The sequence below is a fragment of the Candidatus Neoehrlichia procyonis str. RAC413 genome (assembly GCF_000964795.1).
Lineage (GTDB): Bacteria > Pseudomonadota > Alphaproteobacteria > Rickettsiales > Anaplasmataceae > Neoehrlichia > Neoehrlichia procyonis.
Genome location: NZ_LANX01000001.1, coordinates 865,074 through 922,744, shown reverse-complemented (window position 1 = coordinate 922,744; position 57,671 = coordinate 865,074). Strand labels below are relative to the sequence as shown.

At 27.6% G+C, this 57,671-nt stretch carries 49 protein-coding genes and 3 tRNA genes (2 of these 52 cut by a window edge); 22 read left to right on the top strand and 30 right to left on the bottom strand.

What is annotated here, in order from left to right:
• Window positions 1-422 carry the 5' portion of a hypothetical protein gene (locus NLO413_RS03440; RefSeq protein ID WP_052690384.1) on the bottom strand. 184 nt of this gene lie to the left of the window's left edge, so 422 of the gene's 606 nt are visible here — the first part of the coding sequence; it begins with the start codon at window positions 420-422; the stop codon falls past the left edge of the window.
• Between the two features lie 46 nt (window positions 423-468).
• Window positions 469-540: transfer RNA gene (locus NLO413_RS03435), tRNA-Gln, on the bottom strand.
• 208 nt (window positions 541-748) lie between these two features.
• On the opposite strand from NLO413_RS03435, the gene NLO413_RS03430 reads away from it, so the two are divergent.
• From NLO413_RS03430 to dnaJ, 3 genes are read left to right on the top strand one after another with little or no spacing between them, the layout of a single operon-like run.
• Complete coding sequence (locus NLO413_RS03430; protein WP_045809104.1) at window positions 749-1,603, top strand: glycine--tRNA ligase subunit alpha; 855 nt, start codon at window positions 749-751, stop codon at window positions 1,601-1,603.
• Between the two features lies 1 nt (window position 1,604).
• Window positions 1,605-3,722 carry a glycine--tRNA ligase subunit beta gene (glyS, locus tag NLO413_RS03425; RefSeq protein ID WP_045809397.1) on the top strand — a complete coding sequence of 706 codons (2,118 nt, stop codon included), beginning with the start codon at window positions 1,605-1,607 and terminating at the stop codon, window positions 3,720-3,722.
• 59 nt (window positions 3,723-3,781) lie between these two features.
• The gene (dnaJ, locus tag NLO413_RS03420) at window positions 3,782-4,930 is read left to right on the top strand and encodes a molecular chaperone DnaJ (protein WP_045809103.1); all 1,149 of its coding nucleotides are present in this window, start codon (window positions 3,782-3,784) and stop codon (window positions 4,928-4,930) included.
• A 136-nt stretch (window positions 4,931-5,066) separates the two neighbouring features.
• On the opposite strand, the gene nadC is transcribed toward dnaJ, so the two are convergent.
• On the bottom strand, window positions 5,067-5,900 hold the full coding sequence (gene nadC, locus NLO413_RS03415; protein WP_045809102.1) for a carboxylating nicotinate-nucleotide diphosphorylase: 834 nt from the start codon (window positions 5,898-5,900) through the stop codon (window positions 5,067-5,069).
• A gap of 80 nt (window positions 5,901-5,980) precedes the next feature.
• Here nadC and plsY point away from each other — a divergent pair, with 80 nt between their 5' ends.
• Window positions 5,981-6,559 carry a glycerol-3-phosphate 1-O-acyltransferase PlsY gene (plsY, locus tag NLO413_RS03410; RefSeq protein WP_045809101.1) on the top strand — a complete coding sequence of 193 codons (579 nt, stop codon included), beginning with the start codon at window positions 5,981-5,983 and terminating at the stop codon, window positions 6,557-6,559.
• A gap of 121 nt (window positions 6,560-6,680) precedes the next feature.
• On the opposite strand, the gene ruvC is transcribed toward plsY, so the two are convergent.
• The 3 genes from ruvC to hemE form a co-directional block, all read right to left on the bottom strand.
• Window positions 6,681-7,166: a crossover junction endodeoxyribonuclease RuvC gene (ruvC, locus tag NLO413_RS03405; protein WP_232295913.1), complete on the bottom strand. Its 486-nt coding sequence runs from the start codon at window positions 7,164-7,166 to the stop codon at window positions 6,681-6,683.
• Entirely contained in the window at window positions 7,166-7,990 is an 825-nt protein-coding gene (locus NLO413_RS03400; RefSeq protein WP_045809099.1) for a cytochrome c oxidase subunit 3, read from the bottom strand. The genes ruvC and NLO413_RS03400 overlap by 1 nt, the downstream gene beginning before the upstream one ends.
• Window positions 7,991-8,067: 77 nt before the next feature.
• Window positions 8,068-9,102 (bottom strand): uroporphyrinogen decarboxylase, encoded by a 1,035-nt coding sequence (gene hemE, locus NLO413_RS03395; RefSeq protein ID WP_410517978.1) that lies wholly within the window; start codon window positions 9,100-9,102, stop codon window positions 8,068-8,070.
• Window positions 9,103-9,507: 405 nt separating this feature from the next.
• On the opposite strand from hemE, the gene NLO413_RS03390 reads away from it, so the two are divergent.
• A complete protein-coding gene (locus tag NLO413_RS03390; RefSeq protein ID WP_045809098.1) occupies window positions 9,508-10,368 on the top strand; it encodes a hemolysin family protein in 861 nt (286 codons plus the stop codon).
• On the opposite strand, the gene NLO413_RS03385 is transcribed toward NLO413_RS03390, so the two are convergent.
• Both NLO413_RS03385 and NLO413_RS03380 read right to left on the bottom strand, forming a co-directional pair.
• The gene (locus NLO413_RS03385; protein ID WP_045809097.1) at window positions 10,365-10,907 is read right to left on the bottom strand and encodes an HK97 family phage prohead protease; all 543 of its coding nucleotides are present in this window, start codon (window positions 10,905-10,907) and stop codon (window positions 10,365-10,367) included. The genes NLO413_RS03390 and NLO413_RS03385 overlap by 4 nt on opposite strands.
• A 171-nt stretch (window positions 10,908-11,078) precedes the next feature.
• The gene (locus NLO413_RS03380; protein WP_045809096.1) at window positions 11,079-12,266 is read right to left on the bottom strand and encodes a phage portal protein; all 1,188 of its coding nucleotides are present in this window, start codon (window positions 12,264-12,266) and stop codon (window positions 11,079-11,081) included.
• A 1,162-nt stretch (window positions 12,267-13,428) separates the two neighbouring features.
• Between NLO413_RS03380 and nadA the strand changes: the two genes are divergently transcribed.
• Window positions 13,429-14,370 (top strand): quinolinate synthase NadA, encoded by a 942-nt coding sequence (gene nadA / locus NLO413_RS03375; protein WP_045809095.1) that lies wholly within the window; start codon window positions 13,429-13,431, stop codon window positions 14,368-14,370.
• Between the two features lie 3 nt (window positions 14,371-14,373).
• Here nadA and NLO413_RS03370 read toward each other — a convergent pair whose 3' ends face one another.
• Window positions 14,374-14,748 carry a ferredoxin family protein gene (locus NLO413_RS03370; RefSeq protein ID WP_045809094.1) on the bottom strand — a complete coding sequence of 125 codons (375 nt, stop codon included), beginning with the start codon at window positions 14,746-14,748 and terminating at the stop codon, window positions 14,374-14,376.
• A gap of 128 nt (window positions 14,749-14,876) precedes the next feature.
• On the opposite strand from NLO413_RS03370, the gene NLO413_RS03365 reads away from it, so the two are divergent.
• Entirely contained in the window at window positions 14,877-17,060 is a 2,184-nt protein-coding gene (locus NLO413_RS03365; RefSeq protein ID WP_045809093.1) for a hypothetical protein, read from the top strand.
• A gap of 48 nt (window positions 17,061-17,108) precedes the next feature.
• Window positions 17,109-18,095 (top strand): ketol-acid reductoisomerase, encoded by a 987-nt coding sequence (gene ilvC / locus NLO413_RS03360; RefSeq protein WP_045809092.1) that lies wholly within the window; start codon window positions 17,109-17,111, stop codon window positions 18,093-18,095.
• Window positions 18,096-18,104: 9 nt separating this feature from the next.
• On the opposite strand, the gene NLO413_RS03355 is transcribed toward ilvC, so the two are convergent.
• From NLO413_RS03355 to NLO413_RS03300, 12 genes are all read right to left on the bottom strand, one after another.
• Window positions 18,105-20,159: a type IV secretory system conjugative DNA transfer family protein gene (locus tag NLO413_RS03355; protein ID WP_045809395.1), complete on the bottom strand. Its 2,055-nt coding sequence runs from the start codon at window positions 20,157-20,159 to the stop codon at window positions 18,105-18,107.
• 39 nt (window positions 20,160-20,198) lie between these two features.
• Window positions 20,199-21,191 carry a P-type DNA transfer ATPase VirB11 gene (virB11, locus tag NLO413_RS03350; RefSeq protein WP_045809091.1) on the bottom strand — a complete coding sequence of 331 codons (993 nt, stop codon included), beginning with the start codon at window positions 21,189-21,191 and terminating at the stop codon, window positions 20,199-20,201.
• 24 nt (window positions 21,192-21,215) lie between these two features.
• Window positions 21,216-22,484, bottom strand: a complete 1,269-nt coding sequence (locus NLO413_RS03345; protein WP_045809394.1) for a TrbI/VirB10 family protein — start codon at window positions 22,482-22,484, stop codon at window positions 21,216-21,218.
• 27 nt (window positions 22,485-22,511) lie between these two features.
• The gene (gene virB9, locus NLO413_RS03340; RefSeq protein ID WP_045809090.1) at window positions 22,512-23,321 is read right to left on the bottom strand and encodes a P-type conjugative transfer protein VirB9; all 810 of its coding nucleotides are present in this window, start codon (window positions 23,319-23,321) and stop codon (window positions 22,512-22,514) included.
• A gap of 58 nt (window positions 23,322-23,379) precedes the next feature.
• Complete coding sequence (locus tag NLO413_RS03335; RefSeq protein ID WP_045809089.1) at window positions 23,380-24,069, bottom strand: VirB8 family type IV secretion system protein; 690 nt, start codon at window positions 24,067-24,069, stop codon at window positions 23,380-23,382.
• 152 nt (window positions 24,070-24,221) lie between these two features.
• Complete coding sequence (locus NLO413_RS03330) at window positions 24,222-25,331, bottom strand: GTP cyclohydrolase II (RefSeq protein WP_045809088.1); 1,110 nt, start codon at window positions 25,329-25,331, stop codon at window positions 24,222-24,224.
• 25 nt (window positions 25,332-25,356) lie between these two features.
• A tRNA-Leu gene (locus NLO413_RS03325) sits at window positions 25,357-25,443 on the bottom strand.
• A 521-nt stretch (window positions 25,444-25,964) separates the two neighbouring features.
• Window positions 25,965-27,020: a methyltransferase domain-containing protein gene (locus NLO413_RS03320; protein ID WP_045809087.1), complete on the bottom strand. Its 1,056-nt coding sequence runs from the start codon at window positions 27,018-27,020 to the stop codon at window positions 25,965-25,967.
• An 88-nt stretch (window positions 27,021-27,108) separates the two neighbouring features.
• Window positions 27,109-27,357, bottom strand: coding sequence for a hypothetical protein (locus tag NLO413_RS04910; RefSeq protein WP_198138899.1), 249 nt, complete (start codon window positions 27,355-27,357; stop codon window positions 27,109-27,111).
• A gap of 295 nt (window positions 27,358-27,652) precedes the next feature.
• On the bottom strand, window positions 27,653-28,498 hold the full coding sequence (gene dapF / locus NLO413_RS03310) for a diaminopimelate epimerase (protein ID WP_045809085.1): 846 nt from the start codon (window positions 28,496-28,498) through the stop codon (window positions 27,653-27,655).
• Window positions 28,499-28,744: 246 nt separating this feature from the next.
• Window positions 28,745-29,335, bottom strand: a complete 591-nt coding sequence (locus tag NLO413_RS03305) for a hypothetical protein (RefSeq protein WP_156965565.1) — start codon at window positions 29,333-29,335, stop codon at window positions 28,745-28,747.
• Window positions 29,336-29,946: 611 nt separating this feature from the next.
• Entirely contained in the window at window positions 29,947-30,372 is a 426-nt protein-coding gene (locus NLO413_RS03300; RefSeq protein ID WP_045809083.1) for a hypothetical protein, read from the bottom strand.
• 798 nt (window positions 30,373-31,170) lie between these two features.
• Here NLO413_RS03300 and NLO413_RS03295 point away from each other — a divergent pair.
• Window positions 31,171-32,343: a phosphoglycerate kinase gene (locus NLO413_RS03295; RefSeq protein ID WP_045809082.1), complete on the top strand. Its 1,173-nt coding sequence runs from the start codon at window positions 31,171-31,173 to the stop codon at window positions 32,341-32,343.
• A gap of 472 nt (window positions 32,344-32,815) precedes the next feature.
• Here the strand turns inward: NLO413_RS03295 and xseA are convergent, their stop codons facing one another.
• Entirely contained in the window at window positions 32,816-34,012 is a 1,197-nt protein-coding gene (gene xseA, locus NLO413_RS03290) for an exodeoxyribonuclease VII large subunit (protein ID WP_410517984.1), read from the bottom strand.
• Entirely contained in the window at window positions 33,987-34,625 is a 639-nt protein-coding gene (locus NLO413_RS03285) for a zinc-ribbon domain-containing protein (protein ID WP_045809080.1), read from the bottom strand. The genes xseA and NLO413_RS03285 overlap by 26 nt, the downstream gene beginning before the upstream one ends.
• Window positions 34,626-35,645: 1,020 nt before the next feature.
• Here NLO413_RS03285 and dapD point away from each other — a divergent pair.
• Window positions 35,646-36,497: a 2,3,4,5-tetrahydropyridine-2,6-dicarboxylate N-succinyltransferase gene (gene dapD, locus NLO413_RS03280; protein WP_084229818.1), complete on the top strand. Its 852-nt coding sequence runs from the start codon at window positions 35,646-35,648 to the stop codon at window positions 36,495-36,497.
• 22 nt (window positions 36,498-36,519) lie between these two features.
• A complete protein-coding gene (mnmE, locus tag NLO413_RS03275; RefSeq protein ID WP_045809079.1) occupies window positions 36,520-37,836 on the top strand; it encodes a tRNA uridine-5-carboxymethylaminomethyl(34) synthesis GTPase MnmE in 1,317 nt (438 codons plus the stop codon).
• A gap of 1,234 nt (window positions 37,837-39,070) precedes the next feature.
• On the opposite strand, the gene NLO413_RS03265 is transcribed toward mnmE, so the two are convergent.
• The gene (locus NLO413_RS03265; RefSeq protein ID WP_045809077.1) at window positions 39,071-39,598 is read right to left on the bottom strand and encodes a flavoprotein; all 528 of its coding nucleotides are present in this window, start codon (window positions 39,596-39,598) and stop codon (window positions 39,071-39,073) included.
• Window positions 39,599-39,890: 292 nt separating this feature from the next.
• Here NLO413_RS03265 and NLO413_RS03260 point away from each other — a divergent pair, with 292 nt between their 5' ends.
• Both NLO413_RS03260 and NLO413_RS03255 read left to right on the top strand, forming a co-directional pair.
• Window positions 39,891-41,924: an ATP-dependent DNA helicase RecG gene (locus NLO413_RS03260; protein ID WP_045809076.1), complete on the top strand. Its 2,034-nt coding sequence runs from the start codon at window positions 39,891-39,893 to the stop codon at window positions 41,922-41,924.
• 714 nt (window positions 41,925-42,638) lie between these two features.
• Entirely contained in the window at window positions 42,639-43,592 is a 954-nt protein-coding gene (locus NLO413_RS03255; RefSeq protein WP_045809075.1) for a complex I NDUFA9 subunit family protein, read from the top strand.
• A 255-nt stretch (window positions 43,593-43,847) separates the two neighbouring features.
• Here the strand turns inward: NLO413_RS03255 and NLO413_RS03250 are convergent, their stop codons facing one another.
• Window positions 43,848-44,288, bottom strand: coding sequence for a TraR/DksA family transcriptional regulator (locus NLO413_RS03250; RefSeq protein WP_045809074.1), 441 nt, complete (start codon window positions 44,286-44,288; stop codon window positions 43,848-43,850).
• A 112-nt stretch (window positions 44,289-44,400) separates the two neighbouring features.
• Between NLO413_RS03250 and NLO413_RS03245 the strand changes: the two genes are divergently transcribed.
• The 4 genes from NLO413_RS03245 to NLO413_RS03230 all read left to right on the top strand — a co-directional run bounded on the left by NLO413_RS03245 (window position 44,401) and on the right by NLO413_RS03230 (window position 46,876).
• The gene (locus tag NLO413_RS03245) at window positions 44,401-45,063 is read left to right on the top strand and encodes a heme exporter protein CcmB (RefSeq protein WP_045809073.1); all 663 of its coding nucleotides are present in this window, start codon (window positions 44,401-44,403) and stop codon (window positions 45,061-45,063) included.
• 34 nt (window positions 45,064-45,097) lie between these two features.
• Window positions 45,098-45,171: transfer RNA gene (locus tag NLO413_RS03240), tRNA-Val, on the top strand.
• An 18-nt stretch (window positions 45,172-45,189) separates the two neighbouring features.
• Complete coding sequence (locus NLO413_RS03235) at window positions 45,190-46,086, top strand: cation diffusion facilitator family transporter (RefSeq protein WP_045809072.1); 897 nt, start codon at window positions 45,190-45,192, stop codon at window positions 46,084-46,086.
• Window positions 46,087-46,255: 169 nt separating this feature from the next.
• On the top strand, window positions 46,256-46,876 hold the full coding sequence (locus NLO413_RS03230; protein ID WP_045809071.1) for an ABC transporter substrate-binding protein: 621 nt from the start codon (window positions 46,256-46,258) through the stop codon (window positions 46,874-46,876).
• 189 nt (window positions 46,877-47,065) lie between these two features.
• Here NLO413_RS03230 and rpsT read toward each other — a convergent pair whose 3' ends face one another.
• Both rpsT and NLO413_RS03220 read right to left on the bottom strand, forming a co-directional pair.
• Window positions 47,066-47,356, bottom strand: coding sequence for a 30S ribosomal protein S20 (gene rpsT, locus NLO413_RS03225; protein WP_045809070.1), 291 nt, complete (start codon window positions 47,354-47,356; stop codon window positions 47,066-47,068).
• 79 nt (window positions 47,357-47,435) lie between these two features.
• Window positions 47,436-48,059 carry a lysophospholipid acyltransferase family protein gene (locus NLO413_RS03220; RefSeq protein ID WP_320408735.1) on the bottom strand — a complete coding sequence of 208 codons (624 nt, stop codon included), beginning with the start codon at window positions 48,057-48,059 and terminating at the stop codon, window positions 47,436-47,438.
• Window positions 48,060-48,365: 306 nt separating this feature from the next.
• On the opposite strand from NLO413_RS03220, the gene def reads away from it, so the two are divergent.
• Both def and NLO413_RS03210 read left to right on the top strand, forming a co-directional pair.
• Window positions 48,366-48,944, top strand: a complete 579-nt coding sequence (def, locus tag NLO413_RS03215; protein ID WP_045809068.1) for a peptide deformylase — start codon at window positions 48,366-48,368, stop codon at window positions 48,942-48,944.
• A gap of 51 nt (window positions 48,945-48,995) precedes the next feature.
• Window positions 48,996-49,805 (top strand): uracil-DNA glycosylase, encoded by an 810-nt coding sequence (locus NLO413_RS03210; protein WP_045809067.1) that lies wholly within the window; start codon window positions 48,996-48,998, stop codon window positions 49,803-49,805.
• Window positions 49,806-50,363: 558 nt separating this feature from the next.
• Here the strand turns inward: NLO413_RS03210 and recF are convergent.
• The 3 genes from recF to NLO413_RS03195 all read right to left on the bottom strand — a co-directional run bounded on the left by recF (window position 50,364) and on the right by NLO413_RS03195 (window position 53,088).
• The gene (gene recF / locus NLO413_RS03205) at window positions 50,364-51,488 is read right to left on the bottom strand and encodes a DNA replication/repair protein RecF (RefSeq protein WP_045809066.1); all 1,125 of its coding nucleotides are present in this window, start codon (window positions 51,486-51,488) and stop codon (window positions 50,364-50,366) included.
• A 16-nt stretch (window positions 51,489-51,504) separates the two neighbouring features.
• A complete protein-coding gene (argF, locus tag NLO413_RS03200) occupies window positions 51,505-52,431 on the bottom strand; it encodes an ornithine carbamoyltransferase (protein ID WP_045809065.1) in 927 nt (308 codons plus the stop codon).
• A gap of 360 nt (window positions 52,432-52,791) precedes the next feature.
• Window positions 52,792-53,088 carry a hypothetical protein gene (locus NLO413_RS03195; RefSeq protein ID WP_045809064.1) on the bottom strand — a complete coding sequence of 99 codons (297 nt, stop codon included), beginning with the start codon at window positions 53,086-53,088 and terminating at the stop codon, window positions 52,792-52,794.
• A gap of 195 nt (window positions 53,089-53,283) precedes the next feature.
• On the opposite strand from NLO413_RS03195, the gene polA reads away from it, so the two are divergent.
• The 3 genes from polA to NLO413_RS03180 form a co-directional block, all read left to right on the top strand.
• On the top strand, window positions 53,284-55,833 hold the full coding sequence (polA, locus tag NLO413_RS03190; RefSeq protein ID WP_045809063.1) for a DNA polymerase I: 2,550 nt from the start codon (window positions 53,284-53,286) through the stop codon (window positions 55,831-55,833).
• Between the two features lie 599 nt (window positions 55,834-56,432).
• Entirely contained in the window at window positions 56,433-57,089 is a 657-nt protein-coding gene (gene rpe / locus NLO413_RS03185) for a ribulose-phosphate 3-epimerase (protein WP_045809392.1), read from the top strand.
• Window positions 57,090-57,114: 25 nt separating this feature from the next.
• On the top strand, window positions 57,115-57,671 hold the 5' portion of the coding sequence (locus NLO413_RS03180; RefSeq protein ID WP_045809062.1) for an MlaE family ABC transporter permease. It continues 244 nt past the right edge of the window; 557 of the gene's 801 nt are visible here — the first part of the coding sequence; the start codon lies at window positions 57,115-57,117; its stop codon lies beyond the right edge, outside the window.

Genomic DNA, 57,671 nt, shown 5'->3' with positions numbered 1-57,671 from the left:
TTTCTCATAAATGAATTTTTGATAAAACAAATATCGTTAGTGATTTCTTTATCATAATTATTATATGGAATACTTTTTTTTGTATAAAAAGAAAACAATCCAAAAATATATCTAAAAATATATAATAGCAAACTTTTCCATTTTATGTTCCAAATAGTAATTTGTATCCAATAAGGAAAAATAAATGCTGAACCTATTTTAAAAACTCTACTATAAGTTAATGTATCTAAATTATAGTAATACCATTTAAAATAATTAAAAGAATAAATGTAAACGTTTTTAGGATTTTTATATACAAAAATTTCAGAAAACCCTTCCGTAAAAATTATTAACGTAGCAGAAACAAGATAACTAAATATGATAAAAAAAATTATTTTAGAGAAAATACCTTTCATGTTACTTAATATGTAAGAAAGTAACATAAACCTATAAAAAAACATAATTATCTACAAAATTTAGTTACATAAGCTGGGGTGGAAGGGATCGAACCTTCGAATGACGGTATCAAAAACCGTTGCCTTACCACTTGGCTACACCCCAATTGAAAATTATTTTTTATATAAATAATTTGTTATATATAAATTACTACTTGCCAGTTAATAAATGATTATATAAACATAATAAAAATGCAAGAAAAATAAGTTATGTTAATCTTTCGATTAACTTCATATAAAATTGTATTAAAAATAAATCTTGTATAGCTATTTATTGCAGATATATAATAGTAAAGGTAATACATTAGATTAACGTGAATTTTCAAAATATCATAAAAACATTACAGGATTACTGGGAAGATTATGGCTGTACTACACTACATCCATATACCTCCGAAGTTGGTGCAGCTACTCTTCATCCTGCAACTTCAATTACTGCTATTTCTAATACTTCTGCAAAACTATCGTACATACAACCTGTTATCAGACCATCAGATGGTAGATATGGTAAAAATCCTAATCGCTTATACCAACACCATCAGTATCAAGTAATAATAAAGCCATCATGCTCAACTTTACAAAATGACTATTTAAAAAGTTTAGAAAAGATAGGAATATCTACAAAAAAATACGATATAAAGTTCATTGAAGATGATTGGGAGAATCCTAGTATTGGAGCATGGGGACTTGGATGGGAAGTTTCTTGTAATGGAATGGAAATAACACAATTTACGTATATGCAACAAATTGGTGGAATTGAATGTTCTTTAATATCAGGAGAAATAGCTTATGGCTTAGAGCGTATAGCTATGATCGTACAAAACATAGATAACGTGTACGATATAACGTGGAATGATTCAGGAATAACATATGGACAAATTTTTAAACAAAGAGAATATGAATTCTCTTGTTTATCACTAGATTATTATAATATAGATTTTTTATTTGAACAATTTAAAAAAAATGAAGAGATGTGCGTATTTTTAATAGAAAAAAATCTCCCCTTAGCTGCATATGACTTGTGTATAAAAACCAGTCATATTTTAAACTTGCTAGATTCCAGAGGAGTAATTGGTGTTAACGAACGAGCTGCGTACATATTACGTGTTAGAAAGCTAGCAAGCTTATGTTGCAATTTATACAATAAAATGAATAGTGGAAAAAATTGATATGTCCTCAGATTTACTATTTGAATGCTTATCAGAGGATATTCCTCCAAAAATGCAAATAAAAGCTATTTCACATATTAATTTATATGTAAAAGATGAGCTTAAAAAAGGTAATATTGAATTTAACTCATTAAATGTTTTTGTCTCTGCAAGCAGAATATCGTTAATTATAACAGAAATAAAAGCAAAAAAAATTCATAATGTCATAAAAATAAAAGGTCCTAACATAAATTCTAGTATTAGAGATATAGAAGAATTTTTAAAAAAGGTGAAAAAAAACCTAAATGAATTAAGTATATACAAAATTGGTGATGAAAAATTTTATTTTGCTGAATCAGTAGATAGTAGTTCTGTTAACATAGAAGACTATTTTTGTATTATGTTAGAAAACATGATGAAAAATTTCCCATGGGAAAAAAAAATGAAATGGGGAACCACAAAGGAATACTGGGTACGTCCTATAATAAATATATTATGTATAATTAACAAAAATTTATTACATATAAAATTTGCAGGTATTGCATCTAATAATAAAACTATGGGAAATAAATTTTTATCAGACCAAAGTTTTTTTGAAGTTAATAGCATTGACGACTATTATATAAATCTTAAGAAGAAATATGTAATATTAAATCAAGAGGAAAGACTGAAATTTATATTAGACCAAATTCATGAATTAACTTTTAATAAAAAATTAACTTGCGAAAAAAATACAAAATTAATTAATGAACTAAACGGAAGTTTAGAATACCCAATTGTAATAATGGGAAAATTAAATCAAAAATTTATAAACTTACCAAGAGAAGTTATTTTATGTGTCATGCACAACCATCAAAGATATCTTGCTGTTTTCAATAATGATAATAAAATCACACATTTCATTACTATAGCTAGTACAGTAAATGAAAATGTAATACATGGACATGAAAAGGTTTTAAATGCTAGACTAACCGATGCTGATTTTTTAATTAATCAAGATAAAAAGTTTAATATGGATCATTACCAAAATGGTCTAGGCAATATATTATTTCATGCAAAATTGGGTACAGTAATTGATAAGGTAAATCGCATGGCAATATTAGCAAAATATATTGCTTTATGGATACCGCATTCTTCTTTGATTAAAGTTGAAAGAGCATCTCTCCTATCAAAAGCTGATTTATCAACACTGATAGTAAGAGAATTTCCAGAACTTCAAGGATTAATGGGAAGCTATTATGCAAAGTATTTCGGAGAATCTGAAGAAATTTGCAACGCAATTGCTGAACACTATAAGCCTGATAATTCAGAAGAAAAGTGTCCATCTTCTCCTATATCAGTTGCTGTTGCTATTGCAGATAAAACTGACAGTCTTATAGGATTAACATTAGCAAACGAAAGGTCATCTGGATCTAGAGATCCTTTTGCTTTAAAAAGAACAGCTACAAGCATAATTCGAATTATACTTGAAAATGAATTAAATATACCATTAAAGCTACTTTTAGAAAAATCTATATCTTTGTATTTTAATGATAGTAAAAATACTTTTATAAAAAATTTAAAACATACAATAAAAAACTACAAGAAAACTTTAACAGAAGAAATATTGAACTTTTTTCTTAATAGATTTAAAATGATACTACAGGAAAAAAAAATCAATAAAAGTATAATAAAAGCTATTGTAGATCAAGATCAAATTCATGATTTATTAATAGAAAAACAGAAAGCACAAACTATAGACGAATATATAAAAACAAATAAAGGAACAGAAATACTTAAAGCCTATAAAAGAATAAATAATATTATTGCTAAAGATAAAGCTATAAAAAACAAAAGCTACATAATATATTCAAGGCATATATGTAATAAAAAGCTTTTTACTGATGAATGTGAATTATCTTTATATTATGATACAAAAATCTATAAAAAAAAAATAAAAACTTTTTTAAAGGATAATGACTTTAAAAATTCTCTAAGCAGCTTATATTTCTTTAGTAACACTGTTAACAATTTTATGGATAAAGTAAAGATATGTGGTGTTGAAAATGTAAGCTTACGCAAAAATAGATTTTTTGCTATTTTTAATGCACTTCAGGTTTTTAATTTACTTATAGACTTTAATAAAATTGAAAATAAGTAACTTATACTTGAATTTTTGCAAAATTAAATATTAATTTATACTAATTATGAGTAAAAAAAATGAGTAATAATGATTACTATGAATTACTAGGAGTCAATAGAAATTCAACCTCTGAAGAAATAAAAAAAGCCTACAGAAAAATGGCATTAAAATATCATCCAGATAAAAATCCTGGTAATAAAGAAGCAGAAGAGAAATTCAAAAAATTATCAGAAGCTTATGATGTTTTAAGTGATGATAAAAAAAGGGCTGCTTATGACCGATATGGACATAGTGCTTTTAGTGGAGGTACAGGAAATACAGGTGGATTCGACTTTAGCAGTGGATTTTCTACAGATTTTTCTGATATATTCAATGATTTATTTGGTGGAGGTTTTGGTGGAAGATCTCAAAGATCATCAAGAAAACAAGAAAATAGTAGAGGATCAGATTTAAGGTTTGATATTGAAATAACTTTAGAAGATTCTTTTAATGGCATTAAAGTACCTTTAAATTACGTAACACATGTAAAGTGTCAAAGTTGTAATGGTAGTGGAAGTGAAGGTTCAGCTAAATCTGTTCAATGTAGCACATGTCATGGTGTAGGTAATATTAGATCTCAACAAGGATTTTTTACAATAGAAAGAACATGTCACGTTTGTAACGGGGAAGGAGAGGTTATTCAAAATAAATGTAAAAAATGTTTTGGTAGTGGACGAACAAGAAGTGATGTAAACTTACTTGTAGCTGTACCAAAGGGTATAGAAACTGGTAATAAAGTAAGAATAAATGGCAAAGGTGAGGCTGGTTACAGAGGTTCTCAAAACGGTGATTTGTATGTATATGTTAAAGTCAAAAATCACAAATTTTTTACAAGAAGCTCATCAGATCTTTACTGTAATGTGCCTATAAAAATGACTCTTGCAGCATTAGGTGGAAATATAGAAATGCCATCAATAGATGGTACTTGGACACAATTTAAAATTCCAGAAGGAACACAAAATGGAGATAAAATAAGGTTAAAAGAGAAAGGAATGCCATACATAAATTCTCCAGGAAGAAGAGGAGATATGTATATACAAGTTATTGTTGAAACTCCTGTAAAGTTAACAAAAAAGCAAAAAGACTTATTAAAGAATTTTGATGAAGAAGATAATAGTGAATGCAATCCTCAGTCGACAGGATTTTTTCAAAAGGTAAAGAGTTTCTGGAAAGATATTAGATCTTAATATGTTTGTTTTTTATATATAAATAATATAAGGAACGATTAATCTCTAATATAATAGATAGCTTTTTATTTAATATTAAAATAGTTCTTACATACATGTTTATAAGGTAAATTTTAATTTATAGTAATTAAAATACTTAAAAATAAACATCTAAACCTATATCCTTACTAGAAAAAGAATTTGTAATTTTTCCTGTAGAAATATAGTCTACTCCTGTTTTTGCAATATTTTTTACATTATTAATGTTAATTCCTCCAGATGCTTCTATTATTGCTTTCCCATTAATAATTTTTACAGCTTTACTTATATCATCAACACTCATGTTATCAAGTAGTATCATATCAACACCACAATATAAGCTTTCTTTTACTTGGTTAATAGTATCACATTCAATAGCTATTGAAGCATTCTTGACATTTTTCTGTATTTTACTAATGGCAGCAGTTACACTTCCACATCCAGCAATGTGATTATCTTTTATCATTATTTTATCATCTAATTTACTACGATAACTTTCACCTCCTCCCATACTTACCGCATATTTATCTAGTACTCTTAAACCAGGAGTGGTTTTCCTAGTACTACGAATTTTTACTTTTGTTTCAGATACCTCATTAACAAAAAGTCTTGTCATAGATGATATTCCTGAAGAGTATTGTAAAAAATTTAAAACTACTCTTTCAATAGACATTACGTATAATGCTATTCCTTCTCCTTCAATTATAGTTGTATTTTTCCTGATGCAATCTCCATCTTTTTTATGTACTTTAAAATTTATGAAGCCTTTATTTAAGTTAAAAATTTCTTCTACTATTTTTGTACCACATAAAACCATATCTTCTCTAGAATTTATAAAAAATTGTATTTTCTCATTATTTGTGAAAATACTTTTGCTTGTAATATCTCCTTTATGTCCTAGATCTTCCTTTAGTGCATTTTGTATAATGTCAGAAAATATGCTTCTACTCATAACAAAACATTTTCATTGTTTGACAAAGATTATATAATATCATTTATAAAAAGAACAATATTTTTATTTATGGTAAAATAATGATTTTTATAATAATGTTATCCTATATTATAGGTTCAATACCATTTGGATTAATATTATCTCATATTGGAGGATACGGTGATATACGAAAAGTAGGATCACAAAATATAGGTGCTACAAATGTTTTTAGAGTAAATAAAGGATTAGCGTTTTTAACGTTAGTGCTTGATTCACTAAAAGGGTTTATTGTAATTTTTATTTTATCACAGTATGTAAACGACAAAGACTTCTTGTTTATATGTAGTTTATTTATAGTAATAGGTCACATATTTCCCATATGGTTAAAATTTAAAGGGGGAAAGGGTATTTCTTCTTTTATAGGAGTATTGTCAGCATTAGAATATAATTTATCATTATCATTTGTTATTACTTGGATAATTGTTTTTTATTTTTCTAGATATTCGTCTTTATCTTCAATAATTGCAGTAATTATATCTTTGTTGTTTGTTTTTTTATTTTATGAGGGTAGTAATTTTATAGTACATTTTTTGTGTTCATTATTTGTTATATTACAACACTATGATAATATAGTACGACTTGTAAAAGGACAAGAAAACAAAATTGAGTTTAAACTGTAAAAATAAAAATTATAGAGTTGATTTTTTACGTTTATATACGTTTTATTAGATAATGTAATGTATGTTTTACATTATTATTTTTATTATATTTATTTATATAACAGCATAAATAATTTTGGTACTATAAAGCTCTATTTTTGGAGTAATATATGTGACATATTGCTACTGCTATTGCATCAGATATATCATATATTAATAAGTTATTACACTTAAGTATACTATTTATCATAAAAAGAACTTGACTTTTCGTCGCATGTCCATTACCAGTTATAGTTTTTTTAACAAAAGTTGATGAATATTCACTAACTGGAATACTGGATGCTTTTAATGATAAAAGGGATATTCCCCTTGCATAACATAATGACATTGATGACTTTGGATTAACATTTACAAAAATTTTTTCTATTGATGCCTCATTTATTTCATAAGAATGAGTTATGCTAAGTAGGCTGTTGTATATCTTATATAATTTATCTGGGATGTCATTTTTATTTGAAGTTGATATTATACCACTATCTATTATGGAAATATCGTAAACATTATTAAATGATAATATACACCATCCAGTATTGTTTAAACCAGGATCAAGTCCTATAACTTTTTTCACTATGAACTGACTAAATATACAAAGAAAAATAAAAGCAACCATATAACGTCAACAAAATGCCAGTACCAGACAGCACACTCAAATCCTATATGACAATCTGGTAATAGTTGACCATTTCTAGATCTGAACCAACAAACTAGTAAAAATAAAGTTCCTATTATAACATGCAATCCATGGAATCCTGTAAGCATGTAAAAATTGGAAGAGTATATAGCTTTCTCTCCTGTTTCTTTAAATGCAAAATCTATGTGACAATACTCTATTATTTGAAAAACTGAAAAAATAAAACCTAAAATTATAGTATATCCCAATAGCTTAGATGTGCTTTTTATATCGTGATTTATGAGAGAGTAATGAGACCATGTAATAGTGCATCCTGAGAGTAAAAGTATTATTGTGTTTAAAAAAGGTATTGACCATGGATCTAGTGGTACTATATCACTTGGTGGCCAGGATATACGTGATACAGTAGAAAAGTCATTAAATATGTGTACAGGAAATAACCAAGCTTTAAAAAAAGACCAAAAGAAACTTACAAAAAACATAGTTTCTGATAGAATAATTACTGCCATTGATATTCTTAGGCCTTTTTTTACTACTTTTGTAAAGCATTTTTCTTTTGTTGCTTCTAGTATTATGTCTTTCCACCACTTATACAAGACTAAAATAGTTGATACTATACCTATGGGTAATATCATTGTACCAATTATCCATTTGTGTATTACCCCAACTGCTCCAACTGCTGTAACTAAAACTGAAATAGAAAAAGATAAAGGCCATGGACTTGGATCTACTAGATGATAATCGTGTTTTTTTTCTTTCATTTTTACATAAGGAAAAAGCAGATAGAACTTATTTAGAAGTTTATAAAGTAGATACGTATATTGTCAAGGATCTTTTTTTAATGGTTAGTTTTTGCTAATTTTTTAACAGCTTCTATCATGCTTTCTATGTTTTCTATAGGTGTATCTGGTAGTATGCCATGTCCTAGATTAAATATTAGGGGTATGTTATTAGAATCTTTGATTATCTTTTCAACCTCCTTTAGCATGTTGTTTTTGTTATATGCTAATAGAAACGGATCTAGATTGCCTTGTATGACAGTTTTTATGTTGTCCCTTGCCCATGTTATTGGTATGGTATAGTCTATACTAGTTACAGAAACTCCTGTTTCTTCTGAAAAATTTTTATACATTATTCCTGATCCTTTTGGAAAACCAATTATTGGTATATTTGGGTATTCTTTTCTTATGTGGGAAACTATTTTTTTTGTTGGCTCTATAACCCATTTGTTAAAGAGTTTTGGGGTGAGTATTCCTGCATGACTGTCAAACAGTTGTATTATATCTACTCCAGATTTTATTTGTTGTATTAAGTAGAATATTGTTAGTTTGGTAATTTTATTAATGATGTTTTCTAAGTTGTTTTCGTCAAAATAACACATCTTCTTGATTTTGGAAAAGTTGTTCTCTTTTCCTATCATATAGGTTGCTACTGTCCATGGTGAGCCTGCAAAACCTATAAGGGACTTGTTTTTGTGTAATAGTTTTTTTACTCTCTTTATTCCGTTAAAGATGGGTTCTAGTTTTTCTGTTGCGTTTTCTATTGGATTGATTTCTAAATAGTGAGATATCGTTTTAAGTTTTGGACCGAAGTCCTTTATAAATTCTACTTTGCATCCCAAAATGTCAGGAATTACCATTATGTCTGAGAATATTATTGCTGCGTCTAAATCAAATCTTTCTATGGGTTGCATAGTAAGTTCTTGTATAAGTTTTGAATTGTAGCATATTTCCATAAAGTCATGTTCTTGTCTTATTTTTTTGTATTCAGGAAGATACCTTCCAGCCTGTCTCATAAACCATATTGGTATTCTTTCCTGCCTTTTCTTGTTCGTAATGGTTTTTAACATTACATTATCTTCTATTATTGTCATAATATTATATTCCTTATAGATAAATGTATTTTATTAACCCTGTGAATTATGTGAATAACTCTTTTGCACAGCTTTATATTTGTAATATCTCTCTTGTTAATTTTGTGGATAATTTTGTGAATAAAGTACATATTGTACTGATCTTCTATCATAATTTATGTTTATAAAGTATATGTGGATAGTGTTAATAACTGAAATAATTATATGTTAGATGTAGAAATTTATAAATGTTTTTTTTATGAGTAACTCTGTGTATAATATGATAATTATATGTGAGTAGTTGTTATTTACAGATTTTGTGCATGTTTATTAACAGGTTTGTTAACATAAACTACTGTATAATTACAAAGCTTTACGTTATAAGATGTATTTTTGGTAGGAAAATATTGAGGTTTATATTTCAGTATGGTTAATAAGCTTTGTGATGAGGTAAATAAAAAAGATTCTAGGCATAAGTGTTTAAAAAATAGCATATTTTCTTTTATATTAAAAAAGTTTCCAAGTTTTAAAGAATTTACAGAACATCAATTGTTATATGATAGTAAGCTTAATTTGAGCAACTTTCATGTGCTGCATAATCTTATAAAATTTAATGACTGTGCGGTAAAAGATATTATGATTCCTAGAGCAGAGATTTATGCTGTAGATATAAATGAAGGAAATTTGATTGAAAAGATAATAATACAAGGACAACATACAAGAATTCCAGTATATAAAGACAATTTAGATAATATAATAGGCTTTCTTCATATTAAGGATTTAATGTCTAAATTTAATAAAAAGTTTAATATTGAAGATATAATTCATAATGTTATATATGTGCCGCCTTCAATGAAGGCAGTTAATTTGTTTATAAAAATGCAGTCATCTCATATGAATGTTGCAGTTGTGCTTGATGAGTATGGATGTACAGAAGGGTTAGTTACTATGGCTGATCTTATAGAAGAAATAGTAGGTGATATTAGTGATGAGCATGATACATCTTCAGTTCAAGAAATTGTTAATATTTCTGATAATAAAATAGAAGTTAGTGCAAGAGTATTAGTCGAAACTTTAGAACAATCTTTAAATATTAATTTAAGGGATTGTGAGGAAGAGTATGTTACAATAGGAGGTCTAATACTTTCTATGATAGGAAGAATTCCTATAGTGGATGAAGTTTTTGAGCATAAAAGTGGTGCGGTTTTTTTAATAAAAGAAGTAGATGATAGGTGTATACATAAAATAATTATTGACTTAAGTAACATAAAAAGAGCTAAAAGCTAGCTTTGTATATTTAAGTTTTTTAGTATAAATAGAGCTTTAGTTATATAAGAATTTAAAATTTTTAACTGTTTTTCTTCGGATGTATTTTTAATGTTTGTTATTTGTGCATGTATATTAGAAGGAAATGTTACTAAGCTAATTTCCCATAAGTCAATTTTTTTTATAATTCTTAAATCTGAGTTTTTGTCTATGTAATAATTTACTACTTGGTATCCTATAGATAAAGAGTTTATTATACCTTTTTTTATCATGAGATATGCTTCTTTTGCTTTTTTTATTTCTAGTATTAATTTCACTGTTATATACAAACCAAAAGTATCTTCTATCATACTTATAATTTTGCCTATAGGTTCATTTTTGTTATGCTGCCATAGAAACATTATTTTTTTACCTGTTTTTATAGTATCAGAAAATGCTCCTGGTTTTATTATGTCATTTTGACAATCAATAGTGTTAAATACACTAGCATATCCCGAGAAAACTCCATATTCCTCAACATTGTTTTTAGCAAGTAGTAAGTTACATACTTTTTTTTTCATAAAAACTCTTGTGAAAAGTGATTGTATTATAAACCTTATTGAAATTAAGGTAGTAAGTGAATTTTATATAAAATGATTACAATATAAACATTGAGTAACGATAATGATATTTTGAATTATTTTATAAACATATGGTGATGTTTATTTAGCATAATGATGTTTTATAGTTTACTATAAGGTATTGCCATTATTTATTGGTGGTAGTCCAAAAGCTGATCTTTTTTCGTTTATTGTCATAAATGTTGAATTTTGTACATATTGCCAAAGTTTTTGCCTTTTTTCAGTTAAAATACTGATAGAGTCTTTATCGTACGATAGTACCATGCTGTGCTCAAATTGAGGTGTTAACCAAGAATTAAAATGAGATAGTATATTTTCTAATTGAGGCAGTATAGTCTGTTCCCATAATGCTAATCTTGCTTCTGCTAAATTATTGTAAGTGTTATCTCCTGGTATTCCTAGTAACTGGGGAGGTATTCCGAATGCTAGAGCAATATCACGAGCAGAACTATTTTTAGATTCTATAAAATCCATATCTTTTGGTGAAAGGCTCATTTCTTTCCATTCTAATCCTCCTTCCAATAATATAGGTCTTCCTGAATTTGTAGGACCAGTATAAAATTCGTCTATTTGTGATTTTAACCTTTGGTATTGTTCTTGTGTTAAAGTTCCATTACTATTTTTAGTAGTATTTACGATTAATGCTCCACTTGGCCTAGCCCCATTTTGTAACATTGCTTGATTCCAAGATCCAGATTGATTGTGTTGATCTATACTATATGCAGCTGCTTCAATTGGTGATAAGCCGTACCAGTCATTTAAGGGATGAAAATTCTTTAGATGTAGTATATTGCACAAGTTAGTCAATTTATTAACTTTAAAATCATATGAAACATTACTTACTTTATAACGATAAGTAAGAGGAGTGTTTTCTTTTTCTGGAATTATTTCAACTCTATCAGGTCTTAACAGGTACAGTTCTTTAGGAATCATATTATTGTTTTCTACTGATAAAATATATGCATTTCCACTTATTAGTTTGTAAGTGATAATACCTTCTATAAATTCAGCTTTTGATATATTACCGTTGGGTCGTGATATTAAACTTAATAAAGGATGTTTATTGATTTGAAAAGTTCCATTTTTAGTAACCTTGCTAAGAATTAGAGGAACTGATGCTACAGCAGAGGCAATCATATTTATTGCTCTAAATGCGATCACATTTTTAATATACCCGTTTTCTGCAAAGTTTATGTAGTTTCTATCTTCCCATAATGCGTTAGTAGTAAATTGTAGAAATGTTGAAAATGTATTAGAAAATTTAGATGTTTTATTAAATAAATTAAAAATTTTTTTCATAGTAATTCTTTGTAATAGTCTGTATAAAGAGAGCAGTTTTTGATAGTTTTTATGTAATTGTAATACTATAAATTTATTTTTAATAATATTACAAAACGAGTAATGAAAATAATATGCTTATATTTGCAAAAATAATTTATTAGCTAGCATATACCTTTTGTACATAATTTTGTAGAATATTTTTATATGATTAAATGATATTTAAATCATGTGTCAAATTTGTGAATATATTGGCAATAGTATTATAAATTTATACTGTGATTTAGATTCTTTATTACTAATGAATCAAAAAATTCTTTTATAAATGTAGATTTGTTAATTTTCTGATAAGCATAAGTTTATAAGTAATTTTAATATGTGATTTTTGTATAGGGAAGCAATTTTGTATGGATTTTTTAATTCCTAAATACTATTTTGATTAGGTTTTATGTTATTAGTGATAGTATTTTCTATAGTACATGTAAGATCGTATAAAAATTGGTGTGTTTATATCTGTAAATAATAACAAGAATTTAAATATAAGTTGTAGCTTATGTTCAGAAAAATATTAAGGTTAATACAGAAACTTGTCTTAAGAAACGTGATTTATTATAAGACTAAGGGGATACTTGTTAACTGCAATATGAATATGATTATTTTTAAAGAAAATTTTTTTGATATAGTTATTTCATCTATGATGATATATTGCACGGAAAATAATAAGCAAAAAAAGAGAAGATGTACAGGAGCTTGCAATGTAGCATAAAGAACCGGACGTGTTAACTTTTCTAATATTTTAAAACATCAATTTCAAATATATTTGGCTGTAATAGCTTTTGGTATATTAAAAAATGATCTCTGTTTTGTTAATAAGTGGTAATGACAATAGTTTTACAAAATTTGGAATTAACGAATATAACAATATATACCTGTAAAAATGTATTACATGGACTGTATAATAATGTAAATAAAATATAAAACATTTAATAAATTTATAAATGTGAATGACAAGTTATTATGTGAAAATTTATTATATACCATGCGATATTTTTACTTTAAGCAATAACAGACATGTAAATAGCTATGTTTATCAAAATTTTAGTTCTTAATGTATAAATTTGTATTTGGTTGTTAAAAAATAGCGTTTCTGATACAATTTTAAAATAATACGGAACTTGAAAACATGTTAAGCAATAAGTACGAAGACATATCTTACAAAATACGTAGCATATCTAAGAAAAAAAATGCAGTTATACTTGCACACTATTATCAAGAATCAGATATTCAAGATATAGCTGATTTTGTTGGAGATTCTTTGGAATTGTCAAAAAAAGCTGCATCCACAGATGCTGATATTATAGTTTTTTGTGGAGTATATTTTATGGCAGAAGTTGCAAAAATTATTAACCCAGAAAAAAAAGTTCTATTGCCGGATATAAATGCAGGATGTTCTTTAGCCACTTCTTGTAAAGCTGAAGATTTTAAAAAATTTAGACAAAAATATAATGATTGTATATCTGTTACTTATATAAACTCTTCTGCAGAAGTAAAATCTTACTCTGATATAATTTGTACATCGTCAAATGCAGTAAAGATTATTAGTCAAATACCTGAAGATAAAACAATATTATTTGCTCCAGATAAGTTTCTTGGTAAGTTTTTAGAAAATGAGACAAAAAGAAAAATGATTTTATGGCAAGGTAGTTGTATAGTTCATGAGAGTTTTTCTGAACGTGAGCTTATAGGTTTAATGACAAAATATGTTAATGCATATGTAATAGCTCATCCAGAATGTCCTTCTCAACTATTAAGGCATGCACACTTTATTGGATCGACTACTCAACTTTTAAAGTATACTTCTGATAAACCAGGGTCAGAATTTATTGTTTTAACAGAGGAAGGAATACTTCATCAAATGAAGAAAGTATCTCCTAGAAGCAATTTTTATTTTTTAAAAACAACGGATGGTGGGTGTGAATCTTGTAGCAAATGTCCATATATGCGGTTAAACACTTTAGAAAAGTTGCATAGTTGTTTAGAAAAGGAGTTCCCTGAGGTTACTGTAGAAAAATCAGTAAGTGATATGGCTAGAAAATCATTGGATACAATGCTAACTATGAGCTAATGATTATGTTATGTTTTCACTAAAATATTGTATTTTATTTTTTTCATGTTTATGTTTATCTGCGTTACTCATGGCAGTTTTCCTAGAAGTAATATTTTCCCATTTTTTTGAAAATTCCGCATTAATATTGTAAAATGTTTTAAGCTTTTTTTGTTCTTCATTCAATGTATCGTCCTGACATTGTAAAATGTCTTTTACTGCATCATCAGTAACTATAGCGTCAATAGGACATTCCGGTATACAAACTCCACAATCTATACACTGTTCAGGGTCTATTACTAACATGTTCACACCTTCATAAAAACAATCGACAGGGCAAACTTCAACACAATCAGTATATTTACACTTTATGCACTTTTCTGTTACAAAGTGAGTCACTTGTGTTAATTATTGTATAACCTTTGATGATTATAGTTCCTTGCTATTTTAAATGCAACATTAAAAAATAGTTCTATACTTTTAATAAATTTGATGTACTGATAAAATATATTTCAAAGGAGATTATTATGGATTATCTTAAAGAACGATCATTAATAGATGGTATAAAGAATTTGATATTTGGAAATAACAAGTTTAGTAATCGTGAAAAACCAGAAAATTTAGTATATGAAGGTAAAACAATAGAAGATGTACAGGAGCATGCAATTGAGCATAAAGAACCAGACGTGTTGATACACGAAAATAGATCAATGGATAGCGAAGATATACAAGCATCTATAATAGATAAGGAATCAGAAGTTTTAGTAGATAAAAGTGAAATAATAAACAAAGAAAGAGAAGATGTATGGGAGCCTACAATAGAGTATAAAGAACCAGACGTATTGATACACGAAAGTAAATCAATGGATAGCGAAGATATACAAGCAACTATGATAGAGGAATCGGGAGTTTTAGTAAATAAAAGTGAAATAGTAAGTAAAGAAATAGAAGATGTACAGGAGCATGCAATTGAGCATAAAGAACCAGACGTGTTGATACACGAAAATAGATCAATGGATAGCGAAGATATACAAGCATCTATAATAGATAAGGAATCAGAAGTTTTAGTAGATAAAAGTGAAATAATAAGCAAAGAAAGAGAAGATGTATGGGAGCCTACAATAGAGTATAAAGAACCAGACGTATTGATACACGAAAGTAAATCAATGGATAGCGAAGATATACAAGCAACTATGATAGAGGAATCGGGAGTTTTAGTAAATAAAAGTGAAATAGTAAGTAAAGAAATAGAAGATGTACGGGAGTATGCAATAGAGCATAAAGAACTAGACGTGTTAACACACGAAAGTAAGTCAGTGGATAGCGAAGATATACAAGCATCTATAATAGATAAGGAATCAGAAGTTTTAGTAGATAAAAGTGAAACAATAAGTAAAGAAAGAGAAGATGTATGGGAGCCTACAATAGAGTATAAAGAACCAGACGTGTTGATACACGAAAATAGATCAATGGATAGCGAAGATATACAAGCATCTATAATAGATAAGGAATCAGAAGTTTTAGTAGATAAAAGTGAAATAATAAGCAAAGAAAGAGAAGATGTGTGGAAGCCTACAATAGAGTATAAAGAACCAGACGTATTGATACACGAAAGTAAATCAATGGATAGCGAAGATATACAAGCATCTATAATAGATAAGGAATCAGAAGTTTTAGTAGATAAAAATGAAATAATAAGCAAAGAAAGAGAAGATGTATGGAAGCCTACAATAGAGTATAAAGAACTAGACGTGTTGATACACGAAAATAGATCAATGGATAGCGAAGATATACAAGCATCTATAATAGATAAGGAATCAGAAGTTTTAGTAGATAAAAGTGAAACAATAAGCAAAGAAAGAGAAGATTTATGGGAGCCTACAATAGAGTATAAAGAACCAGACGTGTTAACACACGAAAGTAAGTCAGTGGATAGCGAAGATATACAAGCATCTATAATAGATAAGGAATCAGAAGTTTTAGTAGATAAAAATGAAATAATAAGCAAAGAAAGGGAAGATGTATGGAAGCCTACAATAGAGTATAAAGAACCAGACGTATTGATACACGAAAGTAAATCAATGGATAGCGAAGATATACAAGCAACTATAATAGATAAGGAATCAGAAGTTTTAGTAGATAAAAATGAAATAATAAGCAAAGAAAGGGAAGATGTATGGAAGCCTACAATAGAGTATAAAGAACCAGACGTATTGATACACGAAAGTAAATCAATGGATAGCGAAGATATACAAGCAACTATGATAGAAGAATCGGAAGTTTTAGTAGATAAAAGTGAAACAATAAGCAAAGAAATAGAAGATTTATGGGAGTCTACAATAGAGTATAAAGAACCAGACGTGTTAACACACGAAAGTAAATCAATGGATAGCGAAGATATACAAGCAACTATAATAGATAAGGAATCAGAAGTTTTAGTAGATAAAAGTGAAACAATAAGCAAAGAATTTGAACAGGTAATGATTGAAAATCCTGATACATTACATATTGCTTATAAAATTAAAATAATAAGTGATATTAAAAATGAGTTTAATAATAGTAACATTATTAATTATTTTACAAATAACGTAACTATAACAATAGGAGACTATAATCATGTGGTATTTGATATGAATGTTCCTAGTACGGATAGTTATTTTGATAATTTTAATTATCATGTAAGTGATAATCTTCACTGTTTTTATGTATAATTAAATCATAAACATTATTTATTGCTTTTTAATATTGAAAAAATTTTTATGAATATCTATTCTTATAAAGATTCGAGTTTCTTAGAACATCATAGGATTGCAATAGTAGGATATGGATCCCAAGGTAGGGCCCATGCTCTTAATTTACGAGATAGTAGCGTTAGTAAAATTGAAGTTATTTTATATGATGGATCTAATAGTATTGAAGTAGCAAAGAAGGATGGTTTTGCTGTTAGTACATCAAGTGCTATAATATCTGATAGTGATATTATAGTGCTTCTTGTGCCAGATGAATTGCATTGTGAAATATATGAAAATAATTTAAAGCCTTTTTTAAAACTTGGACAAACATTAATAGTAGCTCATGGATTTAGCATTTACTATAAACAGATAGAATTATTGCCTTATATTAATGTATGTATGGTTTCTCCTAAAGCAATAGGACCTGCAGTGAGAAGTCAATATTTAAATAGCAAAGGAGTAGTATGTTTTGTTGATATAATACAGGATTATACTAAGACGACAGAATTAATAATGAATTCCTATGCTGCATCTGTTACTTTAGGTAATGTAATTATAAGAACGACGCTAAAAGAAGAAGTAGAAGCTAATCTTTTTAGTGAACAAGTTGTTTTATGTGGTGGTATGCCATCTCTAGTAAAAGTTGCATTTGAGGTTTTAGTTGACGCTGGGTTATCGCCTGAAATTGCATATTTTGGATGCTTGCATGAAGTAAAACTAATAGCAGACTTAATGTATGAAGAAGGTATTTATGGCGTCTTTAACAAAATTTCAAATACTGCAGAATATGGAGCTAATTTGGTTGGTGATAAAATCATTAATCAAAGTACAAAAAAAATAATGAAAAAAGTTTTAATGCAAATACAAGACAAATCCTTTGTAGATAAATTTATGCAAGAACGTAATGTGCATTTTTGTAATTTGCATAAAAGCAGAGAAAAAATAAAACAAGATCTTATAGAACAGATTGGTAATAATCTTAGAAAATTAATGAAAGATAAAGGTATGCTATAATTATTTTTTTTATTGTTTGTGAGAGCTATCTTCATAATTATTAAGGTTTTCCTTTTTGTTATTAGTATCATCTTTTAGATGGTTGTCTTGATTATAGTTGTTGTAATAAAAATCGTCATCATCTTCTATATCTTCTATATCTTCTATATCTTCTATATCATCATTATCAATATCTTCGTCATCATTTATGTTGTCAAGAAAGCCTTCATCTTCATAATTTTCATCATCAAATTCATCGTATAAAGATTCGTTTTCAGGTCCAGGATGATCATCGTGTGTTAGTTGTTCTGACATATCTATAGCCGGCACTTGTTCTCCATTATCTGTTGGTACATTATTATGAGGATTATAAGGTTCTTGAGTTGGTACAAATGTACTTTTAAATAATTTTTTTGTAAATGTTTTATCTTCGTAGTATTTTATTTTGTGTGATTTTATAGGGTAAGTGGACTCTATTAACAATATTTGCTCATCTTTAGGCAACATTATTACTTCTTGAGGAAGTAAAAGTGCTCTTTGCGTTTCTGATATATGAAGAGAACGTGATGCAGGATTAAGATCTAAAAATTTAGGCTTATTTAAAGACTCTTGATTTACAGTTTTGTTTCCAATAAGTTGAGAAATAAGATTTGCTGTTTCAATATTATTGGCTGCAAAGGTAATTCTGTATGTTGAATTTGATAAGAATGAATTCATACCTGCTTCTTCATATATTCCTTTTAATTGTTCAGTATCTTGTATTATTAAAAATAATCTTACTCTGTATCCACGAAAATACGCAATTCCTGTTTGAAATTGTTCCATCTTTCCAAGGGTTGGAAATTCGTCCATTAGGAATAATACGCCATAAGGCTCGTCATCAGATGGAAGAGCTCTGCATAGAAATTCTGTAGCCTGTTGATAAAATACTTGCATTAGTGGACGAAGGCGTGTTAAATTATCGGGTGTTAACCCTACATAAACTGTGACTTTTTTCTTTTTAAATTCTTGAATGTTGAAATCACTTGAAGCTGTTGCTGTGTCTATCAAAGGGTTTGCCCATAGTTCTAAGGATGAATTCATAGTGGATACAACACCGGAGCGTTCTTTATCTGCTTTTTGCAAGAAAGCAGCAATGTTCATATATGCAACTGGATGAATGTTTTTCCCTATGGTATCCAATACAACTGCAAGATTGTATACTACGTCATCACTGCGCATAGTGCGTACTACTTCTCCAAAAGATTTTGTTTTTTCTGGTACAGCAAGTAAATATAGTACTACTCCTACAAATAAGCTACGGGCTTCATTGTACCAAAAATCTTGCTCAGGCATTATTAAGTTTGCTATTTTCTGTACGTCATCGACCATCTGTCCCGGTTTTGAACTTATCCAGTCTAATGGATTATAACAATGACTTATACCATCAGGTTGAGCTGGATTCCATACATAGACTTCTTGTCCTTTTTTCTTTCGCCAACCACTTGTGAGATCGTAATTTTCTAGTTTTATGTCATGTACAATTACAGAATCCTCCCAAAATAATAAATTTGGAATTACAAAACCAACACCTTTTCCAGATCCTGTAGGTGCGAATAATAAAGCATGTTGGTAGCCATCTGCAACAAGATAACCTTTTTTATCTTTTCCTAATAATATTCCTTTTTTACTACGCAAGCCAATTTTACGTATATCTTTTTCTGTTGCCCATCTAGAATCTCCGTGTAAAGATTCTTTCTTTTTAAATGGTCTCCAATCAAATAATATTGTTCTTAGATTCCAAAATACAATTCCTAATATGCATAATGGTGCTGATAGTGATGTAAAAAGCTTTAAAACTAGAGATATGTTGTATAAAGATGGATTATACCACCAGTGTTGTACATAACTGAAAATAGTAGGCCACAATCTACTTGGAAAGTTACTTATACTTGGATTGATAACTTTAAAATCAATACTATTAATACCCCATACACTCATTATAAATAGTACACCTGATATATAGAAGCAAAACTCTAAAAGAGAAAATAATCCAACAATGAGAAACAAAATATTACGTATATGATTTACGTTTTTACTATCCATCATAGTATATAACTCGCTTGTTTAAAAGATTATTATATCTTAAATGCTTTTGTGTAAAGATTTAGTGAATAATATTTCTGAAACATATCTTATGCCTTCAGATGTTCGTTTTAATTGTATAATAATGTCAATAATGTTTAAAATATAATCAGCAATTTGTTCAGGAGGGATACCAAGTCCTGCTTGCATTACCATAAGTTTTAATTGTTCAAGTGCCATTTTTGGTGTATCTGCATGTAAAGTAGAAATAGAACCGGGATGTCCTGTATTAATTGCGCGCAAAAAACTGAAAGCTTCAGCACCTCTTAATTCTCCTACAATTATTCTATCGGGACGTAATCTTAAACATGCCTCAATAAGATCTTGAGTTGTAACTTTTGCTCTTCCTTGTCCACCTTTGGAGGCAATTAAATGTACTTTGTTTGGATGATCTGACAATACTACTTCTCTAGAATCTTCTACTGTTATTATCCTTTCTGTACTAGGGATGGTTCTTAATGCTGCATTAGTAAAAGTTGTTTTTCCAGTTGACGTACCACCACTTATTATAATATTTTTTTTATTAATAATAGCGACTTTTAAAAATTCTTTGATTTTTTTTGCCTGTAAAAGGTTAGTTAACTGGTGATTAATATTATCAATAACGTTTTCGATAATAATATTGTCAAAGGTTCCTGCTTTTTCATATTCATCTAATGAAAATAGAATAACAGAAGGCTTTCTTATAGACATTATAACAGTTGTTGACTCGCATGCTGGGGGAAAAACAATCTGTATACGATAGCCGTTTGGTAATGTTGCTGATAATAAGGGAAATTCTTCGCTTATTTTTTGTTCTGTTGCTTGTGCAACTAACCTGCCAAGTGCTTTTAAATGTGATAAAGTGAGAATAGGTATCTTTTCACATCTTACATTACCTTTTTTTTCTATCCATACTTCACATTCTTTGTTAATAGAAATTTCATTAACTCCATCTTCTTGAAATATTTCTTGTAATGGTTCAAGATATGTATCTAACGCTGCATAAGTCATTATTTTGCCCTTTTAATTATTAACTTACTTTACAATATTTGTACCAATTATAGCTTCTTTAGGAAATACAAGATCTTTATTAATGAATACCTTGAGAAGAGTACCTTGATCTACATATATTGTTGGTTTTACATCAGCATACTTTTTAAGTATACCCTTAATGGATTCTGAAACTTCTTCTATTGCTTGAGAAAGAATCTTTACTGGTAAAGTAGTAGATGTTGATGTTGTAGGAAGTAAAGATCCGGCTGGTGCTGGAGGCGTTGTTGTTATAATACTATTGCTAAGTGCTGGCATTTTTGATGTTGCAATGGCTGTGCCAAATGAAACTCCCGCTATTAGTAGTGTAGAAGTTAAAATATTGGTTATTTTTTGATCTATAAATCCTGATACTCCTTGTCTTCCTAATTCATCTGTTCCAGGTGAATCTATTTGAATATCAATTCCATGTGGCAATATTACTCTCGACCATATAATATTTACTCTTGTGTTACTTTGGGATTCATCAAAAGAATAACTTCCTATTAATCGAGATCCCTTGGGAATTATGATGATATTATTAGCGTCTGAATACACATCTCGTGAAATTATAGCTCTTAATGTTCCTGGTAAATCAGAATTTATTGCAGTTTCTAAAACTGCATCAATGATTTTCCCTTGTAATATTGTATAGTTTAAATTAGCAACACGTGTTGCTATTGAGTTTGGAGCAGACGTAAAATTTAAAATACTATTGTTGTTAAATTGCTGATTCTGCTTATTATCTTTATTTTCTGATTGATCGCTACCAGAAGTTACTAACATTGGAGTAACTCTTCTTTCTTTGTCATAACCTGTAAATGCTGATATAGGATTTATAATAGAAGGTTGTTTTATAGGTGGTGGTAAAGGTATATCAGATTTTTTTTTTGGTTCTAAATGTAAAATTGTTGGAGCTTCAATAATAGGGGGAGCATTATTTTTTGGTTTTTCAATTACAGGAATTGTTGGTAAACTAGGAGTTACTAAAGGTGGCAAACTCGGAAGTTTTTGTGGTACATCAATTTTATTAGCTGTTTCTTGGGTTGGTAGTTGTGAGTCTTTTAGTAATTTTTCAATTTCTTGTTCTGCAGCTTGCTTTGATGCATTATTATCCTGTGTATTATCTGTTTTGTGGATGAAAAAGTAATATGCTATTCCGGCTATTAACAGTACAACCGAAAGTATAACAATTTTTTTACCTTTATTCATTCCTACAACGCTTACACTGTCAACAATTTCTGTATCAGTGTTATTTTTGATTTCGTCTGACATCATATATAATCCATATTGTGTTTATTGCTATAATGTTTTATTGGTAATTAGAAAAGCATCCTTATTATGTTTTAGGTATAGTGTTTTATGTACACCTTTTATTATTACGTAATTTTGTAATAGAAGCATCTTACAAGGAATTTCTTGTCCAAGTTTGTTTTTTATAAATATTTTTGGAATGATTTTGTTATTATTAGCGAATTTAAAATAGGTAAGAAATCCATCATCGAATAGTTCATGCGGTATCATGGGGTTGGATGAGGATTTATCATAAATATAGTTGTAGCGAGTACTATTAGGGGTTATTTTTACTGAATTTGTAACATTACTATTTTTTTTGTAAGATACAGTTGATACTTTTATATTATTTAAATCAAATTCATCTTCAGTTTTAGGATAATAAAAACGTACTATATATGCTAAATCTCTTAATTCAGAATAGTCAGTGTTCAAACTGGCATTTAATGTTTTTGTATCTGTAGATCTGCATATTAAGTCAAAAGCGTAGCTTCTTCCTTTGTTTGTTTCAATTAACATGTTGGTTTTGCCATTTTTTTCCAGTGGCATAATAAAAAGTTTGTTATCCACGGGTTTTACTTTCCAGCTTGTAGAATTGCCCATTGCTATAACTTTAATAGTTTCTCCTTTGGAAAATTCAATATATGAGTGGTATCCGTAGTTGAATACTACAGTAAAAATTTCATTTTGACTGTAAACAAAAGTTTTAATCCTACTATCTATTGATATAGGGCTATTGCTATGAGCGAGGACTTGTGTTTTATTGATTATCATTATAATCAATGTTAACAGTATTAAACAAATTTTATAAAAATTCATTATTTTTCCTATATAAAGTGACTTAAATATTAATAATATTACTTATATTATTATATTATTATAGAAATTCATCATCTGCTCTATAATAAGTAATTTGAAAACCTAAAGGGTTGATTTGTCTTTGTTGTTCATTCATTTCAAGCGATACATATTGAAATGAGAGCGTTACAATTCTATCTTTTTTAATTACAGAACCATTTTGAGTATTGAATTCCAATGTGAATCTTACTTGTACATTTCCAGGATTTAAATGTTGTAGTGATCTAATTTTTACGTTTCCCGAAGAAACGTTTGAATACAAATTAACAGGACTTGAAGGATTACTTAATCTTATCCAATTTCGAAATTCACTGTATGTATCTTGTGTAGAAAATAATCTTACTTTTGTATAATAATTGTATTGAAAGTTGTTGGGATCAAAAAGTTCTCTAGATCTAATGTATTCTATTATAAAATAATTGTTTAAAACTTCATCAGCTGAGTACTGTTTTACAGATATAGGATTAACTAGTGTTGTAATGCCAGATTTTTTTTCTATTTCTACCACAAAAGGCTCGATAGTTCTGTTTTTACTAATAGTTAAGATAATAAAGGTACTTACTCCTATTCCAATAACTGAAAACATAACAAGTAATAAAAGAATATTTCTTTGTACGATTATAGAACTATAACGATCGTGGTACCAGCTTTGAGAATCTATATCGTTTGATAATGTTTTTTTTATTGCTTTGTTTTTTAAATTAAACATGCTTCTTAACCATTAATAGATATAATTTATATTTTGTAAATTTACGTAAATTACATAGTTTAACTATGTTAAATTTGGCTTAAAACACTTAACAGCCTATGATGTATTTATTTACATTACGTTAATGTTAAGTGTAAAAAATTAGCATAAAGTTAGCTAACATGCCCCAGCCTATTTATTTTTGTATTAATATAGTTAACATTATACTTATTTGCATCTATAGCAATTGGTAACACTTTTGAAATACGAAAACCATGATTTTGAATTTCTGAGATTTTATGTGGATTATTAGTTATTAACTGCAATTTTGATATTCCCAGCTTTCTTAACATTGTTATTGCAGGGATAAAAACTCTTTCGTCGTCTTCAAATCCAAAAAATCTATTGGCATCTACAGTGTCAAAATTATTTTCTGTTTGCAGTTGATAAGTTCTTATTTTATTTGCTAGTCCTATGCCCCTGCCATCTTGTGCTAGATATAATATAATGCCTCCTTTTTGGTTGTTCTGCATTAATTTAATTGCTGTGTGTAACTGATTTCTGCAATCGCATGATAGACTACCTAATAAATCTCCAGTGTAACATGATGAATGTATTCTTACTAGAGGGTTGCTAAAATTAGGTTCTCCTATAATTATTGCATAGTGTTCAAGTTCACCAATATTTGGTCTATATACAATTATTTTAGATTTGCAACAATTTTGTAAGAATAAAGAAGAACTACATACTTCATTTAGGGCATAATTATATTTATATTGATCAAGTACACTTTTTTGCAAATATAATATGCCATTATTGTTACACCAATTTATCATGTTGTTGAGGCTTTCAAATTTTATGTCAATTACTAATACTGATGGTAAAAGCTTTGCTAATTTAGTTAAAGAAATAGCACATTGATCTAATATGTTAGTACTAGGGATGATTTTGTTTTTATCAAGTGGAATTGTTTTCAATACGCTATGACCTGCTAGTAAAGAGTATATTTCATCAATGGTATAGTTATTAACTAAAACTCTTGATAACACGCATGAATTTGAGTTATAAATATAATTTAGCCTGTTTGCGGTAAGCAATAAATAAACCTGACTTGAAAATAATGTTAATTTTTGTAGTAGTTCTGCGTTGGTTAATTCACTAGAACAAATTAATAAAAAACTATTGTTATTATATAATAATACAGGTGTACTACGACGTATTTCGGAAATAGATCTTTCGATCAAATTATTATTGATATTGGAACTGTCAAATATATTTTGCATGTAACACTCATGATTATTAAGCGGCTGGTGCGGCTGAGAAGATTCGAACTTCCAAGGTTTCTTAACCACAGCGACCTCAACGCTGCGTGTCTACCACTTCCACCACAACCGCAATACTACAGGTATGATCTTACAATAATAAAAAATTTTATAAAATTGTCAATGCCAGGTATTATTTAGTTAATATATAAATATTAAAAATATTTTTAATTTTTAAAAATATATTAATTTTATTAATTAAATAAGTTGAATAATTTATTATTGCTGTTTTATATATAGTTATGTCTATTCAAGTAAATTAGTCTTATTGGGTTGAAAATAAATTTTCTATATTTTTTCTGCTATTGGTTTTTATAAAAAGTTGATATGAAAAGCGTTTCTAGTAGGAGTATATAAAATACGCTTTATATGTTTAAAAATTTTTCCTGTAAATGTATTTAGTGTATGGATAAATGTATATGGGAGGCAAAGGATGGATTAATAGCGAAAATTATTATAGAAGCTTTTAGCTATAGAAATTCTAGTTTAAAAAAAAAAAGCCTATTATATACTTGATAAGTTATAGTATTAACCAAATAAGCGGAATATAAATGATGTCATATTAAGAATGTAAAATAAACATGAATAAAATATTTATGTAGCAAGACTAGCGGTGAATAATATGCCATCTATTTGGTTGCCATATATTTTACAATTGCTACTGTAGGTAATTTTCATGTTTGCTTGAAGCATTGTATTTTTGATATAATTTAATGAGTGACAAAAGAAATCTCCTTCTGGAATAAAAGTAAAATTTTCATCGTGAATTTCTCTTACTAAGCCTACTACTATACCTTTAGGGTTTAGTGCTGTACTGACTAATTTAAATATTGAACTTAGATCTCCTGTATAATGAAGAACCTCTGTTAATATTATGGCATCGTAGGGTTTATTGTTACTTTTTAAAAAGTCATGCATATTAATATTTATTAGTTCATTGTATGCTTGTTTGCCATTTACAAAACATCCTCTTGCTATGTGTATCATATGACTGGATATATCAATTCCTGTGATATGTTTACCTATGTTTTTTATTTTTAAAAACTGACCGCATATTCCAGTTCCACAACCTAAATCTAAAATATCTATGTTACAGGATAATTCACCAAAGAAGTTTACTATTAAAGATCTTACGTATTCGTGTGCCCTGTATCGTTTTGTAATTACCCAATGCTCTACAAAGTATTCACTTGTATAGTTAAAGTACTGCTGAACAATATTATCAGGTACGTGAGTGACTTTATATGGAGCTTTTATTTTATTAAGATAGTAAATTGCTTCATCATAATTTTTATCTAATGCTATAGCTTTAAGAAAATATTGTTCTGCCTTTTTAAAATCTCTTGATATAAAGTAACATCTTCCAATATTGTAATACGATATAGGTAGGTGTGGTTTAACGATACTTATTAGCCAAAAACGAGTTTTTGCATCTGAAATATTACCTTTATAAAAATGATATAATCCAAGGTCGATATTGGTTGCTAGTAAATTTTTAGATTTACTTTTTATAAACATAAATTCTTCCTTAAGATGTGTGCATTTGTTTTTTAAAAACTGTGGTATTTCATTTACAGTAGGTAAAAAACTAACTATTTTTGACACTAAGGATAATAAATTACTTTTTATAAAAAAAAAGCTACTTTTCATAAATTACTCATTGAATAATGAAAGACTAGAATTATATACATTGCATTGTAAAACTATAAATACCTCACTTTTTGTTATACGTACATGCTTACTTGCAAAGTTCTGTATGATAATAAAAGGAATGTATTATTTTTAAAGATTCTTGTAACTTTGCATAAACATTATTATCCATTATATGTAATTTTTGTGATTTTGTTAAACGACTCTTATCTATTACGCTATGCAAGCTAGTGATGTATGTATTTAATAGCAAAGGCATGATTTTTGATTGAAATGATTCAAAAAATATAAAGTGATTAAGTTTCTTCTCATTAGTTATTGAAATTAGTAGTAGCATAAGCTTGATATTGCAGTATATTAATATTAGCATGTAGATAATACAAGAGAAAACTACATTTAGACACCCAATTAGTATATTTTTAACATAGTTAGAATCTTCGTAAGATGTTATGTCACTTTTCTTAAAGAAAACAGTTACTGTTTTTTTTGTAATAACTGAAAAAAAAGTAATTAGAAAAATACAAGCTAAGATTTTGTATATAATATTTGTTGTAACCTTCATGTGACATACCATAACTAATACATACTTTAAAAGTATGGTATCAGCAATCTGTTTTTTTTCAACTTATAACTTATTTATTACTATAAGTTCCATGAAATACATAATTTACTGTACCACTCATTAGGATACTGTTATTTTCTTTCCAAGATATTAACAGGTTTCCACCTTGGAGCGTTACTAATACTGTATTTTTTGTGTATTTACGTCTTATAGCTGCTACTACTGCCGCACATGCTCCACTACCGCAAGAAGAAGTTTCTCCTACACCTCGTTCCCAAACTCTTAGCTTTATGTGATTTTGTGATATAACTTCTGCTATTCCAATATTTGCTTTATTGGAAAGTAAAGGATGATTTTCTAAAATTGGGCCTAACTTATTTAATGGTATACTATTTATGGATTGAACAAAGAATACAATATGTGGATTTCCTATATTTACTCCAACAGGATGCTTTACCATTTCAATTACAATGGGTAAATTTAAGGTATTGCATTTTTTAGATAGAGGTATATCTTTCCAGTGAAATTTAGGATTACCCATATTTATTTGTATTTGATCTTGACTAATTTGTGATCCATAAATGATGCGATTAGTTGTTTCAATAGATACAGATTTAGTTTTTTGTTCTTGTATTAATAAGTAAGCAACACATCTTGCTCCATTTCCACACATTTCAACTTTACTACCATCTGCATTGTATATGTGCATAAAACAATCTGCATTTGTGGACTTATCAATAACAATAACTTGATCGCAGCCGATACCAGTTTTTCTATGTGCTATTTTTGCATAGTTAATATTGCCATTTACATTACTTGTTCGATTATCTATAATGACGAAATCATTAGAAGTACCATGCATTTTAATGAAATTAAATGTATCTTGTTTGAAGTTTTTTTTTAACTGATTATCCATATATATGTAAAATCATTGAAATATTATATATTTAAGGTAAAACATTTTTAATAATATATCATCTATCTAGTGAAAATTAATTATTATTGTCATTTTTAGAAAACTTTATTATTCAGTTAGTTGTTTTTTCAGCTTAGCTTTTTATAGTGATATGTATTATGAATTAAACGTATTTAAATTTTTTATCAAAATGACTAATTTTTAATAAATAGCATATAGAATACTTTTATGCTGGGTTATTTATGTTTAAGTGATAATAATATCGTTTTTATGACCTATACAAGATATAGTTATATTATTTATTTGAGAAGAAATGATTTCTATTTGGTTTTCCTCAAGATTGCCAAAAAACTCTTCTTCGTTATATTCGTTATTTAATATTTTCTCGCTTTTCTCAGATTTTTCTTCGAAAAATTTATTATCGTTAATATCTAATTGAGAATTAGTAGATAAAAAATTTAAAGAAATACTGTTGTTATTAGTTGTATTAACATTAGCGGTTTCTTGAGGTATTATATTATAATTATAATCTAAATGTGTATAAAGTGTTATTGTGTTTAATACGGTGTTTGTAGTTTTTATTTTATATGATGTAGTTGATAGATTAATGAAAAATTCCTGAGAAGTTTTTTTGTGTTTATGATCATTAAAAATAAAATTATCTGTGAGTGGTGTTATATTTTTATCTAAAGCATTTGCTGTATATATAGAATGTAATAACATTGTATAGGATTTTGTAAGTTGTGTTATTTTATGATTATTTGTAGAACTTGTGTTATTACTGTTAGTTGATTGATAAGAAATTTTCCTGTTACTAATATCTAAAAGGCTGAACATTGTAATTACTAATAAGATATATCCTATAATATGATATTGAGCTAGACATAAGATATTATGCATAATCATGCTTATTCAAGATGTTTAGTAAGTGAATATATTTATATCATTAGTAAATTTATTAAATATTAATTGTGGATTACAATACTGATGATTATATTGTGATGTTAATACTTTTTATAAAATTATTAAGTATATCAAAGGTATATAAAAATAGTAACTTGTGGTTGTAAAATTATGGGCTAATATTGTTAAGTTATAATTTAAAACTATGTTAAGTATATGGATGTTTATTTATTAAATTGTATTTTATACCATGGTTTTTAATAAGGTTGCATAATGGTTTATTAACTTGATATTATTATCATAGGGTAATACTCATACAATGCAGGTCCATTATTTACATTTTAATATTATAACTATTTCTATTTACTTCTTTACTATAAACTTAATATAGTATCGTGTTTGAAATAGAAATATTAATATTTATTTATGATATATAAGTCTATCACATATATAGTTATAATATTAATTGGTATATGGGAATATAAAAAGCTTTATTTATTACATACTAATCTTGCATTTATATTATTATAAATATATTACCGTTATTATATGTTAATTGAACTATTAAGTAATTGTGTAGCTTTTTTATATTCTACAGTAAAACTTTCTTCTATATCTTTAGGAAGCTTTAGATTAAATGAAGTTTTAAAAAATTTTGATAAGTCTTGTAATCTTAATAAATTGTTTCTTTTTTTGCTGATAAATTTGTGAAATGTAATACCTTGTAATATTTCAATATCAAGTAATTTATTAAGCAGTATATTTTCGATGGAGATACTGATTTTTATAATAATATTACATGAAGGTTCTTGATTATTAGATGTGTAAACTTCTTTGTCGCATGCTTTTATAACATAAAGGTAAGATATTTGTGAGAGATTATTTTCAGTATATTTTTGATTTTTTATAATTTCCCATGTTATTTTTTTTGGGTGTACATTATTATTTATATTATATGATGTATTTGACATTATTACCTCAGGAAATGGTTATTTGAATATTATATATTTTGATGGTTAATTAACATATAATAAGGTGTTGTTGATATGTACATGCTAGTTGTTTTGTGATGTTATAATAATAGGTATGTAATTTTGTGTTTATGCCTTATGTTTTAAGGTAAATAAGAGAAGCTTTATTAGATACAATATTAGCTTTATGTTGTTACTAAGGTGAATGTTTCAAGTGCTGTAAATGTTAATTTAACTATTAAATATATTTATTGTGTAGTGTTTTATATCTACTGTGGGACTTTTTTCTATCTATATCTTTAGGAAGTTTTGGTTAAATAAAGTTTAATTACTAAATTGTAGGCAATTTTCTTCTTTAATAGAGCTAAGCCATTTTGAAAGCTATATGATTTTTGTCTTGTTTACTATACTTTAATTATAAAGGGTATAAAATTATTGCATATTTATTATGATTACTAATTGATCTTGGTATTTAAACAAATTATATTTATGGTATTTTAAGTAACCTTAAGCATTTCTACATTTATATAGAAACAGCTTGGTTTTTATACAATTCGGATCATCTAATCATACAGAATTTATATAATCTGATGAATTAATGGAAAGTATATATTTGAATACTTAATGATTATTACAGCTTTTTGACTCTATTAAAGATTCTTCTTCTATTAAGTAATTTTATTTCTACTAAATAGTAAGTACGTGGTACAATACATTGTAGAGTATATAATATTAAAAATCTATGAATATCTAAGAATGCTGTTATATTTTTGAGTAATTTATTAATATTGTGTTTGTATGGATAATAAAAGCTTTGACGTATGTAATATGCGTAAAATGCAGGATTTTGATTTTAGCAATAAAGTTGTAATACTGCGTGCAGATTTGAATGTTCCAATTGTAAGTTGTGTAATACAAGATTACACGCGTATAATAAGGTTGATTCCAACAATTAATTATTTGTTGCAATACAATGCTAAAGTTATCATAATCTCACATTTTGGCCGTCCAAAGACATATGATGAAAAATTATCTTTAAGATTTTTGACAGATGTAATAGGTCAAATGTGTAAACAAGATGTACTTTTTGTAAGTGAAAATATAGAAGTAGCTAAAAATGTAATATATTCTTCAGAAAAATCTATTTTTTTGTTAGAAAACTTGCGATTCAATCGAGGAGAAGAAGAAAATAGTGATGTCTTTGCAAGGCAGCTGTCTTTGATTGCGGATGTATATGTTAATGATGCGTTTTCCTGTTTTCATCGCCAGCATGCTTCTATAGATGCAATTACAAAGTTTTTGCCATCTTTTGTAGGATTGAATTTTCAACAAGAAGTACATTATCTTAATAAAGTTGTGTCAAATGCTAGTAAGCCGGTTGCTGTTATAGTTGGAGGCTCTAAAATTTCAACTAAGATATCTATGCTGCAAAATATAGCAAGTAAAATTGATTTTTTAATACTGGGAGGGGCCATAGCAAATAATTTTTTACTAATGCAAAATATAAATATAGGTAAATCTTTATACGAAAACATATTACATGATATACCTAAAAAAGTTATGAGTATTGCACAACAAAATCACTGTGAAATTATCTTGCCAGTGGATTGTGTTACTGCAAAGAATGTTAATTCCGATGTAAGTTCTTTAAAAAGTATCGATAATGTAGAGCCTGATGATATGATTCTAGATATTGGTGATAACACTTTGTCAAAAATTAAAACCATATTACAAAAGTGCAATACCATTTTATGGAATGGGCCTGTTGGAGCATTTGAATATGAGAAATTTTCTCGAGGTACGTTTGGCTTAGTACGTACTTTGGTAAATCTTAAAAATGAAAACATTAATGTTATTGTTGGTGGAGGTGATAGTATTTTTGCAATCAAACTGGCTGGGTTTTCAGAAGAAGATTTTACATACATTTCTACAGGAGGAGGAGCATTGTTGCACTTTTTAAGCATAATTTAGTTTTTATACATTTTACTTTCTTAATCTAAATAGATTTTATAGAGCGATTTTATGTTGAGAATTTATCTGTAGTGTATATTTGTATACATTGAGCTATATTATTAAGCTAAATATGAATGTTATGCTTAATATTTAATTTAATGAGTTTTTAAACTTTGTAGATTGTTCATTAATTTCATAAAAGGGAAGTTTTGTCTTATGTGAATTTTATCTCTTTTAGTAGAGAGTAGTAAGTCTATTAATAATGAAAATAACTGAGATATGTGTTTATGGTATATAAAGGTATTACTTATTATTAATTTTTTATAGTATTAGCATGAGTTTGTATAATTTATGTAAGAAGCACATATTATTAGTTTTTTATGTATTTAGGATGTTGTATTTAATTGTGGCTGATGAAGTTTTGAAAAATAAGGCAGATTTATGTCAATATTAACTGTGAATATAAGTTACTATTATTTAAATACTGAATTTAGGATTTAATTATAGCCTTACGTTTGCCATCCTTCCATTCAATGGTAATAATATCATTAAAAGATAAATGTTTAGATTTATCTATAACTTTACCACTTTTGTCATATATGATAGTGTATCCTACATTTAATAAGTGTTCTTTATTGTAATAGTTTATTTTACAAAATAAATTACTGAGATCTTGCTTTTTTTGTAGTAATAGCATTTTAAACAGTGTATTTACTTTGTTGTTATATTCATGTAATTTATAATTTAGTGATTTAAGTTTGTATTTATTTTCTAGTAGCTTATTATTTAATTTTAGTAAATAACAATTTTTATTATCCAGTAATTGTTGTAGTATAGTTTTGATTTTGTAAAACTTATTATTTATGGTTTCTAAAAATTGTGATTTTTCTGGTAATGCAATTTCCACTGCTGCTGTTGGAGTAGGGGCACGAATATCTGCTACGTAATCAATAAGTGTAAAATCTGTTTCATGTCCAATTGCAGAAATTATAGGAATTTGTGAATTAGCTACAGCTCTAGCAAGTAGCTCTTCATTAAAGGGCCATAAATCCTCAGTGCTACCACCTCCTCTTGCAATAATAAGAACACCTGGACGGTTATTTTGTGCAAGATTAAATTGAGATATTGCGTGTATTATTTGAATATGTGCTTCTGTACCTTGTACTGCTACTGGGTGTATTACAATATGTGTAGGAAAACGGCTTTTTACTCGATTAATTATGTCTTGAAGCACAGAACCAGTTATGGATGTAATAACTCCTATTATTTGAGGAAGAATTGGTAATTTTTTTTTGTTTTTTATGTCAAATAATCCTTCTTGTTCTAGTTTTTTTTTTGTTTTTTCAAGTATTGCTTGTAATTGACCTAATCCTGCTAATGATGCATGCTCTATAATTAGTTGATATTTTGACTGGTAAGTGGTTAAAAATCCTGTACAAATAACTTCCATTCCATCTGTAAGGTTAATATTTAGTTTTGTATTATTCCAGCATATTGCATGGATTATAGCGTTATCATCTTTTAATGTAAAATAAGTGTGTCCAGATTTTGGTTTAGATTTATTACTAACTTCTCCTCTAACTTTAATTGTATTAAAAGTTTCATGTACAAAATGTTGGAAAATTCTTGTAATTTCAGTAACAGTAAATTCTGGTATCATATTAGTAAAAACATGCTTCAAACATATTGCCTATTTTTATTTGTAAAGTATTAACTTCACTTGAAACACTATATATGTTTTTGGTAAAATTATATCTTGTATTACTAGGTATAATACCGTATTTGTTAATTCTTAATTTTTGTGATAATAAAACTTTTTTATCCTTATTGTAAAAAATGAAATAAATGTCAGGTATAAATTTTTCCTCTTTTGATTGGTTTTCAATACTACCACTTATTTTTATATTTACAGTTTTAGTATCTACTTTAGATATTTCTATATTAGAACTAGCAAGTTTTATGCCGGATGTATCATATGTTTCTGTTAAGCGGTAAATCTTTCTTATATTATATGGTATACTGTTTTGAAATGTAGTAGAAAAAAGAAATATCAGAGGTATTATTGCTATTATTAGTACAATATTACTACATAATGCTTTTTTTGGAAGGTTAGTATTTTTTTTATTGACAAATTCTTTTTTTTCTACCGCATTTGATTGCTGTAGTGTATCATGTTTATATTTTGGGATATGCATCCAAGTATTGCCACAGTTTGTGCATTTAACCCTTTTACCTTTTGCAGGAATCTTAGATTTTTCAATTCTATATATTGCTTGGCAACTTTCACATGCTATTTTCATTGAATAGTATTATATAATAATATGCACAGCTAATTATATTGTATTATTAAGAATATTACTATTATAAAATAAAGGATATAAAAGTGCCATACTTATTATTGCATTATTTTAATATAATGTGTACTGTAAGTAGATGTTAATAGTTTTAGAGATTAACATTAGTAATGTAATATGACTTTGTATTTTTATATCTAACATTTTTTTTATTTTCTATAATAAAAATGCTGAATTGTGTTGCAGTTAATTATGTAATTATATTTATTAATTTATAAAATTAATGTTGATATCTTTAAAAAAAAGTAGTTATCAGCGTTATTGTTTTTTATTAGTCATTTTACATAATGTATTTGGTATCCATATGTTCTAATAAATATCTTAATCTCATGGCGATCTTAGATAACCCTATATATTTTGTTAACTTTTAATTCTAATGTATTTGAACAGTTTACTTTCATATTACTGTAACAGTACTAATATTGAATAAAAAGGTTTAATATATCTAATAATGTCATATCAATGTATTGATATATATAATTGTATTTCTGTTATGAGTTTAAGCAGTATAAATATTAGATTTATTATGAATGATATATTTTAAAACACAAATATAATGGTAAGGGAGAGTTGTATTATGGATACTTTGTGTGTATGCAAAAGTTTTTCTAATTTTGCATACAAGACAATTATAGAAGTATCTTGCTAGTAGATAGCATTGTTGTGTAAGGTATTAGCTTAGGATTTATATGGTGTGATACTTTAAATATTATGGCTGTGTACATTATATATTTTAATTTTTGTTAACTCTTTTGCTGTGTTTCCTTGATTATAGATAGAATTTTATGTTTATTCGGTAGTGAATTGCATATTATAAGCAACTAATTAAATGTTTTTTAGAGGATGACGTTTCATAAATAAATGTTGTTGTTTTTTATTATGTCTTAACTATATTATGAAATGCATAGGGTGTATTAAGATTGCTTGATGTATTAGTTATAATATTTGTTGTGGAATTTTTGAGGTATTACTATTGTGATTAACGATGTTAAAATTTATTTTGATAAACCGTTAAATGTTTTGATGCAGGAGAGCAATCAGAACAAAATGCGAGACCTTGCTGAAGTTGTTGTTAATATGTTAGATGAAGGTAAAATTCGGGTTTGTGAAAAAAATAATGATCATTGGATAGTTAATGAATGGATTAAGAAAGCAATATTAATTTATTTTCGTACGCAAAAGTCACAATTAATAGAACTTTCAGTTTCCACAGGTCTCTTTGGTAGGTCTAATTATTATGATAAGATACCGCTAAAATTTAGTAATTGGAGCAAGAATAATTTTGATGAGATGAATATAAGGGCTGTTCCAGGTTCTATTGTACGTAAATCTGCTTATATTGCATCTGATGTAGTGTTAATGCCAAGCTTTGTAAATGTTGGAGCCTATGTGGATGTAGGTACTATGATTGATACTTGGGGTTCAATAGGTAGCTGTGCTCAAATAGGAAAGAATTGTCATATTTCTGGTGGTGCTGGAATAGGGGGTGTTTTAGAACCATTGGTAAATAGACCTGTAATTGTAGAAGATAATTGTTTTATAGGTGCTAGAAGCGAGATTGTGGATGGTGTAATAGTAAGAGAAGGATCTGTAATAGCAATGGGTGTGTTTATTGGTGCATCTACGAGAATTGTGAATAGGGGTACAGGGGAGGTTTTTTATGGAGAAGTTCCACCTTATTCTGTAGTAGTACCAGGTTCTTATTCTTGTGGTAAAGGTAATGTATCTTTATATTGTGCTGTTATTGTAAAGACGGTTGATAATAGTACGAGAAGTAAAGTGTCAATTAATGATATATTAAGAGAGACTTCTCAGTAATGTAAATGATAGTGTATATGTTATGGGTACAATTTTTGCTTTATCTACCCCAAAAGGAAAGGCGGGAATAGGAGTAATTAGAATTTCTGGTACTCACGCCAAAAAAGTGCTACAGCATTTTAAAGTAAGTTGTGTTGTAAAACCAAGGATTGCGGCTTTTAGTACTTTATATAATGGTGATAATGAAGCAATAGATGAAGCAATAATTTTATATTTTCCAGGTCCAAATAGTTTTACCGGAGAAGATGTTATAGAATTGCATATTCATAGTAGCATAGCAGTTATAAAAGTGATGTTTAATGAATTACGTAAGATTTTTAGATTGGCAAATCCAGGAGAATTTTCACTACGTGCTTTTCTTAATGGTAAAATGGATTTAACAAAGGCTGAAGGTATTGCTGATCTTATTAATGCTGAGACAGAAGTACAATTAAAACAAGCTCTAAGACAAGTATCAGGAAATTTTGAAAAATTATATACAGGTTGGAGAAATATTTTGATTGCTATGTTAGCTAATATAGAAGCTTATATTGATTTTCCTGATGAAGTTACATCTTCCGCATTGAGTGAAATAAGTAATCAATTGAATATGTTAAGGGGTTCTCTTGCAAGTTATTTAAATGATGATCATAGAGGAGAGAGGGTGAGAAGTGGTGCACGTATTGTAATTATTGGTGAACCTAATGTAGGAAAGTCTACACTTTTTAATTGTTTAGCTAGAAGAGACATTGCAATAGTGTCTGAATATGCTGGAACTACAAGAGATGTATTAGAAGCTCATATAGATATAGGAGGATATCCTTTTATTATCATTGATACAGCAGGAATAAGAGCAAGTGATAATGTAATAGAACAAGAGGGGATGAAACGAGCTATATTGGAAGCTGAAAATGCGGATTTAAAAATAAAAATTTTTTCTTACAGTGACCTTAGTAATATTAGTGAAGATGTTATTCAGTCTGTTGATGATAAAACAATATGTGTTTTAAGTAAGGCAGATAATATAGAACATCAAAGTACTATTCCCATTTTTAATACCGATTTTTTTCCTATTTCTGTACATAAAAATATAGGTATAGATAATCTAATACAAGTAATTAAGGAGAAATCGTTGCTAATTTTTCCTACAGATAATAGTTTGTTTATTACCTCTAGTAGACATAGAATACATTTACAAAATACACTTGATATATTGAATAGTATAAGCATTGATTCTCCTATTGAAATTCTATCTGAAGATTTAAGATTATCAATCAAAGAAATAGGTAAAGTAGTGGGTGCTATTAGTAGTGATGATATACTAGATAATATATTTAGTAAATTTTGTTTAGGTAAATAAAATATTATATCATAGTAAACGGGAATAAAGTCATTAAAATTTTGATACCAATTCTAAAAGAGCCTTGTAGCATTTTGAAATATGTATATAAACAATATTGTAAGTTAATTTATGAGATTAACAAATAGAATAATATTTTATAGACGAGCAGTTTCTTAATATAGAACATATTTTTATATATAGTAATTAAATATATATACTAAACTTGAAGTTATGTATTTAGAAAATATAAGAAATGTATCTATTTATTAACTGTATAAAACTGGCATTGTAAATAAGATATGCATAGAAAAACTAGCATAGTCACTTTTAATTTATTATTTTAGTAAATGTTTGTGTTTTTTCTGTTAAAAAGCATTAATAATGTAAAATATGTACTTTGCATATTTTTTATGAATGTGAAATACAAAAATGTTTTTGAATATGGGTATTATTGCATGATGTTTGTATAAACTTATACTTAACTGAAATTTTTTATAAATTTGAGAATACTATTTTTTTTGTATCTTACATCGTATGTTGTGTGTTTGTGTTAAGTAATATGTTAAAATGTATAGAAAATTAAATTATACTTAAAAGGTATAATAAAACTCCGTTCCCTGTATATGGTAACAATTTTCTTAAGAAAATCCAGCCAGTTTAATTGTAGAAATACTATTGCCTTTACCAAAATAATATGGATGTTTTTATTTTGAAGATTTATTAAAGTATGTGCTGAGTCAAACATATCTTGAGAAAATTTTTCATGTTTAATGCTCAACGGTCCTATTTCAAAAGTGATATTTGCATTTTGCACACAACTAAATATTTGATAAAATGTTATCACCAATATCTAGAATCATATCGTTAGGTTATTGTTAGCTATATTTAAGACGTACATAAAAATATTATGTGTGGCAACATAATTCACTGGAAAGATAATTCTACAGTTATTTTGTTAGGTAATCCTAAATAACTTTAGGTATGTCATATGTGATGTAGTTTTAAAGATTTGCCTATATTTATAATGTCTATAGCATCATTTACAAATGGATGTTATTTTTTTAAGTACTATAAAAATATACCTAAAGTGCATGAATAAACTTATCGTTATTACATCAACTTTACTGCTATATTTTGTAGCATTGATATCTAAAATTTTAGAGCTTTAACTATACAGCAAGGTTTACTAGGACTTAATGAGAAGATATGTATTTTTGTTGAAAATTAATCTTACAAAGGCTTTTATGTAATGCTATTTGAGATTTTCTATAAATTTAACAATTTTTTGCACATTTGCCATTTTGCCGTATCCCTTTTCACCACATGTTGTATATCCATATTCAGGAGGAATAATTTTCACGTTATCACTTTCTAGTATGCGGATATTCCGTTGGTTAGCTTTAGATTGCCACATATGTGGATTCATAGCAGGTGCCATGATTATTGGAATATTAGCAGCTATAAGAACAGAGGTTGAAAAATCATCAGCAATGCCATAAGCTGTTTTTGCTATAATATTTGCAGTTGCAGGTGCTACTAATATAATGTCAGAATTTCTTGTAATGGAAATGTGTTTGATATTATTATAAGTATCTAAAGCATTACTATCAGTATATACGGGATTGCCGGATAAGGATGTTACCGATAATGGAGTAATAAATTTTTCTCCATGTTTACTGAGGATACAATTAATTGTATAGTTGCGTTTTTTTAATGTTCGTATAATGTCAAGTGCTTTATAGGCAGCTATGCTACCTGATATTATAAGTAGTATTTTCATTTAAACCCGACTAATATTTTGTTAATTATTACATTTTTATGTAGTCAAAGCATTATGTTAATATTAAGACAGATTGAAAAGTTTTTTTATAATAAACAGAAATCTTATAGACACCTACAAGTAAAATTTATGTTGAATAATTTTTATGTTTTTTATTACTTTTAGGAATTTACATATTTATATGGATATTTGTATTGCCTTTTTAAGCGTTTATTATATAAATGTGACCAATTGTAATATGTAAGTTAAACAAATCTTTACATGAGGGTTAGTAAAATCTTATGTGATTATTATGAGAGATCTTGATATATTTTCTAATATACAGGAATTACCGTATGTTGGAACTGTAACAGGTAATCTATTACAGAAATTATGTAAAGGAAATAAAATTATAGACCTTCTTTTTCATATACCACAAAGCTATGTAGATAGGAGGAATAAGTTATCATATGATTCTGTTGGAAAGGTTGTAACGTTTAAAGCTATAGTATTGCGGCATAGTGTGTTTAAGCAAAATAGAAGATCACCTTTTAAGATTATAGTAAATACTGATATAGGGCAAGTATCTTTAATTTTTTTTTATTATTCATTAAAGTATTTAAAAAGTATCTTATCAGTCGGGTTAGAATGTATAATAAGTGGTAAGCTAGAAAATTTTTTAGGACAGATGCAAATAACGCATCCTGATTATATAACAAGTAATCTTGCAGAATTTGACGAAATTTATTCTATAGAGCCAATATATCCTTTAATTAGAGGATTAACTTCTAGAAAAATATCTAAAATTATAAAATTAGCAATTAAATTATTACCTGATTTTCCAGAATGGATAGATGAACATTTGATGCAACAAAATTATTGGTATAGTTGGAAGGAAAGCATTACTAAAATACATCATCCTAATGATCTTGATAAGATACAGTTATATAGGAATAGGTTAGCTTATGATGAATTACTAAGTTATCATATTGCAATGTATATAATGAGAAAATGGCATTGTAAGAAAGGGATACCTATTGTTAATAGCGGTACTTATCGTAAGAAAGTGTTGGAAAAATTAGGGTTTACACTTACTACTAGTCAAGAAAATGCAATACAGGAAATAATAACTGCTCAAGCACTCGATAGTCAAATGATAAAGTTATTACAAGGAGATGTGGGAAGTGGAAAAACAGTAGTTGCGTTGTTTGCAATATTAAATGTATTGGAAAGTAAAGGGCAAGTAGCATTTATGGTACCTACTGAAATATTAGCTAATCAACATTATTATTGGATCAAGCAAGTAGTATCTGATCTTAATATTAATATTGAATTATTAACAGGTACAACAAAGCAAAAACAAAATGTAAAAGGTAGATTAGCTAAAGGAGAAATTCAAATTATTATAGGAACTCATGCTTTATTTCAGAGTTCAATTAATTTTAAAAATCTGAGATTAGTTGTAATAGATGAACAACAGAAATTTGGTGTAATGCAAAGAATGAAGCTTATTGATAAAGGTGATAATGCAGATGTATTATTTATGACTGCAACTCCTATTCCAAGAACTTTAGAGCAGGTTATATATGGAGATATGGAATGTATAAAATTACTTGATAAGCCAAAATGTAGGCTTCCTATTTGTACTCGTATTATCAATATTGCTAAATTAGATGAGGTAGTACTAAAGTTACAACTTGCATTGCAAAATGGTCATAAAGCATATTGGATTTGTCCATGTATAGAGGAGTCCGAAGTATTAGATATTTCAGCAGTAGAGAAGAGATTTCGTTTTTTGAAGGAAATTTTTGCTGATAAGGTAGGATTATCGCATGGAAATTTATCACAAGTAGAAAAAGATGAATCTATGTATTCTTTTTATAATGGAAAAATTAAATTATTAGTTGCAACGACAGTTATAGAAGTAGGTATAAATGTTCCTGATGCTACAATTATTATAATAGAGAATGCTGAAAGATTTGGTTTATCACAACTGCATCAACTAAGAGGAAGAGTTGGTCGCGGTGATAAACCTTCATTTTGTATATTGCTTTATGATGCAATTAATAAAACTGCTTATAAAAAGTTATGTGTCTTACGTCAATCACAAGATGGATTTTTTATAGCAGAGCAAGATTTATTATTGCGTGGAGGAGGGGATATTTTAGGAATAAAGCAGTCGGGATTAACTAATTTTAAATTTGTAAATGTTTTTACAGATCAGTTTTTAATTAAAAAAGTAGGTTATACTATAAAGCAAATTATAAAAGAAGAAAAGTTATTAGGGAAAAATATACACAATTTATTAAAAATATTTGGATATGATTCTCTTACTTTTTACTATTAATGTTTATTGAGATGTAAGAAGTTACAGTTTATGAGTAGGAATCATTTGTGCATATAATTGTATGGATTAGTAAATGTACTTATATAAATAATAACTTACATTAAAGTAAAGAATAAATTACATAATAAGTAAAAATTTATTGCCATATAATAATGTTTTGAAGTAAAGAATTAACCGATTTTATTGTTAATTACAATAGATGATATTAGAGTTTAGTTGTCAATGAGTATACTAGGTATTAAATTTGATGGCTAATATAATTAATATTGTATACATCTTATTAAATAACAAAATCTTTAGTACTGTATGTAAAATTAAAGGTGAGTTATTACTAGTTATGTAGCTTTTTTACAATTTTATATTTATGTAAAATTTTTTTTAGTTGTAATCAATAAATAGATTATATTTGAATATTTATGGTCTTATTTAAAAGAACAACTATAAAAATAAGTTATATGTATTAATAAGTTTGAAAGGTATTAATAATTCCAATATTGCAACTAGGAAATTAGTATTGTTGTGTACAAAACTATACTAATTTTGGGTAATAATTTTTATATTGCTTTATGTTGCATGTTTTAAGATATAAATATATCTACTAGTTTAGTTAACTATATTGTTCAGATGATGGTGTGATGTATTGTAAAACTTATAAGTAAGTTTGTTGTGTATGATATCATAGCTGAATTTTTTAAGAAGATTTATAGGTATAAAATGTTAGGAATTATAAAATATGTTGTAGTTTTTGGTGGTAGTGGTTTTATAGGTAGGTATATAGTTGAAGATCTTGTAAAAAATGATTGTGTAGTTAAGGTATTTACACGTAATGCTGATAAGGCTGCATCACTTAAATTGTATGGAAATTTAGGAAATGTAGAAATTATAGAATATAGTACTTTGAATATTGAAATAGTCGAAAGGCATGTTAATAAATGTGACGTAGTTATTAATTTAATAGGTATTCTATACGAATCGAAAAAAATAAAATTTAATTATGTTCATGTAGTTATTGCTGAAATTATTGCAAAAATTGCTAATAAATATTGTGCTAAATTAATTCATTTTTCAGCTATGGGAATTGAAAATGCTAAGGATTCTGTATATGCTCAAAGTAAATTAAAGGGAGAAAAGATTGTTACAGCTGTGTGTTCTAATACTATAATAATTAGACCTAATTTGGTATTTGGTTTTGGTGATCATTTTTTTAGCAATATTGCAAGATTATCTTTGATGCTGCCGTTTTTACCATTAATTAGGGGTGGTGAAATGCTTTTACAACCAGTGTATGTTGGTGATATTGCAAAGTTAGTTAGTTATTTAGTATGTTATAATACAAAGAAAACATTATATAACATATGTGGTCCTAAAATTTACTCTATAAAGTCTTTAATGGGATTTATTTTACAAGTAACTCACAGAAAAAATGCTTTTATAAAATTGCCTTTATGTATAGCAAAAGTTCTAGCATTTATCTGTGAATGTAAGATTACTTCTATTATGCTTAAGCCTATAACAGGAAGCACAGTTCCATTATTTACTAGAGATCAGCTATTGTTTATGCAGTATAACATTACTTCTGATACTAAAGATTTAGAAAGTATTAATATTTCTCCCCATTTTATGGAAGACATAGTACAAAAATGTTTAGAAGTTTACAAAAAGCTATAAGTATAATTAAATGTGTTACGCTAATACATGTTGGTTTTTATGTAAGTTATTCTTATAATTATCTGCTTCAGAAAAGAATTACGTAGCTTTTCCTGTAGTTGTACTTTTTTATGGCAAATCTGAAATAAGGCAATTTTTTTGGTAGAGAATTCTAAAATTGATATATAGAACATTTATGGCAGATTATGCTGGATTATAATGTAATTAAGAATTTTGCTTACATATGTGTACAATATTTATTAAGAAAATATAAGTTTAAAATAACTTACTATCATCTTCATCAATATTATGCAATCTTTGTTGTTTTTCTCTTCTTTCTTGTTCTTCAATACAATAAAGAGTTATGGGGTTAGCTTCAAGTCTGGCTATGCCAATTTTCTCTCCTGTTTCTTCACAATATCCATATATGCCATCATTAATTCTTTGTAGTGCTTTATTAATTTCTGCTGTTAATGCATCATTGCGATTGTATGTTTGTAAAGTTATATTGGTAGCGTACTCCTTTGTTGCCATGTCAGTTAAATCAGAGTCAACTTGGGCTTGTAATATTTCATTAGTTTTCTCTTCGGATTCTTTTTGTAAAATATCACGCCACTTTATTAATTTTTCTCGAAAATATTCTAATTGTTTATGATCCATATAGTGTTCATCGTCATCATAATAATCGTTTTGCAATATATTGTTTTTATTTGGCATTACGTCTTTCTCCTTTGTTATACAACCAAAAATAAATTTATAAAGATAGTTGATTAATAATTAGTGTATGGTTATGATAAAAAATGATGTTCATTATAATAATGTACGATAAATGTCCTATGGAAGCATATTTAAGCGCGAAATAGAATTAATGGTAGATAAGAATGGTAATTTTTTACACGTAATAGCACTTTTTATATTAATGATAAGTATATCTTTGTTTACAATAGATAATGAAAATATTATGAAGGTATTGCCAGTACTTCTATGGATTTGTAGTGTATCTATTATGCAAGTTTCTATACATGGTATTTTTGAGAGTGATTATTCTAGTGGTATATTAGAGCAAATTTTTATGCAGGATTATATACCAGAAGTTATAGTGTTTTTAAAAATTTTTTCTTATTGGATATGTATAGGAGTTCCTATTAGCATTATATCCATGCTAATAGATTTTTGTATACTAGGTGATAATTTATATATTGTGATAAGCTTAGGTATTGCTTTAAGTATTAGTTTATTGGTAGTGAGCTTTGTTTCATCTATAGGCCATGCATTAACATTAGGTAAGCGTGGTGGAACTACAATCGCGCAGATCCTTGTATTTCCAATTATAGTTCCAATTTTAATATATTTTAATCTTTTGTTTTATAGTCTTAAGGTTAAAATGTATGATAGTTATACTATATTATTAGGTATTGTGATAGTTTCCTTGATACCTGTAAGTATGTTTTTTATTTTTTATGCCATAAAATTAGCCATAGAGCAAGATTGACTTTTTCGTGTTATTACTTATCATAAAAAATTAGGGGTGATTAGCTCAGATGGTTAGAGCGTTTGCTTGACATGTAAGAGGTCACTGGTTCGAGGCCAGTATCACCCACTACAAAAGAGGTAATATATGTCACTTGTTCATAATGGCAAACCTTCAGCTTACATATGTAGGTTGGTTTATGCAATTACTGTTATTGCGATTGCTATGGTAATAGAAGTCATAGGAGGTGTAATATCAAATTCTGTGGCGTTGCTTTCTGATGCAGGACATATGTTTATGGATTTTGTAGCATTAGTGTTTAGTTTGTTAGCACACAAAATTGCGGTAAAAAAATCAGATCCTTATAGATCTTATGGATATCATAGATTTCAAGTTATTGCAGCTTTTGTCAATGGATTAACACTTTTTGGTATAGCTGTACTTATTATTATAGAATCCATTAAGCGTTTTATAAATCCAGTAGAAATTAATTGGCAGGTCATGCTTACAGTTGCAATTTTGGGATTGTGCTCAAATATTATAGCATTTTTCATTTTATATAAAAAAAACGAAGATGATTTGAATATAAAAAGTGCAGTATTGCATATATTTGGTGACTTATTAGGATCTGTAGCAGCAATTTTATCTGCAATTATTATTATGGTAAGTAAATGGCAAGTTGTTGATCCATTGTTATCAATAGTTGTAAGTATTTTAATATTGTATAGTGCATACAAAATTATAAAAAATTCTTTGCATATATTACTTGAAGGAACTCCGGAAAATATTAGTACTGATAAAATAAAAAATATAATTTGCAAAAGAGTTGCAGGTGTGATAGATGTGCATCATATTCATGTATGGTCTTTAACTAATGAACATCTAGTTATGACAGTACATGTGAAAGTTGATGATGTATTAGTTAATAATTGTTCAAATCATACGGAAGTTTTATTATCTGTTAAAAAGCTACTTAATGAAGAGTTTGGTATTGCTCACGTAACAGTGGAAGTGGAATATGGTAACTGTGCAGATAATACATGATATAATGAATTTAAATTTTTTCTGTAAACTATACAAAGATTTGATAAATGTTAGGGTGTGATAGTAAGATTGATTAACATTATCTTCTTTTAAGTGTTTTGTTTTACTTTTAATACTAAGTAAGTATTTATTTGATATTCTTATGTCTGAAAATTAAAAAAAATATGTGATGTTTATTAATTACCGCTCTTATGTAGCAATATTTGTACTTATATTTTTGGTATGGGCTAATGTTCATGCTGGTGAGAATACGTGTAGTAATTATCAGCAAGTTTGTAATTTTATTGAAGAATTACAGTATTTTTCTTCTAGAATTGTAAAACAAGCGAAAGATAGAGCGAGCGCTTATACTATGTTGCAAGATATGATGCATAGATCTTTAAATATGAAAAATATAGCAAAGTTTGTTATGGGTATTTATTGGAAAAACTCTTCTTTAGAGCAAAGGGAAAAGTTTATAAGTGAATACAGTAAATATATTGTACGTATATATGTAAAACAATTGTATATATATGCTAGTTATGATATGGATATCTTTTGGGTTAAGAAAAACACTACGAATAACTATTTTGTGAAAACTAGATTAATTAATCAAAGTAATATTAATGATTTTGTAGTTGTGGTTTTTAACGTTAGTTATGATGATGCATTTTATATTGATGATATAAAGGTTAATAATATGATAAGTATTGCTATGCATCAAAGATCAATGGTTAATAACATGATAAGGGAAAGAGGATTGGATAAAACTATAAGTTATTTTATCAGTGAGAATACAAAAATAGCATAAGTTTATATTAATTTGTGATTAATACTTACATAAACGTTGATGAACATAACTTAGTTTTTGTATAAATGCAAATGTAGTACTATCCACTTCAAGAAATTAATAATTTTTGTATAAAAACAAGTTACATTACGCAAACTAACGCCACCCTGCACTATTGTAGCTTACTAACTATTAAAAGATTGATAAGTTTTACTGTGCAGCACTATTTTTAAGATCAAAAGCTTTTAATTTTGCAGCTAATGAGCTTATTTTACGTGCGGCTGCATTTTTATGTATAACTTTTTTATTAACACACTTGTGAAGATTAGATTCTGCTTCTCTAAATGCTTGCACTACTGCTTCTGTACTTTGATTATCTAACTTTAGCATAGATAAAAACTTTTTTATAGAATTACGCGTTCTGCTTTTACGCATACGATTAACTAAGGTACGACTTTGAATGACTCTTATCATTTTTTTAGAACTTGAGTGATTTGCCATGTAAATTTTATACCTTATATAACACCATACATTAATTGTATAAGTAATTTGTGAAAATGCAAGTATGATTTACTGTTATTTAGTTACATAAAGCGTAGCTTTTTTCTGAAAGATTTGCTTTAAGTTGTTCTAAAAATTCTTTCTTGTTAAGACCGGGATTAATAGGTGGTAAAATTTCTATTATAGCCTTCCCAGATTTTTTCTTAAAAGATATCAAATTTTTTGGCCAAAATAAACCTGTATTTAATGCGATTGGGACTATAGGTACTGATAGTGAATTATATAATGCTGCTACTCCTGATTTGTATTGTGCTTTATTATTGATAGTTGTTCTTGATCCTTGAGGAAATATTATAATAGTTCTTCCTTCTTTGAGTCTCAGTGTAGATAACTTTAACATTTTTTTTAAGGCTTGTAATTTTTTATTACGGTCAATAAAAATCATTTTAAGTGATATAAAAAAGATATTGAAAAATGGTAGTAATATTACCTCTTTTTTTAATATAAATACTGCATCTTTAAATATTGTAAACAATATTAGAGTTTCTAAAGGAGATTGATGTTCAGAAGCTACAATATAAGGTTGTGCAGGTAGATTTTCTTTTCCTCTAATTTCGTATGTTATGCCGTCAGTTATATTACATAGATACAGTAACACATGTGTTCCAAATGTTGCGCATTTTATTCTTAGAGATAATGGCATAAATATGAAAAATGGTAGAACAATTGTTGAGTATAATATTACCCAAATTGTTGAAAAAATATAAAATATCATTGTTTTTTTTTTTTAATTATTTGATAATACTACTTTAGTATATGGTTAAGTATAAATGATAATTTACTATTGATGAATAATAAAGCAATACTTACTTTATTAATAATAAGAAAGCCTGTAATATCTTAGTGTAATATTCGTGTAATATAATATTTAAAACTATACAAATTAGAGAGAGTTAATGAGATCTTTTCAAGGAGTGTCATTTAATAAATATATATTGTGAGGGGGAAAATGTCTATTCTACCGATAGTGACGGTACCTGATAGAAGGTTGTTGTTGTGTTCTGAAACCGTTGCTGATATTACTAATGAAATAAAAAAGCTTATTGATGATATGTTTGAGACTATGTATGCTGCAAAAGGCCTTGGATTGGCAGCAGTGCAAGTAGGAGTTCATAAACGCATATTTGTTGCTGATGTACCTAAAGATAGCATATATTACCATCATAATGAAAGATCGAGTGTCACAAAAGATAATGTGATTGGTTATGAAGCTGCAGGGGGACCATTTTGTGTTATTAATCCACAAATTTTGGAAATGTCTGAAGAAAAAATTGTAATTAAAGAGGGTTGTTTGTCTGTTCCTGAGCAAGCTGAGGAAGTAAGTAGACCCAAGAACATTATAATTAAGTATACAGATTATAATGGAAATGATAAAATTATAAAGGCACAAGGATTGCTGGCCAGATGTTTAGAACATGAAATAGATCATTTAAATGGCATTATTTTTTTTAAACATCTTTCAAAGATAAAACGTGATTTTATAATAGAAAAAGCAAAAAGGATAAAAAGAATGTCCACTATGAATTAATTTATATTTATAAAGTTTTATTGGTCTTTTAAAAATGGGAGAATATCTTTTATGGATGAAGAGTTACTAGAAGTATTAGAATTTTATCATGATAGTGGCATAGAAAGTATTTTAGAGGATGATATAACAGAAGATAATGTAACAAGTGATTTAATGTTGCAAAATGCTAGTGTACAACTAACAAGTGATTTAGTGCCACAAAATACTGGTATACAGCGTAATAACGGTACAGTATTACAAGAAAGCGTAGATTGGGTAAGTGTTGCAAATAAGTTAGCTATGGAATGTCAAAATCTTGATGAGCTTAAGCAAGCAATAAATTTATTTGATGGATGTGCGATTAAGAAATTAGCAACAAATACAGTATTTTCTGATGGTAATCCATATTCAAAAATTATGTTAATAGGTGAAGCACCAGGTGCTAATGAAGATCTAGAAGGTAGGCCTTTTTGTGGTGCAAGTGGTATCTTGCTTGATAAAATGTTAAACTCTATTAATCTTAATCGTGACAAAGTATATATTAGTAATACTGTTTTTTGGCGGCCTCCTGGCAATAGGAGACCATCAGATTGTGAAATAAATATGTGCAAACCATTTGTAGAAAAACATATAGCTCTTGTGTCCCCTAAAATATTGATCCTAGTAGGAAGTACAGCTTGCTACGCATTGCTTGATGATCAGAGTACTATATCAAGACTTAGAAATAAATTTCACGTATATACAAACCAATTTTTAAGTTATCCTATAACTACAGCTGTTATATTTCATCCTGCTTATTTGTTACGCCAACCAATGCAGAAGCGTCTTGCATGGGAAGATTTACAAAGAATACGTGATTATTTAGAAAAAACTCTATATTGAGGATTAGGAAATGATCTTATATATAACTTTCCTTATGCATTAAGAGATGTTTTGGCATAATTTTTGCTTGTGCTTTGTTTATTCTAAATTAATGTAAGAAGTGTTTTTATTTTTGGAATTGTGAGAATATGTACTTAATTACTGATGTTGTTTTATATAAAATTTGTACAATATATTTTAGTTATATTTTCTAGAATAGAAAGAGTACAAATTTTTGTGCTTATAATGCTAAATATTTTTTAGCATTGCAGTTTATGTTAAAAAGTGGCTTGGATAAGTAAGATAATATTTATTGTCGTAATCGTTATTAGTTTGTACTCTTGTATTTTTCACTATAAGCCATTTGTTACATTTGCTGTATCATCCTATAAAATGCTTTATATACATTATTATAAAATTTTAATGTCTTTATAATAACTCTTTATCCATAAAAAAGATATTTCCCATTTTTAAAGACAAGTAAGACTTTAATGAACATAAACTAACTTATGGCAGATATTCTTCTTATCATAGCAATATTAAAAATATTTTTCATAATTTACAATGTATTAGTATTATTTAGATGTAATTTTTGATGGTATTGTTTGATATATAAAAATATTGAAAATACTTTTTGTAATCTACAAAATTTTGTATACTGATATCAGTTATCCAAACTTGGCACCCTATATCTAATATGCTAAGCAATAAGTTGCTTTTATAGTTTTTATCTAAGTGTGACATAATATCATCTAGCAAAATGATAGAAGGTTGACTATATATTTCATGCTTCGCAATTACTGCTGATAAAATTAATGATAATAGTAAAATTTTTTGTTCTCCGGTTGAACAATGATTAGCTATTAAATTTTTTTCTGAATGTAGTACTTGAAAATTATCATTATGTACTCCAAAGCTTACACAATTTTGTAATAAATCTTTTTTTCTATTTTCTTTTAAACGCTCTTTATATAATTCAATTGCGTTCTCAAATCCTTGATCTAAAATTTCAAATATTTGGCTATGTATACTAATGGATGATTTTAAGAATGTAGATGATATCTTATTTTCAGCAAGAATTTTTTGTAAAATTTTTAATACTTTTAATCTTATTTTAGCAATATTTATACCATTAATTGCAATTATATTTTCTAGACTAAGTAACCAATTATAATCTTGGGGTGATATGTGCAAAATTTTACTTCTTTCACGGCGTGCTTTTTCATATTGAGTAATATATGAAGCATAATTTACATCGAAAATATGTACTATTCTATCAAAAAATTTTAACCTCTCACTAGAAGACTTTAAGAAGATATGATCTAACTGTGGTATTAGCCATATAATGCAAGCTATGCCATGAATAGCAGAATAATTTTGCGTTTTATTGTCAATTAATAAACGACGCTTATTATTGTGTTTTGTAATATTGATAGAAAATAAATCATTGTTTTTATTGATTGTATAGTGAATACTTAGTGGGTTGTTCGTATTATAGTTTTGCATATCTTCTATGCGTACATTTCTAAACCCACTTCCTTTTGACAATAATGATATGGATTCTAATACATTAGTTTTACCTACACCATTATCACCTAATAATATAACTGATTGTTGAGAAATTTCTAGTGTAGTGTTTAAATAATTACGAAAATTTGTTAACTTTAGCTTTTGTATATAAAGTTCTAAATTTGTATTGAACATTTTGTTAGTGTTTTTTTTATATTAGACCTAAACACCATAGCATTATGGCCTTTTGTATATGTAATCTATTTTCTGCTTCATCAAATACGTATGAATTTGGGCCATTAATAACGTCATTTGTTACCTCCTGGTTAATATGTGCTGGAAGACAGTGTAAAAACATATAATTAGGTTTTGCATTAGATACTAAGTCACTATTAATCTGATAATTTGCAAATTGCGACATTAATTGACTAACGTCATGATTTGAACCCATAGAGTACCAGGCATCTGTGGTTATAATATCCGCATCATATATTATATCTTTAGGGTTGTTTTTGTATTCTATGTTGGCTCCAGCAGCCTTAGCTAACTTTATTTTGTGATCGAGATCTGTAGAATAATTTGGTGTTGAAATTTTTAATGTGAACTGTAGCACAGGGGCAGCATGTATCCAAGTATTTAATACATTATTATTATCTCCTATCCAACTTACAATGCTGTTGGTAATTGATTTTTCTCTTTTTTCTTCATATGTCATAATATCGGCTAATATTTGGCATGGATGACTATATTGTGTTAATCCATTAATAATAGGAATGCTGCTGTATTTGTTAAATTCAAGGAGAAAAGAGTGTTGTATTGCTCTTAATACTATAAGGTTAACATATCTTGATAATACCTTTGCAGTATCATGTACAGATTCTCCTCTTGATAATTGCATATCCGATTCTTTAAGGATGGTATAATGTGCGCCTAATTGATGAATACCTACTTCAAATGATACTCTTGTACGGGTAGAAGGCTGACAAAATATTAAAGCTATGCTTTTTCCTGTAAGGTAGTTATGGTATTTACTAGGATTTTTTTTTATGTCCATTCCATAATACAGGATGGTTCTTAAATCATGACAACTACACAAATGCAGGTCAATAAAGGAGCGGATGCTTTTTTTTTTATCCATAACTTTTCTAATAGTAAAGATTAAATTTTTACTCTTATTATAGAGGTGCAAAATAACATAATCATCATCAGCAGCAACAAAAATAATAAAAAATAGTTTTTAATTTTTTGCTGTCTTTTTTGTAAATCCCTCACATTAACTCCTTGCATACTTCTAAAGCAGCTAATTTACAGTTAGTATTTGAGCATAAAGCATAGAAGTTGTCAACAATAATACGAAATTTATAGTTTTTATTGCATAAAATAACTTTTTACAAATATTATAAATTTTTGAAAGTTGTTTTTATGATTGGTCACAATTCATGGGTTGAGTGCACAAAGGTAAAAGCTATTAACAACAATGCAGAATAGTAAGTTGTATTTATTGTGCAAAATAACTTTTTACAGAATCCCATAAGTCTTTGAAAAAATTGTTATTTTGTGAATTCAAAACAGAATTATTATTTGAATTTGAATTGTACAATTTTTCATTGATGTGAAGATCTTTATTTTCTATAGCACTGGCTTGATTATTGTCAGTATTTTTAATGTCATTGCACAAATTATCGTTTTTAGGAGTAACTTTTCTAGCACGTGACCTTGTAGAAGATTTACTAGAAGTAGACTTTGCATTGGATTTACTGTTAGTTTTAATGCTAAGATTATTAGTATGTGGCATAGATAAATACACTTATATGTAAAGCATTTACTATAACATCATATTATTAAAGAATTTATAATATTAAAGGTATTATGGAATACATTATGTATTTTATACAGTGGTATTTATTAATGAGTTAATTAATTAAGTAAGTGACTTAATATTCAATAATTGCTAACATTAGTAATAATTTTTAACGTTTAGTCAATTGTTATGCAAAAAAATTTGACTATTATTGATGCTTACGGATTTCTTTTTCGTGCATATTATGTTTTACCTAACTTTCGTACTTCTTATGGATTACCAATTGGAGGTATGTATGGGTTTATTAATATTTTACTTAAGTATCTCAATGTATATAAGACGGATTATCTGGTAGTAGTTTTTGATACAGGGTGTAAAAATTTTCGTCATGCTATATATCCACAGTATAAAATTAATCGTCCTATATTACCTGATGATTTAATACAGCAATTCTCTCTTGTTAGAGAAGCAGTGGATGCATTGAATATAGTGTATGAAGAAGTAAAAAATTATGAGGCTGATGATGTTATTGCAACTCTAAGTAAAAAGCATGGTTCTGAATATGTTCACGTAAATATTTTAACGTCGGATAAAGACATACTGCAACTTTTAGATAAGAATACTACAATTTTTGATCCTATTAAAAATAAGTATTTATCTGAAGAATATGTGTATGAAAAGTTTGGTGTGACATCAGATCAGTTGCTAGACCTACTGGCACTAACAGGCGATGCCTCAGATAACATACCTGGGATTCCTAGGATCGGTGTAAAGACAGCTGCAAAATTGCTTAATAGGTTTGGGTCTTTAGATAACTTAGTTGCTAATGTACATGAAGTTGAACACAAAAAGTGTAGAGAAATGTTGATGCAATATCATGATCAGGCAATGTTGTCTAAACAATTAGCATCCTTGTGCTATAGCGTTAACTTAGATAATGATATCGAAAAATATGCGATCAAGGCACCAGATGTTCAAAAACTAACGGCTTTTTTAAGAAAATATGAGTTAAAATCTTTAGCTTCTAAAATTGCAAAATGTTTTCAAGTTTGTTTTGATTTTTTTACACAAGATAGCAGTATGCAACAAAATTATTGTAGTAATGAATTCAAGAATTTTATTAATCACTGTAAAGTTAAAGGAATACTTGCTATTTATGTGGATATGAAAAATGATGCTGTACAGAATATTACCGTATCTTATAGTGAAAATAATTTGTTTTATGTAGATAGTGATAATATTGATGATGCTTTAAATATTATTGCTCCTCTCCTAGTACTTGATTATGTATTAAAAGTAGTTTATGACGCAAAACATTTATTGAAAATATTTCATAATATTGAACCATTTGATGACATTATGATAATGTCATATAGTGTTGATGCTGGCAATTATGATCATAGCTTAAAAAATATAGTATATCATAATCTTGAAAAAGAATATACAAACTTGTCATCACAAGTTTTATTATTGTTGCATAAGGTACTAAAGAAAAAGTTACTTGCAAATAAGTTATGTACCATATATGAGCGTTTTGAAAAACCATTAATTAGAGTTTTGTATAATATGCAGCAAGTTGGGGTATTGGTTGATGCTAAAATTTTGAATAAACTATCAGAAAATTTTTTACAGTCTATTAAAGTATTAGAACAAGAAATATATCAAATAGCAGGTGAGAATTTTAACTTAGCTTCGCCAAAGCAGATAGGAGATATACTGTTTGATAAAATGAATATTGGAAAAACAAAAAAGTCACGTTCAGGTATTTACAGTACAAATGCAGAGGTATTAGAGGAATTTTCTGTAAATGGAATTGAAATTGCTGACAAGATATTACAATGGAGACATCTTACAAAACTTAAAAATACTTATATTGATGTTCTTCTGAGGCAAATACGAGGTGATACAGGGAGAGTACATACTTTCTTTTCTATGACAGCAACTATTACAGGGAGAATTAGTTCAAGTAATCCTAATTTACAAAATATTCCTGTTAGAACTGAAGAAGGTAATGAAATTAGAAGAGCATTTATTGCAAGAGAAGGGCATAAAATTATTTCTGCTGATTATTCTCAAATAGAATTGAGGATAATGGCTCATATTAGCAATGTTAAAGCATTTAAAGATGCTTTTTTTCAAGATAAAGATATACATCTCATTACAGCGCAGCAGATTTTTAATACAGATTGTTTGGATAAAAATCTTCGAAGAAAAGCAAAGTCTATTAACTTTGGAATAATTTATGGTATGGGTCCTTATGGATTAGCAAAACATCTTAAGATTACTAAAGAAGCAGCATCATCATATATAGATCAATATTTTAGTTATTATCCAGAAATAAGAACTTATATAGAAGAAGTAAAGAATTATGCTAGAACTTATGGATATACAAAAACTATTTTTGGTAGAAAATGTTTTACAAGAGAAATTAACAGTAAGAATCCTACTATTAGGAATTTTGCTGAAAGAGCAGCAATTAATGCTCCTTTACAAGGAACAGCTGCAGATATTATAAAGAGGGCAATGATTCATTTATTTGACAAGCTTAAAACTACAACAGGAATAATATTATTACAAGTACATGATGAATTATTAATAGAAGTACCTGATTTATATGTTAATGAAATTGCAGAATTAACAAAGGAAGTCATGGAAAAAGTAGTAACATTATCAGTTCCATTGAAGTTAGATGTTAGTGTTGGTAATAATTGGGCAGATATGAAAAAGCTAGATCTGTAAAAAGAAAAGTTTATTTAGTTGACATGAAGTTGGAGTAATTTACGTTTATACTGTTATATGATAATTTTATGTTATAAGGAAAAGTATATAGGCTAGTTGCTTTTATGTATTGTTTATATGAAAGAATTACTGGATTATGTAAATTATTATTACTTATAAATTGTATTTAGTATAAATGTAAAACAGCTAACAAATACTTATAATCTTGGATACTTTATTATATTGCATGGATTCTGATGTGATAAAATGCATAGAATTTGTGTAGAAGGATATATGTGAAAGCTTAGTTATATTATGTGTAATGATACTTTTTATGAGGTTTTTAATAGAGCTTTTTACATATGTCAATAAGTAAAATTGAAAAGTAAAACAATGTTTTTATGGTAATAATTGTAATATTTTAAATATGATTTTTTTAATCATAAAAATTTTGTATTATGTTTGTATTAAATTTAACTGTTAATTAAGAGTAATTTTTTTATATTATTTTGAATATATGGTATTATTAGCTATACTAAAATGGTTTGTAATTTATTATTAATAATACTTTGTTAGTAAAGAAAGATAGCTTATTAGAAAACTTGCACTTAGATTCAAAAATTAATTCGCATGTCAAAGTATCAGCGTCTATTTTATCTGCTGATTTTGCTAACTTAGGCCAGTCGATAAAATTAGTTACAGAGGCTGGTGTTGACTATATTCATATAGATGTAATGGATGGAAATTTTGTATCAAATATTACAATAGGTCCTTCTGTAGTTTCATCAATTAGAAAATATACTAATCTTTTATTTGATGTACATTTAATGATAAATTCTCCCAGCCGTTATATAGGGAATTTTGTAGATGCGGGTGCAGATATTATTACAGTGCATGCGGAATCGGAAGTTCATTTGCATCATGTAATTCAAAAAATTAAAAGTTATGGCAAGCGTGTTGGTATATCTTTAGTTCCTACTTCACACTATTCTGTACTAGAATATGTTATTCGTGATATAGATTTGGTATTAGTTATGTCTGTTGATCCTGGATTTGGAGGACAAAAATTTCTTTGTTCACAGTTGGAAAAAATAGAAAAAATTCGTGACATGATAAAAAATTTGTCATTAGGTACTAAAATTGCAGTGGATGGAGGAATAACTATTGAAAATTATAAAAGTGTGGTAAAAGCAGGTGCAGATATTTTAATTGTTGGGTCAACTTTGTTTAATGCCGATAATATGTTAAATGTTGTTAAAACTTTAAAATCACTTTAGAGATTTGTACTTTGTAGGTTTAATAATGAAGTATTGTGGTAGTGGTTTTAGCGTGATTTTATTTATTTTTGCTTGTATTGGTCAATTATTCATAAATTTTTTTATGCTTATTGGACGTGCTTTTATTTTCTTAGTAGCATCAGTATATCATTGTTTTTTGCCTCCATATTACTTATCTGTTATGGTTAAGCAATTAGTAGAGGCTTGCTTTTTTTCTCTGCCTATAGTTGGTGTAGCATCAGTGTTTACAGGTGGAGCTATAATGTTACAAAATGCTTTAATTAGCCCGAAGACAGTGCAAGGTGAGTTTATGGCAGGAATAGTTGCCATTGCAATTGTGCGAGAATTAGGACCTGTATTAATAGGATTGATAATTGCAGGTAGGGTAGGTGCTGCTATTGCTGCAGAAATAGGTACAATGCGGATTACTGAGCAAATAGATGCATTAATTACTCTTGATACTCACCCACTTAAATATCTAGGAGCACCACGTATTATAGCGTCAATGATTGCAATGCCTATATTAATTTTATGTGCGGATGTAATAGGAATTTATGGTGGGTATATAGTTGCAACTTTGAA

Coding starts and splice junctions, on each gene's coding strand:
- NLO413_RS03400 (WP_045809099.1), bottom strand. CDS start 7,990: ATGAAAGAAAAAAAACACGATTATCATCTAGTAGATCCAAGTCCATGG.
- NLO413_RS03245 (WP_045809073.1), top strand. CDS start 44,401: ATGTCCTATGGAAGCATATTTAAGCGCGAAATAGAATTAATGGTAGAT.
- NLO413_RS03220 (WP_320408735.1), bottom strand. CDS start 48,059: ATGCCATTATCTCTAAGAATAAAATGCGCAACATTTGGAACACATGTG.
- plsY (WP_045809101.1), top strand. CDS start 5,981: ATGATTTTTATAATAATGTTATCCTATATTATAGGTTCAATACCATTT.
- nadC (WP_045809102.1), bottom strand. CDS start 5,900: ATGAGTAGAAGCATATTTTCTGACATTATACAAAATGCACTAAAGGAA.
- virB11 (WP_045809091.1), bottom strand. CDS start 21,191: ATGACTTATGCAGCGTTAGATACATATCTTGAACCATTACAAGAAATA.
- NLO413_RS03260 (WP_045809076.1), top strand. CDS start 39,891: ATGAGAGATCTTGATATATTTTCTAATATACAGGAATTACCGTATGTT.
- NLO413_RS03355 (WP_045809395.1), bottom strand. CDS start 20,159: ATGGATAGTAAAAACGTAAATCATATACGTAATATTTTGTTTCTCATT.
- NLO413_RS03235 (WP_045809072.1), top strand. CDS start 45,190: ATGTCACTTGTTCATAATGGCAAACCTTCAGCTTACATATGTAGGTTG.
- NLO413_RS03210 (WP_045809067.1), top strand. CDS start 48,996: ATGGATGAAGAGTTACTAGAAGTATTAGAATTTTATCATGATAGTGGC.
- NLO413_RS03250 (WP_045809074.1), bottom strand. CDS start 44,288: ATGCCAAATAAAAACAATATATTGCAAAACGATTATTATGATGACGAT.
- hemE (WP_410517978.1), bottom strand. CDS start 9,102: ATGACAATAATAGAAGATAATGTAATGTTAAAAACCATTACGAACAAG.
- def (WP_045809068.1), top strand. CDS start 48,366: ATGTCTATTCTACCGATAGTGACGGTACCTGATAGAAGGTTGTTGTTG.
- NLO413_RS03330 (WP_045809088.1), bottom strand. CDS start 25,331: ATGCAAAATATATTTGACAGTTCCAATATCAATAATAATTTGATCGAA.
- NLO413_RS03230 (WP_045809071.1), top strand. CDS start 46,256: ATGTTTATTAATTACCGCTCTTATGTAGCAATATTTGTACTTATATTT.
- NLO413_RS03335 (WP_045809089.1), bottom strand. CDS start 24,069: ATGTTTAATTTAAAAAACAAAGCAATAAAAAAAACATTATCAAACGAT.
- polA (WP_045809063.1), top strand. CDS start 53,284: ATGCAAAAAAATTTGACTATTATTGATGCTTACGGATTTCTTTTTCGT.
- dnaJ (WP_045809103.1), top strand. CDS start 3,782: ATGAGTAATAATGATTACTATGAATTACTAGGAGTCAATAGAAATTCA.
- nadA (WP_045809095.1), top strand. CDS start 13,429: ATGTTAAGCAATAAGTACGAAGACATATCTTACAAAATACGTAGCATA.
- NLO413_RS03265 (WP_045809077.1), bottom strand. CDS start 39,598: ATGAAAATACTACTTATAATATCAGGTAGCATAGCTGCCTATAAAGCA.
- glyS (WP_045809397.1), top strand. CDS start 1,605: ATGTCCTCAGATTTACTATTTGAATGCTTATCAGAGGATATTCCTCCA.
- argF (WP_045809065.1), bottom strand. CDS start 52,431: ATGGATAAAAAAAAAAGCATCCGCTCCTTTATTGACCTGCATTTGTGT.
- NLO413_RS03320 (WP_045809087.1), bottom strand. CDS start 27,020: ATGAAAAGTAGCTTTTTTTTTATAAAAAGTAATTTATTATCCTTAGTG.
- ilvC (WP_045809092.1), top strand. CDS start 17,109: ATGAATATCTATTCTTATAAAGATTCGAGTTTCTTAGAACATCATAGG.
- virB9 (WP_045809090.1), bottom strand. CDS start 23,321: ATGAATTTTTATAAAATTTGTTTAATACTGTTAACATTGATTATAATG.
- NLO413_RS03365 (WP_045809093.1), top strand. CDS start 14,877: ATGGATTATCTTAAAGAACGATCATTAATAGATGGTATAAAGAATTTG.
- NLO413_RS03195 (WP_045809064.1), bottom strand. CDS start 53,088: ATGCCACATACTAATAATCTTAGCATTAAAACTAACAGTAAATCCAAT.
- NLO413_RS03380 (WP_045809096.1), bottom strand. CDS start 12,266: ATGAAAAAAATTTTTAATTTATTTAATAAAACATCTAAATTTTCTAAT.
- mnmE (WP_045809079.1), top strand. CDS start 36,520: ATGGGTACAATTTTTGCTTTATCTACCCCAAAAGGAAAGGCGGGAATA.
- NLO413_RS03295 (WP_045809082.1), top strand. CDS start 31,171: ATGGATAATAAAAGCTTTGACGTATGTAATATGCGTAAAATGCAGGAT.
- NLO413_RS03305 (WP_156965565.1), bottom strand. CDS start 29,335: ATGTTCAGCCTTTTAGATATTAGTAACAGGAAAATTTCTTATCAATCA.
- NLO413_RS04910 (WP_198138899.1), bottom strand. CDS start 27,357: ATGCTACTACTAATTTCAATAACTAATGAGAAGAAACTTAATCACTTT.
- dapF (WP_045809085.1), bottom strand. CDS start 28,498: ATGGATAATCAGTTAAAAAAAAACTTCAAACAAGATACATTTAATTTC.
- NLO413_RS03345 (WP_045809394.1), bottom strand. CDS start 22,484: ATGTCAGACGAAATCAAAAATAACACTGATACAGAAATTGTTGACAGT.
- NLO413_RS03285 (WP_045809080.1), bottom strand. CDS start 34,625: ATGAAAATAGCATGTGAAAGTTGCCAAGCAATATATAGAATTGAAAAA.
- NLO413_RS03390 (WP_045809098.1), top strand. CDS start 9,508: ATGGTTAATAAGCTTTGTGATGAGGTAAATAAAAAAGATTCTAGGCAT.
- NLO413_RS03255 (WP_045809075.1), top strand. CDS start 42,639: ATGTTAGGAATTATAAAATATGTTGTAGTTTTTGGTGGTAGTGGTTTT.
- recF (WP_045809066.1), bottom strand. CDS start 51,488: ATGTTCAATACAAATTTAGAACTTTATATACAAAAGCTAAAGTTAACA.
- rpsT (WP_045809070.1), bottom strand. CDS start 47,356: ATGGCAAATCACTCAAGTTCTAAAAAAATGATAAGAGTCATTCAAAGT.
- NLO413_RS03385 (WP_045809097.1), bottom strand. CDS start 10,907: ATGAAAAAAAAAGTATGTAACTTACTACTTGCTAAAAACAATGTTGAG.
- NLO413_RS03300 (WP_045809083.1), bottom strand. CDS start 30,372: ATGTCAAATACATCATATAATATAAATAATAATGTACACCCAAAAAAA.